The organism is Arthrobacter sp. RIT-PI-e (genome assembly GCF_001187915.1).
Lineage (GTDB): Bacteria > Actinomycetota > Actinomycetes > Actinomycetales > Micrococcaceae > Arthrobacter_D.
Genome location: NZ_LGIU01000042.1, coordinates 1 through 57,671 on the forward strand (window position 1 = coordinate 1; position 57,671 = coordinate 57,671).

A 57,671-nucleotide genomic window follows, 5' to 3' on the forward strand; every position below is an offset into this window, starting at 1 on the left:
CCGCCATCCCCCGTGGCCCCCGCGCCCCCGAAGGGTACGACCACCGCCGTGCTCTACAACGGCCCCAAGCAGGTCGACCAGTTCGCCGGCTACGACATCCTGAAGTCCGTCCCGACCGCCCGCTGGTACGCAGGAGGAACACCCTCGGAGGTCCAGGCCCACGCCCGGCAGTGGGTCGCTGCCGCGGACGGGAAGATCGCGACGCTGCTCGTCTACAACGCTCCGGTACGGGACAACGGCAGCCACTCCGCCGGGGGCGCGGCCAATCTCGCCGAGTACCGGACGTGGATCGACGGCCTCACCGCGGGCATCGGCACCGCACCCGTGATCGTCTCCGTGGAGCCGGATGCCCTCGGCCATCTCGGCGACCTGACCCAGGCCCAGCAGGCGGAACGCCTCGAGTGCATCAAGTACGCGGTGCAGAAGCTGAAGGCCAATCCCAACGCGAAGGTCTACGTCGACGCCTCCACCTGGGTGGGCGCCACCGAGATGGCGGACCGCATCAAGCGCGTCATCCCGGCGGGGGTCACCATCGACGGCATCAGCGTGAACGTGTCCGCCTACAACTCGAACGCCTCCGTGATCGACTACGGGAACAAGGTGGTCGCAGCCTCTGGTCTCCCGTGGAGGATGATCGTGGACACGAGCCGGAACGGCATGGCCACGGCGAGCACCTGGTGCAATCCCTCCGGGCAGGGGATCGGGAAGCTGCCGACGCTCACCCCTGGCGTCCCCGGCGTCGATGCCTTCCTCTGGCTCAAGGCCCCCGGCGAGTCGGACGGCGAGTGCAACGGCGGTCCGCACGCGGGTGCGTTCTTCCACGAGCACGCCCAGGAGCTCGTGCGCAACGCACGTCTCTGAGCAGCCACCCGGCCCCCAGGTGGTGACTGCTCCTAGACGTCCAGGAGCAGTCGGTGGGGCATGAACCCCTCGGCGGCCTCCACCCGGGCCTGGAAACCCCGGTAGCCCGCCTGGGTCATGACCAGCGAGGTGGAGGCCATCGAGGAGTTGGCTACCTGGCTCGTGTGCGCACTCAGTGCGTCGTGCTTCTTGCCGAGCGTGGCCGTGATGTCCACGAACACGCTGGGATTGAACGAGTGGCTGGACGGGCTGTCGTAGCACAGCACGCGGCGTGCGTGCCGGGCGGCGCCCCACGTGGCCTCGGCCACGGCACGGTGGTCCTGGTGGCTGTCGAGGCTCCCGTGGGTGTACACCACCTCGGCCCGCGTCTGTTTGATGACCCGCTCGATGGTGTGCACGAGGTCGAGTTCGTAGTTGCTCACCCTGCCGTCGGGCAGTTCGCCCCAGAACAGGCAGTGCCGCGGCACGCCGAGGATCTCGGCTGCGGCGACCTGCTCCTCCACGCGGGCGGCGACCTCGCCGGGGCCCGCCTCACCGGTGGTGATCACCAGCATGTGGACGTCGTCGCCCGAGGACACGTGGCGGGCCAGGGTGCCGCCGCAGCCGAGTTCGATGTCGTCGGGATGGCTGCCGATCGCGAGAATACTGGTCATTGGACTCCCATTTCTTCCTGGTGGTGATCACTGCGTGGATGGATGCGTCCCGCGTACTGCGGGGCGCGGGGTAGCTCGGTCCGGTGTACTTCCAGGGCGTCCTGGTCGCCGTCGAGGACGAACTGGGCGGTGTGGAACCAGCAGACCGTGGTCATCCGCGGGAACTGCTGCGAGCGGTAGGTCCGCCGGTACCACTCGGCGGCGTTCTCCTGGGAGTCCAGGCCGGTCTCCCCGACCCAGTACTCCGCGGTGGGGTGCAGTGCGGTGATCCGGCGGTACGGGTCTCGGTGGATCTGGTCGAAGGACCCGCCGGCCGAGCCGTTCCAGGCGTAGGAGTCGACACCGACGATGTCCACCCACTCCGCACCGGGCCACAGCTCCTCCATGCTCGGGCCTCCCACGTCGCCGCCGTTCATGCACCAGTAGAAGCTCACGGAGTCCGAGTCGGGGACGGTGCGGGCGAGGCGCACCACGTGCCGCCAGGCGTCCTTCCACTGCTCGGCGTCACGAACGTACCCGCGTCCCGAGCCCGGTGCCCAGTCGTACCAGTTGCCGTTGGACTCATGGAACGGGCGCAGGACCACCAGGTGCGGGTACCGGGCCGCAGCCGCGACGTAGGTGCGGATGTACTCGTCGTGGTCACCGCGCAGGATCGAGTCGAAGTCGATCCCGAACGGTTCCCAGCACAGGAGGACGTCGTACTCCCCGCGTTCCGCCAGGGCGGCGGCCTCGGCCTCGAGCCAGCTGCTCCCCCACGCCTGGAACCAGGACGCGACCGGGAGCGGAGTGCCACCGAGTCGTTCCTCCAGCGCGAAGTGGGGGTCGATCGGGTACGGCTCGTTGGCCGCGTAAGCGCCGAAACGGCACCGGGTCACGAGGTCGGTGCCGATCTCCTCCGGGGTATCCCTCCGGAGGAGACCGGCACCGATCACCCCCACGAGCGCGCTCCCCAGGACGTACCGGCGGGTGATCCCACCGTCATCCCTCGTCGGCTGCTGCTCCGCGCGGAGCCTCATAGTTCTCCCAGACCTGGTAGACATCGGGACCGTAGGAGTTCTGGAGGTCGATCGTGTGCGTCAGCTCGTACCCGAAGGACTCCATCTCGCCCATGAGCTCACGGCTCTCCTGGGTGGTGCCGTCCAGGTAGACGTACTGCCAGTAGCGGTCGCGCAACCCTGCTTCGGCGGCCTCCATGCCTCGCTGGCCGTCGTAGTAGATGGAGTCGGTGGTGGTCCACTGCCAGTCCTCGGTCTCGTGCATGAACCGGTACCGGAGCGGCTCCCCCACGTCCCCGAGGGTGCGCATATAGGGGGTTGCCTCCCAGGAATACGCCATGATGTCGGAGAGCTCCTGGGTGTTGGACCATCCCTCGTACAGGTGGTGGCTCGAGGCGAGGCCCACGATCCCCATGACCATGATCACGCCGGCGGAGACCACCCGGCGGATCGGGTGGACGATAGGGGCCGAGAGCAGCGCGCCGATGGCGAGGCAGATGAACACCAGGCCGAAGGTCAGGTGCTTCTCGAGCGAGACGCTCTCGCCGATGTAGGCCTGATAGACGGCGGGCGCGAGCATCGCACCGAGCAGCACCAGGGCCAGCAGCGGGCGCCGCAGCCTCAGCGCGATGTAGCATGCCGCGACAAGGCCCACCAGCAGGTAGGGCCAGATGCTCTCCAGTGTCAGCAGGGCGATGTCCTGCCAGGACGCGTTGACGATCGCGCTCCGGTTGGTCGTGGTGCTGGTCAACCCCTGGAGTGCCGGACGGCCGACGGTCAGACCGACGACGGCGAGGATCCCGGCGGTGAGCAGACCGGCGAGGCCGGCGAACCGGATACTGCGCCAGCGCTGACCGGGTGCGAACCAGATGACCGCGAGGACGAAGGGCACGAACATCAGCGCCGCGTACTTGGAGATCACCGCGAGGGAGAGCAGCACGGCCACCACGGGAACCAGGGCGTACTGACGCCTCTGCACACCCCGCACCCCGGCGGCCATGGCCAGGGCGAGCAGCGAGAGCGCCATGGCGTCGAAGGTCGCGAAGTGCCCGAGGAACATGGTGGGGCCCGCCACGGCGAAGGACGCCGCGGCCCAGAACGCCGCCTTGGTGTGGAACATGCGCTTGGCCACCGCATGGATGGCCACGGTCGCGGCGAGCATCCACAGCAGGCTGAAGATGCGCGTCAGCTCGAGACCGCCCACCCGGTCCAGCACCGAGGCGATCACGGGGTAGACCGCGGGAGCGCCGGAGAAGTACTGCGCGGGCTCGTCGGACAGCGGGGTGCCGTGGAGCCAGTTCTCGATGATCCGGTAGCCGGTCCAGATGTACAGGCCCTCGTCACGCTGGATGGTGTTGCTCAGCCGGAGAGAGGCAGCTGCCTGGATCAGGAGGATCAGCGCCAGGGGCAGGTGCCGCATCCAGGACCGGGCCCTGTCTCGGATCCTGAGGGGCAGGAAAGAGGCGACCGCGTGCTCCCAGACGGGAGTCCGCTCCTCGGGGCGGTTCGGGGCGATGGTGCTCATGCGCGTGATCCCTCTTTCTCACCGGAGGTGCGAAGCATCTCGTCGAGGTTGGACATCTCGCCGGCGCTACCGTCGTCCACGTGCTTGGCACGCTTCGTGCGGGAGGGCAGCTTGAAGGAGGGCAGGTCGATGCCCAGGGCCAGGAGGAACACGGGGACGAAGACGTAGGCGTTGATGCCCACGAACACCACGGCGGCCCACCAGTCGGTCAGGGAGTACTCGGGCTGGGACAGCCGCCAGACCAGACCCACCAGCACGGCGCCGAAGGTGACGCCGACGTACCCGACGATCAGGCGCTTGACCTTCACGGCCAGGGGTGCGGGCTTGGTGCTGCCGTGGCTGGGGACCCACTCCGAGGTCCGTCCGAAGAAGACGTCGTAGATGGCCACCGCGTGGGTGAAGGAGTAGATGAGCTGCGCGCGCAGGACATCCAGGCGCCAGCGGGAGGTGAGCAGCTTGGGGTAGACCACGAGCCAGAGCGCCAGCAGGGGCACCAGCGGGAGGAAGTTCCACGCGGACATGTACTGCGGGAAGACCAGGATCATGATGAGGATCGGCAGCGGCGCGAAGAACGCGTTCATGGCCGTGGTGGCGTAGTAGAAGAAACCCGACCAGAAGGACATCCGCTGGCGTGTGTCCATGTCCGTGTTCGTGTGGAAGGCCTCGCCCTGGACGATCTCCATGGAGCCCTCGCACCACCGGTACTGCTGGGTGATGAAGGAGTCGATGGAGTCGGGGCAGATGCCCTGCGACAGGTTCACGGGCACGTACTGGAGCCGGTACCCGAGCTTGTCCATCTCGATACCGGTGAAGACGTCCTCGGAGTGCGCGATGGCGGGGAAGCCGCCGATCGCGTCCAGCGCGCTGCGCCGGTACAGGGCCGAGGTGCCGCAGCAGATCGCGGCGTTCACGGAGTCGCGGCTGACCTGGATGAGGCGGTAGAAGATCTCCTGGGTGGCGCCGGCCGCGCGCTCCAGCCAGTGCATCGACTTGGGGGTGGAGAAGAACTGCGGGCTCTGGACGATACCCACGGAGGGGTCGTCCAGGTAGGGCACGAGCTCGGAGAGGAACTCGGGGCGCGGCACGAAGTCGGCGTCGAAGATCGCGATGACGTCGCCCTCGGTACGGTCGAAGGCGTACCGGAGGTTGCCGGCCTTCTTCAGTTCGCTGCCGGGACGGGCGATGTACTCGAAGCCGTGCTCCTCGGCGGCGATGCGCACCTCCTCGCGGGCCATGTCGTCGAGCACGTAGGTGGTGGTGGTGCCCGGGTACGCGAGGGCACCGACGTAGCCGTAGGTGTTCCGCAGGATCTCGATCGGCTCACCGGCGGTGGGCAGGAACACGTCCACCGAGGGGTAGGCCTCGGGTGCCCAGGTCTCCACGGTGAACTGGTGGTCGGGCAGGGTCACGCTGCGCCGGTAGGTCGAGGTCCGCAGACCCAGGAGGGTCTCCCCCGCGTACAGGGCGAGCGGGAGCAGGAAGATCAACGTCCAGTACTCCATGCGCGAGAAGCCGTAGAAGCTGATCGCTATGCCCAGGAAGGCCAGGGCGTGGGCCCAGAAGAACCAGCGGTGCTGGCCGCCCTTGATGTAGGCGTACTTCTCCTGGTCGTTCGGTGGGGCTACCAGCGTGTGCTGGTGTTCATCGGTGCGGGTGGCGAGCGATGTCATGTCTCTCCAGAGGGGGAAGCGGCGGAAGATCGGGGATCAGGGTGAGTGGATGGGGAAGGTGAGTACGTGCGGTACTCACGCGCAGGCGACGCCGTTGCCGTCCTCGTCGAGCCCGAGCGGGTCGGTACCCGGGACCTGGAGGGGGATCCCCTCGGGGAAGAGCGTCAGCAGCTCCTCGCACGTCCAGGCGATCTCGGCCCCGTGCCCGGAATGCTGTGCGGCACTCGGCGGTGCGACCGGCAGGCAGGAGCGCCCGTCACCGTAACCCGGCGCGCAACCACCGGTACGGGCGGCGTCGTTGACCCCGGCGTCCTGTTCCCCGCGGGCCAGGGAACGCATCTGGAGACCCGGGGCCTGCTTCGCGGTGCCCTTGTTGACGCCCGGACCTGCCGGCCCGACCCCGGCCGCCGCAATGCCGTGGGGCTTGGCGAGTGCCTCCCCGAGACTCTGCGGCTTGCCCTTGCCGTTGTTGTTCCCGGCGGCTGCGGGGAGCTCGGGCAGCGGCGCCACCCGGACCTCCTGGCCCGGCGCCCCGGCCGCGTTTCCCGGCGCGGGGGGCTTCGAGCCGTTGCCACCCGTACGTCCGGGGGCGGTGTCCGAGGCGTTGCCGCCCGGACGGCCCGGGGCCGCGTTGTCCGAGGTGCGCTCGGACGGCGATATCGCCGAGAGCTGGAGGTCATCGCCCTGCTCGTCCGCCGCAGGGGCGGAACCGGCCGGGTCGACGCCGTGGTCGTGGGTCGCCTCGGTTCCGGGCTCCGCGGAGGCCACGCCGCTCTCCACGGAACCGTGGGTCGAGTGCTGCGACTCGGCGGCGAGCGGGAAGTCGTCCGGCACGGAGGTGGTGGTGCCGATCAGGGCCGTGACCCCGAGCAGTGCCGCCACGGCCGAGGTCCCGGCCATCATGAGGGTGCGCTTCTTCATTCTCATCGTCCGATCGTGATCCAGCGGGCCACCGAGACGGCACCCTTCTCGTCCAGGACCGTGAGCATGTACGGGCCGGGGGGCAGCAGCGCCGCGTTGCTCGGTACTGCCGCGGTCCTGGTGGCACCGGTGCCCGTGATGGGCAGGTCCACGAGGCGGGTGTTGGTGTCCATCTGGTGGGTCGAGGACATCGGGCTGGTCAGCGAGGCGCTCGCCACGGTGCCGGTGACCCCGAGGTTGATGGACTGGCCGTACTTGGCGGTGGCCGGCGCGGAGGTCACGGTGGGGCGGGTCCCCTTGAAGAGGTACGGCGGGTTGTAGATGGACACGCGCATCTCCACGGAGCCGTCGATCGGGTTGGAGCCGAGGATCATGACCCGGCCGTCCGGCAGGAGCATGTTCATCGAGTGGTAGTTGCGCCCCACCGGGTCGGCCGGCACGGTGATCCATGCGTTGGTGGACGGCGTGTAGATCGAGGCCGCGCTGATGTTGCCCGTTCGGTTGCCCGTGGCGCCGTTCGAGGCCAGGACGGTGCGGTCGAACATGTTGGTGAGGTTCAGGTACTGGCGTCCTGGGCCCGGCAGGGCCGGTCCCGGCTTCCAGGAAGGAGTGGCCTCGTTCATGTCGATGATGTCCACCGAGTTGGTCGGCGCCGCTCCCCTGTCGATGTACCCGCCGCCGGCGATCATGAAGCGCTGGTTCTGTGCGGGCGGCAGGAGCACGGAGCCCGCGTGGTCGCGCAGGTCCTTGTCCCGGAGACCCTGGACGTCGGCGATCTGCGCCGTCCGCCAGTTGTAGAGGGAGGAGCCGCTGCCCGGGCGCTGGTCACCGAAGGTGTGGGCACCGGTGTAGAAGAGGCGTCCGTCACCCAGGAGGAACATGTGGGGGTACTCGCCCCAGTAGCTCCAGGTCTGGGGAACCTGCGCCGTCGGCAGCCAGGAGCTGGTCGGGGTGTTGAACATCTCGGTGGTGTGCGCACCGTATCCGCCGGCCTCGTCGGTGAGACCACCGCCCATCCAGACGTTGCCGTTCTCCAGCTTGGTCAGGGTGGGGTACCAGTGACCCTCGTTGGCGTCGTTCGTCCGGGTGAACTGGTTGGTGGCCGGATCGAAGATGTAGGAGGAGCGCAGGCCCTTGAATCCACTGATCGGCGTCCACCACTCCTTGGTGCCTCCCTGGATGAGGATGCGGCCGTCGGGCAGGGTGACGTGCCCGGCGCAGAACATGTCCTCCGGGGTGGGGACCTGGATCATCGCGCCGGTGGTGGGGTTCCAGACATGCGTGGTGAAGGAGCCGGCGTCGAAGTTCGCCTCGTCGTTGCCCGACCCGGCGATCACCAGGACCCTGCCGTCACGCAGCAGTGTCTGGTGGATGCCGCGGTTGGGCAGGGTCACCGAGGCGATCTGCCACTCACCGGTGGTGGCGCGGGGGTCCGCGGGTGCCGGCGTGGTGGTAGGTGGCGTGGTGGGGGGCGTGGTGGTGTTGGTCGTGGGCCGCAGCGTCCATCCGGTGGACATGACGGTCCCGTTGCCCACGGCAGCCATCCCGAAGGACACCCGGGTGGTGCCGGCCGGGAGCGCGGGGAGCTCGGCGCTGACGCTCGTCCAGCCGGTCGCGGCGGGCCGCGGCCGCAGGGTGGTCCAGTACTCCCAGCCACCCGTGGAGGTGGCGGTGAACAGCGGGATGGCGTTGGTGGCCACGGTGGACTTGTACTGCACACCGAGCGTGTACTTGGCGGCCGGGTCCACGGTCGGGGCGCACCCGGCGGCGTCCGAGGCCATGATCTTGGCGTCGCCGCTCTGGTAGCCGGTCACCGTGTAGGCGAAGCTGCGGGTGCCGGCCGGGGAACCGGCCGGGACGTCCGTGGTGGACAGCGCGGCAGTACGGTTGTGCACGCCCCAGGAACCGTCCACCCAGCAGGCGGGCAGATTCGCGCCCGTGGTGTGGTTGCCGTTCGCCACCAGGTTGGTGGCGGTGGTCGGCGTCGCCGTCGGTGTTGTCTGGGGTGAGGGCTGGGCCGACGGCGAAGCCGAAGGAGTGGGGGTCGGCTGGGGTGCAGGTGAGGCCGACGGCGATGGAGATGAGGTCGGCGTCGGCGAGGGGACCGGCGTGGGCTGCGGCGCGGCGCCGGTGTTCAGGGTGATCGTGGTGAACCCCGTGAGGCCCGGCGTGCCGAAGTCGGTGCGCCACTCGTCGTCGTGGGTGTGCGCCTGGACGCGGTAGGTACCGGACGGGAGTGCGTACTGGCGGGGCGGGCCGTCCGGGAGCCGCGGGGGCTGGTCTCCGTCCCCTCCCACGGCGATGGTGCCATTGGCAGGGACGGTGAAGCGGGCCTGGAACGTGCCGTCGGCGGCGGTGCCCGACGCCGGGACGGTGGACACGCCGATGTTGATCATGTCGTCCACGTTGTTGGGGTACTGGTCCGAGAAGTCGGTGGGGGCACCCTTGGTCTTGTCCGCGTACAGCCACCACTCGACCTGGCGCACTCCCGCCGTCGGGCCGCTGGGGCCGGGGGTGTCCTTGACGGTGGCGCTCAGCTGCATGGCCTGACCGGCGGTGAAGGTGGCGTTGCTCGCGGGCGCAGTCAGGGTACCGGTGGGCAGGGCCGCCTGCGCGGCGGAGGGAAGGGCCACCAGGGCTGTGGTGACGAAGCCGACGGCGATCAGGGCTGCTGCAATACGGGGACGACGTCGTCTCATGCGATTTTCACTCCAACGGGTTCAGCGGGATCAACGGGGTCCACCGGGGCAAGGGCACCGGGGACGAGGGAGGGGGCCACGGGCACTTCGGTGGAGGGGCTGCTCTTGTAGACGAACCGGGACGTGAAGGTGAAGCGCGCCAGGAAGGCCACGGCCAGGGTCAGCGCCTGGGCCAGGACCCCGGGGACCTGGAGCATCTCCACCAGGAGGATCAGCACCGGGATGCGGGCCAGGGTCTCCAGGTTGTTGAAGCCGAAGCTGATGAGGAAACGCTGGTACAGCGGCCGTTGGGCCTGCGTGCCGTTGAAGACCACGCGCTCCTGCATGAGGAAGTTCGTGACGATGGTCAGTTCGGTGGCAATGATGGCCGCCGGCAGGTAGTGGGTGCCGGCGCCGAGCAGCAGCGCCATGATGCCGAGGTTGAGCACCGTGCCGATCACGCCCACCCCGGCGAACCTGATCATCCTGCTGGAGAGCAGGTCGGCCAGACGGCGTGTGACCGTGACCGGTGTGTTGGTCGGGACCATGGACATTCCTTCAGGTGGATGAATCCGTCGACCCGGCGAAGCGCAGTGGCATGTCCGGGTCGACGAGCGAGGAGCACGTCCGAGACATGCAGAAATGGCGCTGGCCGTCATTGGCTGCGCGTCCGGGCGCTGGGGAGAGCGGGGTGAGAGTCAGGGCTCAGTCGCAGCGGACGAAGTGCCGATATGACTGATCCGTCCCGCCGGCTCCCCCGCCCGGTGAGGGGCGAAGTTCGAAGTTCGACGTCTCCGCGGGAACCTGATGATGGGTTCGGCAGTGCGGAGTTGTCGGTGCGTCGACGGGCAGAGCGATCTTCGGCGGTGAGATGGTCTCTCGGTACCGAATTTCGTCCCACAGCAAAAATATGGGGAGTTCCAAGCAGACTCACGAGTGGTTGACACCCGAACTGGGACTCATCTACCTGTGCGGTGATGCGTCAGGTACGTGCTCCGCGCTGGCGGTATCGAGGGTATGGCGTATTAATTACTTGCCCGGTACTCAGTGGCGGAACATATGTGAGGTGGCGCACCTCGATCGATGCAGCAGAGAAGGTCATGACCCAGCCTGCAGTACTGATCCACTCCTAGGGCTGAGTGCTTTGGGGATGCGGTGGTTCACGTGGTGTTCCCGGCCCTCCGCACGCGGTTCAGGGACATCCAGGACTGCAGTTCGCATGTCCTTACGCCCTCCTACTACGCGGTGCCATTTCTGCTGCGCAGCACCATCGAGGAGCAGCAGTGCCCAGCTGCATGGGAGGTGTCCCGGTTGAATGCGCGCCGTGCACCTGAGCACCCAGGACCAGGAGAGGATCACTCCAGCCCTCCGCGCGGAGCTGCAGCGTCTGGGGTTCCCGGGGTGGGTTGACTACGACTTCGTGGAGTTCAGCGCCAACATCGTGATGTTCGTGCCCTTCGGCGTGTTCTTCGTGCTCCTGGCCCCACGCGGCTGGCGGTGGCTGGCCCCGGCCGTGGGCTTCTTCCTCTCCACCCTGATCGAACTCACCCAACTCGTGTTCCTCCCGCAGCGCGTGGCCAGCCTCTACGACGTCCTCGCCAACACCACCGGCGCCCTGATCGGCACCGGCATCGCCTGGCTCCTGCTCGCTGCACGACGACGGCCGTAGAACGACGCCGGCACCGGCCGAGAGGCGGCCGCACTGACCCCGCAGGATCTGTCGTCGTGGCGGATGTCACTCCGACTTCACCTCCGACTGCGACGGTGCCCCTCGGAGAGCCCGCCCCCACTTACCGGTACCCGGCAAAGCCCGCCACCTTCGCCCAAGCATGGGCTGTCGTGAAAACCTGAGCCGCGCACTTCAACGACTACACCGGGTCCCGGAGGAGGAAGCGATACACCCTCGGACCATCGGCCAACTACCCGTGAACTTCACGACATCCACCAATTAGGGGATCAACAACGCCTGCGACGACCTAGAGACCGGGCTCTCCGAAATCCCGCCAGCAAATGCCGGCATCCTTCGGGCGCCGACATGAACGGACATTATTAAGGTCGCTGCCGCGGCTTCCATCACGAACATCATGGGCAACCCGCCCGGTCGTGAGGTCGCGATCATATAGATGGTAGTGGCACCGAGGCCGTCGGGGACGCGGGGAACATTCTCCCGGTAAATCCTTTAGCCCAGACACCGACTACCACGCTCGTCCTGATTAGAGATGCGACAAGCTGGTACGAGAAGTGCCGCTGCATCAACTGATAGTAAAGAGGCTCATCGTAATTGAGAGTGGAGACAGGGTTTGAAGCCGCCGGATTCGAGCAGCAATTTGGCGATGTAGTGGGTGATATTCCTGAAGCCTAGGGCTGATCCGCGCAGGTGCTCGAGCCGCCCGCTAATCGCCTCCATCGGACCATTCGAGGTACCGGAGCGGTCGAAGGACGAGAGGACATCATTGGCACGTTGTTTGAGGGTTTGGCCGAGTCGGCGGATCTCGATCAGCGCACCGGGCACGCCGGTGGTAACCGCGTCGATGACGGCCCGTATGATTTCTTTCCCCTTCCTCTTGTCGGATCCCCGGTACGCGGTGACGATCCGCTGGTAAACACCCCAGGTCGCCTCCACCTCGACGTGGTCCACCCTCGAAGACAGCGAGGAGGCGCGCTTACTGCTTGTCGGTGAGGAGATGCACGCCGGTATGCAAGGTCCGTCAAGCCTTATAAAGCGGGTCATCGGAACGGCCGCGATGCCCGGTCGTGGTCTGCTGAACACGTTGCCGGCACCGATCCAAACCATCCCTGGCCAACCGCACGACGTGGAACGGGTCCATGACCGGAACCGCGTCGGGAAGTTCTTCCGCGGTGGCGGTCTTAAAGCCGGTGAATCCATCCATTGCCACGACTTTCACCTCGTCCCGCCAGTCCTGCGGACGGGTAGCGAGCCACTGCTTGAATACGAACTTGGAGCGGTCTTCGACCATGTCCAACAGGTGTGCCGGGCCCGTCTTCTCGCGGATTGGCGTCAGATCGATGATCCTGGTCACGAACTTGTCGCCCTTACGGGTGTGGCGCCAGACGTGCTCGTCCACGCCGATCGCGCTCACCCGATCGAACCGGTGCGGATCATCAATCAGGACGCGCTTGCCCTCGGTCAGAACAGCGGTGTTCGCGGTATGCCATGACACGCCGCGACCGGCTGCGACGCGGAAGGCCGTGAGGTGATCGACAACAATTTCGAACAGCGCCCATGTCAGTCCGCGGCGGGGGAGCTTCGCCCTCCACTCGGCTGCTTTCGAGGTGTCCTGCCGCCAGGTGCACCCGCAGTGCTCGCACCGGTAGCGGCGTACCCAAATCAGCAAGGTCGTGGGTCGGTAGCCGAAAAGCTCGTGAGCGAGCCGGCGCGTCACCGTGTCTTTCGGTGCTCCTTCGGCACGACACGTACGGCACCACCGATCAGGTTCAAGGACACGACACTTGAGCACCGCGCGATCCGCAGTCACGAGTTGGCCGATGACTTCGAGACCGAGCTCGTCGAGGCGGCAGAACGTGGTGAGGTCAGGGCGAACGAAGGTAGCGTTAAGCACGTCGAGGTCTTCCGAATGGGCAGTGTGAAAACTTCCATCATCGGAAGGCCTCGACCTGTATGCCGCCTTCGACGCGCCCACCCCGCTTATGTCGACGGCACCCGGCCTCCACCCCCAATTACGAAGAGCCGACAAAGAGATGACCTACCCTTCACTGAATAGGGGCATTTCGTCGTCGATTACCGGCTCCGCACCCTCTTCGCCGCATCGAGTATGAGGAGGCAGTCTTCACGAATTTTTCTGGACAGGAGCACAGCGCCGCTGAGGAAAAATGCGATGAAGAGGGCAAGAATACCTATGTGCAGAAAAGGATCCATGTGATTAAGCAGCAGAAATGAGATCGGGACAGTAATGAGTGTCATAACTGAATACAGTAAGGCGGGGCGGAAAGTTATACGAATCAGGGCCGCACCGTCCACGCCCGTCTTCGGTATGGCATAAACGCTGTTGAGGATGAAAAGTGTGATCTGGCCAGCAGATGATCCGATTGCTACACCAATTGGCCCCCATATCACCCCAACGGTCATCATCAAGAGCATGAGTGTCCGGCCTATGAGGCTATAGCGTAGTTGTAGTCCCGTGTACGCCTTCGCGAGAAAGATCCAGTAGTAGACAAAGCCGAGGGCCTGGACGACTCCACCCACTGCGAGCACTATAAATATGCCTTTGGCTTCATCCCACTGATCGCCGAGCATAATGTCGATCAGTGGGTTGGCGACACAAGCGAGAGCGAAGAAGAGCCCGCCGAATGTATATGCCAGGATCAGCTGAGCTCGCTGGGCGTACTGGTCGAAGCGAGGGTCATCCTGCAATCTGGATAGTACGGGAAGAGCCACCCTCGTCATAGGAGCGCCAATCTGCAGAAGCGGCAGTCTGAATAGTTGGTATGCCCTGTCATAGATACCAAGGGCCGAGGAGCCCGCGATACGTCCGAGGAGGACGCTGTCCGCATTAGACGTGACGTAGGTGAAGATTTGCACGCCAAGAGTGTTCGCGCCAAACCCATACAGACTCCGCATGTTCGTATTGCGGCGGGGCAGTCCAGGTAGCCACCCAGCCGCGGGAACCAACACCAGGAACGTGATTGAGGCGATAACCACTTGTTGAGCAACCAAGGCCCAATATCCAAATCCGTTTAGCGCGATAACTACGGCTACACTGAGCGCAACCGCTTGGGCTGTAACGTCCGCGGCTGCAAGCCATTTGAAACGGAACTTAGATGAGGCTTCGGCGCGGAACTGGGCTGCAAACGCGTTGAGAACGAAACTGATTGACGCTACTTGGGTGACTGCGATTAATTCAGGTCGATTATAGAAGGAAGCAATGGGTCCAGCTAAAAAGTACACACCAGCACCGAGCAACGACCCAAGTCCCACATTTGTCCAGAAGAGGTTTGATCGCTGTGCATTCGTAAGGGTCTGGCTCTGTATCGCTGCCATAGATAGGCCGAAATCACCGAGAACGGTAGCGACGCCAATGATGGCGATAACCATGGCGTACATGCCAAAGTCATCGGGGGCTAGAAGCCTCGCAAGTATGCTGACAGACACAAGCTGGATGAGAAAACGGAGGGCTTGTCCGGTGAAAGTTGCTCCTGCCCCTCGTGCTGCGCTTGAAGCGAGACTCACTGTTCGATCATGCAGAGATGCCGGGCTTCATCTCTGTTTCGTCCTTCGTAGGTTCTCGCTCGATTGGGCCACTGTAGTAGTCGCACCTCCAAGAACCGGGCTCCCGGTACATGATGAAAGTATGGTGCTTCCGGCCGCGGCAGATTTTTCAGCCGATCGATGATGTTGAACACGCGGTACCTACATCCTCCGAGACGTTTAAAATGTCAGCAACACGATATAGGAAGTTGCGTCACCGCTGAGCGAGGCCGCGCTGCCGCAGTGCGAAAATGCGGCCCCGGCGTGCTTCCCAGAGGACACCGATCTGGATGAGAGTATGGACACATGCGCGTTTCTCCCTCGGCTTCGACACCACAACATAGGGAAAGTTCGAAGTTCCAGACCCTCTTAGTTGCACTGGCGTTCCTCATCGCTTCATCCCCGATTGTATTCAGGGACCGACCAGATGCTTTCAATCTCGCGATGGGCTTGATTACTGGCTTGCTTCTCATCTCGGCAAGGCTCCGACTTCGAACCACGGCGGGGCTTGTCCTGTTCGGAGCATGGGCGGTGCTTAGTCTCACGTGGTCCTACGATCTTGCTACTTCCCGTGATGAGATCGTTGCCCTTCTCCTAATTTTGGCTGCCGCTGCCGCTGCCGCAAGTTTCGAACATAGAACAATCATCCGCGGCTTACTTTTTGGAAGTGTAGGCGCTGTACTCGCCAGCTGGGCAACAGGATTACTGATACCGAGTCAGGGAAGGTCCATTGCGTTCGGCGGCGCACTTGTCGGGATCTACGCGCACCGGAACTTTCTCGCCTCGGTCTCCGCCGTGGCACTTGCCCTCTCTTTGGCAGCAATCCTGAACGCATCTAGTCCCAAGTCTCGAAGGAGGGCCCTCATGGCCTTCTTTCTAGCTGGTACGGCAAGTGTCGCAACCCTCAGCGGGTCTGCTGGCGTCCTAACCGTCGTTGTGGTCGGACTTAGCTTGCTGCCGTGGATAGGGCGGAAAATGGGTCCGGTTGGCCGTGTAGCAATTTTACCGCTCGGAATAATTGTAGTGATTACTAGCGGAATCTTACTGGTGCAGTCCCTTCCTCAAATTAGCGCAAGTGTCGGTCGGAGCGCCACGCTGACAGGAAGAACTGATATTTGGGCAATCGTTCTCAATGTCTGGTCAGAAAGGCCCTTTACCGGGTACGGATGGGGCGGAGTTTGGAGGGGGCAGATTGGGGATTGGGTTCGAGCAATTTTCGGATTTGATACAGCACTTTCGGCCCATAATGGCTACCTCGACGTTCTGCTCCAGCTTGGTATTGTCGGCGCTAGTATCGTCGCGCTCCTGTTGCTGGGATCGATTATAAGATCGTGTCGCCTAGCCTTTAGTGACTTGCAGTATGTATGGCTTCCGCTCGTTTTGGGCGCTGTTCTCGTCAATAGCTTCTCCGAGTCTCAGCTAACGCGACCGATTGGAATCTTCCTTATCGCACTCGTCGCAGCGATTAGCCGAGTGGAGATCCGAGCCCGGCGGAAAGCACCGCTAGTGAAAATGGCAGCGGTCAGGGGTAGTACGGCAATGCCAAGAACCCGTATGACGCGCGCGCGTCCCAGATAACTACCACACCAGGTAGGGGAACTAGGTGTTGCGGTCATGACGTTGGTGACGCGCAGAGAGGTCTGGATATGAAGAAGGGGTGGGGCCCCGAGCGCAGGATGGAAGTACCTCTATGAACATCTGCGTGAAGGACCTACCCCTCATGACCCACGCTAACGCCCCACTGACTCCGGTCGGAAGGCTACCGACTGGTCGAACGCTGCCGGGACCGCCCCATCCCCCGCGTCGCCGCGGAATCGGGCATAGCCGCCAGACAGTGACGAAGTGGGTGCACCAATACAAAACACTCGGTAAAGCTGGTCTGCTCAATCGTTCCAGTGCACCTCACACCAGTCCCACCCAGACACCTGAGGCTGTGGTGGAGCGGATCGAGGAGCTATGCCGGGAGCACAAATGGACGGCGCATCAGATCCACCGCGAACTCGTCCGAGAAGGACACCGAATCTCACCGGTCACCGTCGCCCGATGGCTACGCTGGCTCGGGATCAACCGCCGGCGCGACATCGACCCCACCGGCGCCACCAACCGCTCGAGCACCAAGATCACCGCCCGGTATCCAGTCCTCATGATCCGCGACATGAAGAAAGTCGGCTGGATCTCAGACGGTGGGGGCCGGCGGATCCACGGGCGAGGATCAGAGGCCGCGAAGGCAGCCGCCCGAGCCAAGACCAAAGCTAAGACCAAGAACACCCGGGCCGGGTACGTGTATCTTCACTCCACCGTCGACGGGTTCTCCCGCCTGGCATACACCGAGGCACTCCGAACGAGACCGCGGCGACGACCATCAGGTTCTGGGCCCGGGCGAGGGCGTTTTTCGCCGCCCACGGCGTTCTCCGGATCATCTGTGTCGTGACTGACAACGGGTTCAACTATCGGGCGAAGAACTTCACCCGGACCATCCTCAGCACCGCGGCCCACCATCAACGGATCCGCCCTCACACGGCTAAGCACAACGGCAAAGTCGAATGCTATAACCGCACCCTCACCGAGGAGCTTCTCTATGCCCGGGATTGAGTATCAGAAACCCAACGCACCATCTCAATCGACATCTGGAATGTCGATTACAACTACCATCGAGCACATACTGCGATCGGGAACCGCCCACCAGCTTCACGCCTCCACGACGGCATCACCAATGTCATGACACAGAACACCGAGGGGTTGCTTGCATGCGCCTATGTCAATACCTTCCCGCGAGGTTTCTGGCCGAAGATCCCCCAGCTGATCAACACGCTATGGCGTGTTACTAACTCGAAGAGAACCGGCAGGAAGATTGCTAGTAATAAGCACACCGCAAACATAAGGCCGTTGTCCTCAATGCCGAACCGTCCAAGAACTACCCGGGCACCCGCTGAGCCAAAAACATGGAGTAGGTAAATGCCGAACGCGAATGGCCCAAGCCATGTAAGAAAACCGACTTGTATGCGTTCACGGACGAGGACAAGCAAGGTGACGGCGAGAATGCCTACGGCAAGGCTGATTACTTTAAAAGCTGGGGCAGCTATGTTGATGTCGCCCAGTAGAGCCCACAACCGGACCGCGAAGATGGCCCCAAAGGCCACACCTAACGCGATCACGACGGAGGATCTGGTCGGCGAAGCAAAATAATGCAAACCGTAACCAAGTAGAAAGAACGGAAGGAGTCGAGCGGCACCACCAATACTGAATAAATTGATGCTTGTGGGCACCATGACGAAGAGTACTGAGGTGGCTAGGATCGCTACGACTAACTGTCGGCGCTTCTTCAGAAGGTTGAGCGCACTGAGTAACCCTACTACCAGAAAAATCAGGAAGATTGCTTGCACGAACCAAAGGTGTTCGTTGCTGAAGAAAAAGACGCGCCAGTACTCAGACGGTTCAGGCTTTGCGTTCGTATCAGATACAACTAGCTGGACGAAGAAGAAGAGTGTGCCCACTGTGATCATCGGCACGAGTAGTCGTCGAGCTTTTCCTCTTATGAGACGGGGGTATCCACCGAGGGTGCTCAGTGGCCGATAAGCATAAATGAAGCCGGACAGAACCGTGAATAGCGGCATCCGAATATCCTCGAGCGCCTGATAGATTAGCCGCCACCCAGACCCATCTGCGGCTTCGAGACCGCGGCTCGCTGAGGATCCAATTACGTGACCCGCGACCATGAGGATTACCGCCAGACCTCGCAGAGAGTCGATCGACGTATTTCTGTTCGTGGTGTGAGACCGAGTGAGCATGCTCGCCATGAAGATTCCCCGAGTAGTGAGACCTGAGACTGATAGAATTATGCCCCACCTTTCGCCACAAATTCGGCTTAAGACAGTGACACGCTGCACTCCCTTCGCAAAGGTGAGTACTTTTCGTGATTTCCGGAGCCGGTTTGGCGCATCCCTACCCGATGTCGGAGGGGTAAGGATACGGTAGAGATCAAGAACATCGACGGCCCGATCAGAGGTGTAGCGCTGGCCGTGCCTGGAGTCGTTGACCCTGGAGCTTCTAGGCGCACAAGGAGACGACGTGAATCGGGACAGCGCCCGATTATCGTGCCCACCCACGACGCCGACCCCTGCGCGCCTCGTCGCGTTTGGGGTTCTCACCCTCTACAGCGGAAATACCCGGTTGCTACCGGAGCCTGTTGAAGATGTGCTCTGGACGACGGAGAGTGCTCCACCGATGTAGGTGGACCTGATCTTTCCGATGGACAGGACCGCAGGGAGGCATGGAGCGCATGCTGCTGTCGGAAGAGCTGCACCAGCCATTCAACATTACTGAGCGGACAAATCGCGGAAACCCTTCTCCTGAAACTTTTACGTAATTATCGTTCAAGCCTCCCGTACGCGCCGGTAGCCCATTAGTACACTCGTGAGGTCTGAACACTTCTCTTAAGGGATTGAACACCTATGCGTAGCCATGACCGATATGCGGGAAGGTTCGCCGAGCCGGCGCCGACCATCGGCGGAGCGCCATGATGTCAGTAGCAACGGATGCGCGTGAGCCCTTCCGCATCCTCACCGTGTGCACCGGTAACATCTGCCGTTCCCCCATGGCCGAGCGCTTCCTGCAATCACACCTGGACGAGCAGTTCCCGGGTCAGTTCGTCGTGGAGAGCGCAGGTACCGGTGCGCTGGTCGGCAACCCGATCGATCCACAGGTGGCGGAGTTCATCCGCGAGTCTGGAGCCGACCCCGAGCACTTCTCGGCGCGCCAACTCACTCCCCAGATTCTCGAGCGCCAGGACCTCGTCCTCGCGCTTTCCCGGGAGCATCGGAGCAAGATTGTGGACATGTCTCCCTTGATGCTCCGGCGGACTTTTACCGTTCGCGAGCTAGCCCGGCTCCTTCCGGTGGTACGGCTGAATGAGACCCTTCACGGGCCCGACCGCTGGGCCTCCGCACTACCGAAGGCACTGCGTGCCCGTTCGGCGCAGAGCGGAGACGCGAAGGACGACGATGTCATCGACCCGTACAGGCGAAGCGCGGACGTCTACGAACAGATGCGAATAGATCTGTCCGAGGCCCTGACGGACATCACAGCGTCGCTCCTGCGGTGAGGTGATGCTCAGGAGCACGGCCTTGAGGGAGTACCTCGACAGCGGTTCCAAGGTTTATGCCCCGTTACACAATTTTCTTTCGAGCCTCCCCGAGTTGCCGCTGACCCGTAGATACACTCGTGGGGTCTGGGCACTTCTCTCGAAAGATCAATATCTATGCGTATTTCCGTGATCGGTTGCGGCTACCTGGGAGCAGTGCACGCAGCGTGCATGGCTAAGTTGGGGCATGACGTGGTGGGTATCGATGTGGACCCGCGGAAGATCAGTGAGCTGCAATCAGGCCGCGCACCCTTCTTCGAACCAGGCCTCCCCGAACTCCTCGATGAGGTGCTAGCCACCGGACGTCTCAAGTTCAGTGCCGATATGGCTGACGCCAAGGGCGCCGAAGTGCATTTCCTCTGCGTAGGTACACCGCAGCGCAAGGGCGAGTATGCAGCGGACATGCGCTATGTGGACGGAGCCTTTTCCTCCCTCCTCGATTCTCTTGAGCCGGGCAACGTGGTGGTGGGTAAGTCCACCGTGCCGGTAGGTACCGCCGCACGCCTGGCCGATGATCTTGCCGAGCGGCACCCCGACGCCGTGCTGGCCTGGAACCCGGAATTCCTCCGTGAAGGCTTCGCGGTGAAGGACACACTCTCCCCCGATCGCTTCGTGTACGGCGTACCAGCTGGCGCAGCAGGAGAACGGGCGACGGCGGTCCTAGACGAGGTGTACTCGACACCCCTCTCGCTCGGTACGCGCCGCCTGACCTCCGACTATGCCACCGCGGAACTGGTGAAGGCTGCGGCCAACTCCTTCCTGGCTACAAAGATCTCCTTTATTAATGCCATGGCCGAGGTGTGTGAGGTGACCGGCGCAGACGTCACCCTGCTGGCAGATGCCATCGGGATGGACGAGCGCATAGGCCGGAAGTTCCTCAACGCCGGCGTGGGTTTTGGCGGAGGTTGCCTGCCCAAAGACATCCGTGCCTTCATGGCACGTGCCGGTGAGCTCGGCGCAGATCAGGCTCTCACCTTCCTCCGAGAAGTCGACGACATCAATGTTCGCCGCCGTACCCGCACCGTGGAACTGACCCGCACCTTGGTGGGCGGTTCACTCCTAGGCAAGCGGATCGCAGTGCTTGGCGCAGCGTTCAAACCCGATAGCGACGATGTCCGTGACTCCCCCGCCCTCAGCATCGCAGCGCAGCTGCAACTGCAGGGAGCAGACGTCACGGTAACAGACCCGGAAGCAATTGAGGGAGCACGACGCCGTTTCCCAGAGCTGATGTACGAGGCGGACCTGATGCAGGCAATTCATAAAGCCGATGCATTGCTGCTGCTCACGGAGTGGCAGGAGTACCGCAACCTCGCACCGGAAGCAGCCACTTTGGCCGTCCACACGAGGAACATTCTCGACGGGCGCAATGTCCTCGATCCGGCGCGATGGCGTGCCGCTGGATGGAACTATAAGGGAATTGGTCGACCCTAACATCAGCAACGCCAGATACACGCAAGCCCTTCCGCCTCCCAACCACCTGCGCTGGTCAGATCGGACGCTCACCTACAGTGGAATGTTCACAAAACGTGAATGAATGCGTACTTCCCGACCAATTCGTTATCGATCCACTCGATGATTAGGTGAACACCGTTCCGTACTGATGCGCTACAATTCTCAGCCTTAGGTGAACACGAAGAGCACATTCCCTAAAATACGCGAATAATGATGGTAAAACATGTTTCTACCAGGAAGTATGAATAACAACTCAACTCCTCGAGCCGCACTGGAGGTAATATCACCCGTTACCCAAACTCGTTTCCATCACAGTAGTAATCGACGACAAACAAATCTCGCAAGCTTTATTGGTTCGACGAAATACCGTTTGCCCAAGCGTCGAGGAGCAAGAGCAACTCTATAGGCCCATTCAAGCCCGAGGGAGCCAATCCACCTAGGCGCCAGTCGTTGCGCCCCACCTAAGTAATCAAACAAACCTCCAACGTTGGCGAAAGTCGCGTTTGGAGCAAGGTCCAAATTTTTAACGATCCACTGTTCCTGAAACGGCATCCCCATACCCACCAACACCAGATCGGCACCTCGCAAAGCCTCCGTCAAAGAAACTTCCGGACCCTCTGAACAAAAACTGAAATCAAAGCCATCGTAAGCTAACCAAGACATGTTTGCCGTCCTGCTGTTAACGTTCAACGAAGCCTTTGTAGCAGTATGAGCAGAACCACCAACTGCAACCACTCTAATACTAGAATCCAGTTCTATTAGTGGAATAACCCAGTCCGTACTTCCAATACGCCGCTTACTCTCTATATGCTGGCTCGCACCAATCATCGCAAGAACCAGGACTGGAAACCCGTCGACAAGCACAACGTCGGCACCCTCGCAGTAAGCACGAAATTGCGAATTTACTTCGCGTAAGTACAAGCCGTGAAGATTGAGATTCGCAATAATTCGCGGCGCCCGCCCATTCTCCGCAAAAAAATCTAGTACCTCTGTTGCTGACATCGGATGAACTTCACCTAGGCCAAGCGGTAGACTCACTGCTTCTAGACCTGCCCCACTCAAATTTTTTTTCACTTGAGTCAACCGTTCTGTATCACGAGATCCATGACCGGTTTTACTCGCTGAGACCAAGAATGTTCACGCCAGACACGCTGCTGCATATTTGCTGCTTGTAGCTGTAAAGCATTCTTACTGGAAATAACGCGCCTTAGGGCATTCTGTAGTGATGACTCACCTCGATCGAAACATACTACAGAGTATCCCTCATCCTGTAGTTGCGATGTTGTCTGATGTTTCGAAGCCAAAATAATACGACCCGCTGCGAGATACTCCCAAAGTTTAAGCGGTGAGAAATAGACACCATTTTCACTTTCGTGACCCGCATAGCACACATCAACTTCGGAAAGGAACAAAGCGACGTCATCTGGATGGATGCGACCTTCAAAAACAACTCGATCCACCAAACCTAATTCAGTAACTAGACTTTGCAACTTGGCGAGTTCAGGCCCACCACCCGCGATTCGAACCGAAACGGAGGCGAACTCGGGCCGTTTAATTGATTCCAGTAGGAGGTCGACCTTTTGCCAAGCGTAGAGCGTTCCAAGGAAGCCGATAATAGTTTTCTTATCATCTACCTCTTTTGGTGCAAACATTGTCAGCTCAGCCCTATGCTGATGCGGTTCATGATCAACGCCATTCTGAACTACAATAATTTTAGACGGAGTAATTCCGTGGACCTGTATGATTTGATCCGCAAGCGCTTTCGTGACAGCCACAATGGCGTCCGCGCGCTCAAGTGTTTTCCGCTCCATGATTAGTGCAAAGCGCTTACTAGATGTAACACGTCGTTCACTCGTTGACTCGATTGCGAGGAGTGCGTTTACCTCAAGTACCCAAAAACCTTTTACTTGAGCCCTAACCGCAGAACCCAGCTCCTGGTAGAGCGCGTACCGCTCGTACATTAAATCGTACTTTGATGTGGCTGTTTTAGAATGTAGCCGCATCCGACTCCGCCATCTGAATGCTATCCGTCCAGCATCAGCTATCAAGATTGTCCACCTGCTCGAGGACATCCGCTTCTCGGACCCCTCGCTATGAATTGAGCTGGGAACGAGATCGCCGACAATGAACTGGTCGACTTTTGATCCGTGACTCTTCAGACCGTTAATCACACCCAAAATATGAGACCTCGGTCCTAAGCTCTCCGTGGAGGCCTTTGTCGAAAGCCTGGGAGCGCCTGACAAATACAAAACGCGCATATATTTCCTACTACCTTTGAAGCCACGTCGTCGGCGGCTATTTGTCAATTCAGGATTCTCGTGACCAGAGCGTTCCCAATAGGGAGCTGTGCTACGGCTATCACTTCATCCCACTGTAAACGCAAGCCTCAGGTACAAACGCAAGCGGCTCGGCGTGTCTGCCCCGAAACTACCGGTGATCTCTGTAATGGTGTCATGGCAGATGAAGTCTTGATGAGAATCGAAGGCAGTCATTCGAGCCGTGTAGGTCCACACCTTACCGATCTCTGCTCGTATGATGATGTAAAGGTGCATATGCACTAGAGAACGATCGGGAAGGTCTTCCGCCATCGCCAACTCCAGTTTCAGATCTAATTTTGTAGTGCTCATGTCAACTGCACCTCCTGGTGCAACAACGAAATTTGTGGATCAGATAGTGCGCGAAGCGCCTTCCGCTGTTCAATTTAAGTACTTCAGTTGGAGAGCCGCTCTATTTGGGCGTTATGACTTATTCCATGTCCATTGGCCCGAGTACCTTGTTCGGCATAACAATCTGCTACTGAGGGCGTTGAAGCAGCTACTTTTTCTTACTTTTGTTACTCGATTGATCGTAAAACAAGTACCTGTTGTGCGAACTTTCCATAACCTACAGCCTCATACGCCTGGTTCAAGAATAGAGAATCTTCTACTAGTAATTCTGGAGAAGAGAACATCTGTATACGTAGTGCTGAACGAAACAGTACTTCCTGCTGGGAGTAAACCCACCGTGTTGATTCCTCATGGCCACTATATTAAAACACTTCCCGGAAGCGAAGTAGAACCCATACCTGGAAGAATTGTCTATTTTGGTAGAATAGAACCATACAAAAATGTTGACGGCCTCATCGAGCAATACAAGAAAGCTCGTCGGGCTATGTCTCTCAGCGTCGTTGGAAAAGCTAGTGCATTGATGCAAGAATCGCTGATGATGAAGGCAAAGGGTAATTCGAGTATAGTTTTCAAATTTGGCTTTGTGTCGGACCAGGAAATGGTCGACGAAATTTCGCAAGGAGAGGTCGTAGTTCTTCCTTACAAAGAAATGCATAACTCAGGCGTACTCCTCGTTGCGCTGTCTTTGGGCAAACCCGCCTTGGTTCCTCGAACAGCCGCTAACGTCGCCTTATCAGAAGAGGTAGGACAGCAATGGCTAACTCTTTTTGACGATGAGTTGCAGCCTTCAGATATAGACCGAGCTCTGCAACACGCTCAAAATTTGCATGGTTCTAAACCTCGGCTTGTACGCCGAGACTGGGATAATATTGCTCGAAGTTACTTTCATGTTTACAAATCGATTCTACCGGAAGATGCTGATGAGATTGAGGAAAAGAACGACTGAGCCACCCCTTTTAGCTACGTTCGTCAACCCTAGCGGGCAACGTGACAACTTAGGCGACTCGGTCCTTCGACGCGCATACCTTGACGCACTCAGGAAAACTGGAAATCTTCACATTTATGTGGGTGATAATGAAGACTATGTTTCAGCATTAGGAATTAGGGCAGATGACGTAACTTATCTCTCGAAGAAAAAATGGCTGCTCTCTGCGATCAAGCATCGGAATTCGGGATTAATATTTGCAGCCAATGCTGGAGAATACGTTCTAAATAAACGTTTTCTCGTCAATGCTTCATGGCAGTTTTTTCTCGCCCTGATTGCGAATAGCTCGAAAGGCGGATCGTCTATAGCAATGGGCATCTCGATACGGCCTGGATACTCAAGGACGTCCCTTCGAGTATTACGAGTACTCCTAAAAAGAATTAAAATTGTCAGCTGGCGAGACTCGCTGAGTCGTGACGCTGTTGGCCTAGGAGCAGTTGCACCTGATTGGGCTTTTACTCTTGGAGAACAAGCGTCAGTTTTAGAAGCTTCCTCGGGCCGTCGTAAGGTTGCTATCGCATTACGAGGCGATCGGCCAGCGCCGTCGGAATCGTGGGTTCGAGGCGTTCGAGAATTTGCGTCTGAGAAAGATCTCGATGTTGTCGTCGTGAACCAGATGAGACGGGATAGAGATAGATGTGCAGAATTGGCTGCTCGATTTGATGCGACTACCTTAGATTGGGGAGTTGAGTCACACGCAGAGCACGAGTTAAGGGTCCGCAAGCTATACCGCGAGAGCGTTGTAGTGATAAGCGACCGAATACATGTGTTGATTCTTGGTCTGTCAGAGGGAGCAGTGCCCGTTGGGTTAACTACAAGTGATCCGGAGAAGATTGTTCGAACCTTCGAGGCGATGTCGCCCATAGACTTAGCATGGCGGCCAACTGAAGAAACCTCGCCTGATCAAATCGTAGAGTTCATCAATAGTTTGATTGCGAATAGGTCCCATTTAGTTACGGACTTGGACAACGCTCGTAAGCTAGTTGAGAAAAGTATATCGAAAATTGGCAATTAATTAACAAAGAGCTAGGAGTATTTGACGATTTTGTTTATGTTGATCTGAATATTGCTTGCCTATAGCTACTCATCGCGATCGGGGGTCTAGGTGCAGTTGAGGTCGCCTAGTCGAGCAGGGATCGAGCGACGGGGTATAGAGCTGACGGATTTTGTCGAGGGTTCAGTTCCAAGTTTGCGGTGTTTGGTTTGGGGCCGCTGTAGGGGCGGTTCGTTCCAGCATCTCGAACTTGACTGGGGTCAATTTGCCAAGTGCTCGCTGATGACATCCACGATGGTGCGTCTATTCGATCCAGGTCACGGTCGCTGGCCGGAGGTCCTCCGTCATCTCTCACCGTTGTTGGTGAAGGACATTTTTGCAGAAGTTCGGATAGCGTCTCCATTGCGGCATCTTCACCGCCTGTGTTGACCTGTCCTACGGACCCGTTCAACCTCCTGCTCTTTAGGCGTTTACACGAGCACCTTGGAAGGAAATCGGCTTGCAATCCTCGACCCGAGTGCAGAATCGTATCGACTGGTTCGCGAAGTTGGAATGTGTTCAGTTGTACCCGGCATTGTGGTTAATCGCGGTTGCGGGTTCGTCATGATGATGGACATGAAAGCGGCTACCGCGTGATCCCTTGAGGAATTTCCTACAGCCCTCTCGTACCGAATCACCACGACGACCGCCCGTCACATTCTCGATCTTGCCCGTCTGTTGACTGAAGCCCTCGCCAAAGCGTCCCCAGGGCTCATGCGCAGCCTGTTGCAAACCATGATTAAAACGCGCTGCTCTCGGAGGACGCCGGCGCCGTAGCCGGCGCTCAGTGGGGTCAACCGAGCCCGGATCGTCTGACCTAGCGTGACGAGTACGGGTACCGCGAGTTGGACACCCAGGTCGGGACCTTCGATGTCGCTGTTCCGAAGCTGCACTCCGGCACCTATTCCGCCGACTGGGTCCTCAAGCGGATGAAGCGGGCGGAGTCGGCGCTGATTACCGTGGCTGCGGGCTGCTACCTCGGAGGGCGTCTCCACGTGCCGAATGGAAGCTCGTGAATACCTTGAGCATCAATAGCTTGTCGAGTTCACAGGTCTTCCGCATGACAGCCGAGCTCGACGAGCACTTGAACGACGTCCGCGACCGCTCTGGGTGAGGCAGGCCCGTTCAGACTCCTCGCTGCGGAGGCGCTCGCGATGAAAGTGCTTGAAGGCAAACGGATCATCACCTTGGTGATCGAGGTGTTGCGACGACCGATTGAATTTTGCCTGCGTGCCTCGGTCTCTGTAAAAAGTGACCTGTGTCGGCGGGCCCTGCCGCAGTGTCAGAACCATCTGCAGGGCGTCCTAGATCAGGGTCGGTGCGCATGTGCTTAGCGAGGGCCTAGCCGATTACCCAGCGGCAGTAGGCGTCGATGACGATCGCCAGATACACCCAGGCTTCAAAGGCACAGGTAGGGGATATTGCCAACCTAGATCTAGTTTAGGGCCTCGGTATCTCACCGTCGTTTCACCTTATCCACCGTGTACGCGTTGGCGAGATGAATGACCGTGGTCATACTCCGTTTCTTCGTGCACATCCCGGCCAGGCCCAGCGACGTCATTGCTCTCGCAACGGCCTCCCGGGACACCGCTCCGCCGTCGCCGCGTAAGTCAACCAGGATCCTCGGTGACCCGTAGACCTCATCAGAATCGCCGTCGAAATAGGCGACTTTCTGTTCGATACGAACTCAGCGGGCCTCTATCCGTGAGGGAATGCGCGCAGCCCAGGCGTAGTAGCCGGACCGGGAGACCTCCAAAAGCCGGGCCTGCTTCTGATACTAGATTGGTCTTCTCCGCGCGCATCAGCTCGAATGCTCGACGTTCGTATCCGAGGCTCGCCTTACGCGAAGAAGGACGCTTTTCTGTAAACGCTCGGTCGGGTTTCAAGTTCCCATTCTCCTTACGCAGCTTAGGCAACTCGGCCCTTTTGGACTCGGTTACGGCGCTCTCACCGGTGTCGTTGCGGGCCTTAAAACTGTCTACCCACCGGCCCCAACGAGGCCTCGCGGATACCAAGCTCACGAGCGACGGTCGCGACTGCCCCGCCGGTGTTGATCACCAGCTTCATGGCCTCGCCGTTGTATTGAAGGAGTAAACTCTCGACGTTTCCTTCCCTTAAAGACCATTCACCCTCTTCGAGGTGTCCACCATCCGGGGTCAAGGCCAGGCCGGACGAAGGTAGCGTTGAGCATGTCGAGGTCTTGATCGATGGTGAGCGTGAGCACTTCGATCGTCGGAAGTCCTTGACTATTACCCAAGCCCCGACTGGCCACCCCGATTACACCTGACCCACACACTCAATTATGACGAGTTTCCACGGCTCTTTCTCACCCCGGCATCACCCGGCACCACCCGGCACCACCCGGCACCACCCGGCACGTCATCAGTATCACGACCCGTACCAGGACATAACTAGGCTGGATTTTGCGCCGTAAGAACTGTCCGACCTCCTTGATCCTAAAAGCCGGCTGGTCAGTCGACATCTCCCTCAGCGTGATCATGCGCGACACGCTTGGGCAGAGCCGCACGAACCAAGCGACATTGCGCGGCTAGACTCGGCACGACCTTCCGCCATGTGCGCGGACGTTCTTGGTGATGTACTCGGTCTCGTTCTGGTACTTACCTGTCATTAGCCGAACATCTTGAGAGGTCTCCCTTTGGAGCTGAGTGACTACCTTCGTATCCTGCGCCGCAATTGGTTGCTTATCACGGTCTGCACCGTTGTTGGACTCCTGATCGGCGCATTAGCTTCCTTCATGGTCCGCCCTACGTACACGGCTGAGACCAAACTGTTCATGGCTCTTCAGAGCTCGGGCAGTGTACAAGAACTCCAGCAGGGCAACACCTTCACTCAGGCCCGTGTGCAGTCCTACGTAGACACTGTGAACGAATCGCTGGTGCTTCAGCCGGTGATCGATGCCCTCGGTCTCGACCTTACGACGGGTCAGCTTTCCCAAAAGATCACCGCCACTGCCGATCTCAACACTGTGATCATCACCATCGCCGTGGATGACACCTCCCCTGTTCAAGCAGCTGCGATAGCTCAGGCGACGGCGGACAGCTTGATGATCGCCGTGGACGAGCTCGAGCGGCCTTCGGAGGGCGGGAGTTCACCGGTTACTTCCACCGTGATTGCCCCGGCAATAGCGCCTTCCGAGCCCTCCGCTCCCAACACACCCCTCAACCTAGCCCTGGGATTGTTGGTGGGCCTTGCCCTCGGAGCCGGTGCAGCGGTACTACGCACCACACTGGACACACGTGTGCGTGGCGAGTCAGATCTCCGCCGTGCGAGCGAAGCACCTCTGCTCGGGGGAATAGCTTTCGACAACGATGCGGTAAAGAAGCCCCTGCTCACCCAAGTACCGGGCCAGAGTCCACGTGCTGAGTCATTCCGCCAGATCCGTACGAACCTTCAGTTCGCTCACGTGAGCCACAAGTCGAAGGCAGTGCTGGTCACGTCATCCCTTCCCGGCGAAGGAAAAAGCACGACGGCCACGAACCTTGCCATCGCGATCGCTCAAAGTGGGCAGTCAGTGGTTCTCGTCGATGCGGACCTTCGCCGACCGCGCGTGGACGAGTATTTGGGACTGGAACGTAACGCCGGACTTACCACCGCGTTGATCGGTCGCGCGGAAGTAGAGGACCTGCTGCAGCCGTGGGGCACTGATGAGCTCTACATCTTGACGGCAGGTCAGATCCCGCCGAATCCGAGTGAGCTTCTGGGTTCCGATGCCATGAAGCGGCTGATCACCCGCCTGGAGGAGAAGTTCGATGCCGTGATCATCGATGCACCTCCTCTTCTTCCTGTGACTGATGCGGCTGTTCTCGCTCAGCAGGTGGGTGGGGTCGTCCTCGTGATCGGATCGTCGAAGGTGAGACTGCCGGATCTACAGAAATCCCTTGGCAACTTGGAGATGGTCGAGGCTGATCTCCTTGGAGTCGTGATCAACCTGCTCCCTTCAAAGGGGCCAGATGCCTACGCCTACAGCTACTACTCCTACGAAGCGAAAGAAGCCCCAGCGTTGAAGTCTCCCGGACGAGTGGGACGAGGTAGTTCCAGCAAAGCCTCACCCGATGCTAACGAGAAGGCCCTCAATGCGTCCCCCTCGAGAGATCACTAGAGCTGCGGCACACCACAGGAGTATGGGGATCTTGTGTCCACCGCAGAAGTAGGTAAGAGCTGGGCTCGGCGGTATGCGCGACGGTTGGCGATCATCGATGCTGCCGTGGTGCTGTGGGCAACAGTTGGCGCACTGCTCGTGCGGTTTGGAGTGCCGGAGACTGAACAGCTCGAGGTAGCGTCTCAGCCCTACGTTGTGCTCTCCGTGGTACTCGCAGCTGCCTGGTGGGCGATGCTGTTTCTCCGAGGCACCCGTGAACCAACGGTTCTAGGGCACGGCACGGAGGAGTACAAGCGCGTGGTCAGCGCTTCGCTGATTCTCTTCGGGACCGTGGCCATCGTCAGCTACGCGTTCCAGATAGATACAGCTCGCGGCTATATAGGGATTGCGCTCCCGGCCGGCCTCATCATGTTGCTGCTCTCGCGTACGATCGTGCGCCGCCTCCTGCATATCGAGAGAGCGCGGGGTCTGAGTTCCTTGCAGGTGCTGGTAGTCGGAAGTACCAGTGGAGTGGACCATCTGACCGAGTCGCTGCGAGCTCAGCCCATGGCGGGATACAACCCCATCGGGGCATATCTACCCGGAGTCGAGGGAACGACACACCTGGAGACTGCTCTGGGGCTACCGATTGTTGGTAGGGGCGTCACCTCCGACGAGATCATCGCTGATATCTCCTCTTTCAGACCCGACGCTGTAGCTCTGTCCAGCAGCATGCAGTTGGCACCGGAAACTATTCGTGCCCTTGGGTGGGCGCTGGCAGACCTCGATATCCGGCTCATCATGGCGCCGGCTTTGACGGATATTGCGGGCCCGCGCATCCACACTCGCCCAGTTGCCGGTCTGCCCCTCATTCACGTGTCCACTCCAAACCTGGAGAAGGGTCAGCGCTTCATCAAGCGCAGCATGGACATCGTGGGAGCATCCGCCCTCATCGTTTGCCTCTCCCCAATCCTCATTCTTTTGGCACTCCTGGTACGCCTAGGGTCACGGGGGCCCGTGCTGTTCCGCCAGGAACGCATCGGCACTGCCGGCGGGCGCTTCCAGATGTACAAGTTCCGTTCCATGGTGATGGATGCAGAGGCCCGCCTGGAGCAACTACGTAGCGAGAACCAGGGCAATGAGGTTCTCTTCAAGCTGCAGAACGATCCCCGGGTGACCAAGGTTGGGCGTGTGCTCCGCAAGTTCAGCCTTGACGAACTACCCCAGCTGTTCAATGTGGTGGGCGGATCCATGTCCCTGGTAGGGCCACGGCCTCCCCTCGCGGCGGAGGTCGAGCGCTACGACATCCGCGCACATCGCCGCCTTCTGGTGCGCCCTGGCATGACCGGACTTTGGCAGGTCAGCGGCCGATCTCTCCTGTCCTGGGACGAGACCGTGCGACTGGACCTCTACTACGTGGAGAACTGGTCGTTCCTCGGAGACATCACCATTCTGCTTCGTACCTTCAAAGCCGTGGTCGGTAAGCACGGCGCGTACTAGCTCCCTGAGCTACATCAATACTCAGTAAGGACTCCTTTAATGACTCCAGAGAATGCGCGACGTGGCGGCGAGGAACGTGAAGGCGCCGTGATGTCCGACGTGCCTCGCCGCAGAAAACGATCGTCTCGCCGGCGCAGGTGGTCCGTTCTGATTACACTGCTCGTTCTTCTGCTGGTGATCGCGAGTGGTCTATGGCTTGCGAGCCGCGCACAGCAGGTCCACAGCAGCCTGGAGAACATGATCCAGACGTTGCCCAGTTTGCAGACCGCTGCGCTCGAGGGCGATGTGGAGAGGTCGGTGGCTCTCACGGAGGAGCTCCAGGACCATGCCGACAGCGCTCGGTCCGCGGGGACCGATCCCGTGTGGAAGGCTGCAGGTCTGATTCCTTTTGTCGGTCAGAACTTCACCGCCGTCTCCGAAGTCGCAGTCAGTGCGGATGACGTAATGGATCGCGCCGTCGCCCCGCTGGTACGGCAGTTCGACTCCCTGGACTGGGACAGCCTCACACCCCGTGACGGTCGTATCGATGTCACGCCGCTGGAGGAGGTCTCCCCCACCCTGACGTCTGCCTCGAACACGCTCCAGCTCAGTTATGAACGCCTGAACGGGATCGACCGCAGCCGACTGCTTCCGCAGATCTCCGAGCCACTCCAGCAAGCCGTTGACGCGATGGACGATGCTCGGCAGGCACTGTCCAGTGCAGCCGCTGCCGCGGAGGTCCTACCCCCGATGCTCGGGGCGGATGGACCGCGCACCTATATGGTGCTCATCCAGAACAGCGCGGAGATCCGTGCCACCGGTGGCATCCCCGGCGCGTATGCGCTCATCCGCACCGATGGCGGTGCCATCGAACTCGTGGGGCAAGGAAGCGCCACTGAGATGGGGCGCTTCAACCCACCACTCGACGTGGACCCACAGCAGGCTCAAATCTACTCCTCGCGCCTCGGAGGTTTCCTCCAGAGCGCGAACCTCACGCCTGACTTCCCCACCGTGGCGCAGACCGCCAAGGCGATGTATGAGGAGCGGAACGAGGGACAGCGGGTGGACGGCGTCCTCGCCATGGACGCCGTGGTGCTCTCGAAGCTGCTCGGTGTCACCGGTCCCGTGGAGCTGGATGACATCGACGATCCCCTGGTGGAGCAACTAATCAGCCAGACGGCCCTGCCGGAGTTCCTGAATACGGACAACGTGGTGGACACCCTGCTCTCGGATGTCTACTCGGAGATCGAGGAACCCGAGTTCCAGGACATCTACTTCGCAGCCGTGGCCGGAGAGGTGTTCTCCACCCTGTCCGAAGGTGCGGGAGACAATGCCGGTTTGATCGACGCCCTCACGCAGAGCACCGAGGAGCACCGCCTCTATCTATGGTCGAATGTCTCGGACGAGCAGGCCGTAATCGCCTCCACGCAGCTTGCTGGGGCCGCCACGGGCCCGACCAAGGGTGGCGCCAGCTTCGGCGTCTACTTCAATGACGGTACCGGCGCGAAGATGGACTACTACGTGGAGCGCACGGTGGAGCTCATCCAGTCCTGTTCTCCTGACGACGTCCGCGAGTACACCGCGCAGGTGACTCTGACCAACACTGCTCCCGCAGACGCTGCAACGTCGTTGCCTCGGTACGTGACGGGTGGTGCGGTATTTGGAGTTCCCGAGGGCCATGTCCGGACGAACGTCGTGGCGTACGGTCCCGCACAGGCAGCAGTCGCCGGCGCCCGCATCGATGGTGCGGAGGTACCTCTCGGGTCCTTCCTCCATGGCAACCGGCCGGTCGGCGTGGTGACCACGGAACTCGCCCCGGGTGAGTCGGTCACGGTGGACCTCGCCTTCACGAACGTGGTGCAGACCGATGACCCCGTGCTGAGCGTCACTCCCACTATCCAGCCGGTGAGCGATGTGGTCCAGCCGACGCAGGTGGACGCCTCCTGCGGCTGACCGGGTTCACCGTGGGCAAACCTGCGACGATCATGCGCACGTACTGAGCCTGTTGATGTCGATCCGTGCTACTACCAGCTACTGGACGTTTCCGACAGATTAACTACTCGAAAAAACTACGTGTTCAACTACGCGTGTTACTCGAATGCTGATACCTTCACTACTGGGAACCACAGACTGCTCAGCATTTCTGTAGCCGGCGCAGGCCGGCAGGGGGACCACCGAGGGTCGTCCAGCTGGGGAAAGGCGGGCCGATCTCCTCACATTCGTCACTACATACCTCTTGGGGAGATATCGCTATGCAGAAGACCATCTCGACCCTGGCAATCGCCGGGTCCATCGCATTCCTCGGAGCGGGCGCAGCCCAGGCAGCCGAGTACCCTGCACCCGTAGTTCCCGGCACGGTGAGCAACAGCGTCATCGTCTCCGGTAACACGGTTGTGTTCGGCGGCTCGGGCTTCACCAGCTTCGAGAACGTCAACATCACCATCGTGTACAACGGTGCTCCTCCCGCCGCCTCCGGCGCAGCTGGAGCAGGCCGGGTCGGAGCGGCACGCACCGGCGTGATCGTGCTGAACCAGGTCCTGGCTCCCGTGCAGACCAAGGCGGACGCGAACGGCAACTTCTCGATCCCGCTGACCCTCGGCGAGCCCGGTTCGTACACCCTGACAGCAGTGGGCGCCGAGTCCGGGCGCACCGTCACCTCGGTGGTCACCGTCGTCCCGGCGTCGGCTCCCACGGGTGGTAACACCGGTGGTAACACGGGCGGCACCACTCCCGGCGGAACCACCGGTGGCACCACGGGTGGAACGACCGGCGGCACCACCGCCGGCGGAACCACTGCAGGCGTGAAGGGCGGGCTGGCCAACACCGGCATCGAGGCCTCCATGTTCCTGTGGGGCGCAGCAGGCATCGGTGCTCTCGGCCTGGGTGCCGGTAGCATCGTGGTTGCCCGTCGCCGCGCCGGCGCAGAGGCATAAGCACTCAGCGACTGACGCTCAGTAGTACCTGCTGAAGGAACAGGCCCACCAGGTCTGTTCCTTCAGTGTTTAACTCCGACTTCTCCACTACGCCTCGGACTTCGAGGGCAGCGGGATGACCCCGAACGAGTAGCTCGCGGTGGACACCACGTGCACCACCGAGGACGGCGCGGCTTCCACGGCATCGGCGCCCGTCAGTGCGGACGCCGCGGGCAGCTTCGTCTACACCGCCACGATCGACGCCGCGGGCCAGTGCACGCTCACTGCACAGGGAAGCGCCACCACCCCCTTCACCGCTCAGGTGACCGTCCGGGAACCGGTGGCCGTCGGCGCCTCCGTGCCAGCTACCGCCGATGCGACCTCGGGTCTCGCCGCCACCGGTGCGCCACTCCCCTGCTGGTCTGGGCCGGCGTCGGGCTCGGCGCACTCGGGGTGGGCACCCTCGTTATAGCCACGGCCGTGGATCCGGCAGTGAACGCGAAGAGCCCCCGTACCGGAGTACGGGGGCTCTTTCACAGCTGAGGGCCGGCGGCGGCTGGGGACGAAGTCCTGGTCTCAAGAGAACTCCTACGCCACCGACCCGGTTCAGGGGCCGCACAGAGTGGCAGGTCTCCCCGCGCTGCTCTGTCCAACGGGTTCGACACTACGGGCACCGGAAGCGGCGATCACGAGTAGAGAAGCCCTGAGAATGCTGGGCCACTACTCTAATTAGCTTTCGAAAATACCTGTTCGCTTACATGGCGAGCAGTGAGGGCTCCAGATCCGCGGTGAGTTCCTCGCGCCGGGTGATGCCCAGCTTCACGAAGATCCGGTACAGGTGGCCCTCCACGGTGCGCACGGACACCGTGAGCGCCTGGGCGATGTCCCGGTTGGAGAATCCGCGCAGCGTGAGGACCGCGATCTCCCGCTCCCGCAGGGTCAGCGGGGCACCGCCGGCCTCCTCCCCCAGCTCCGGGAACAGGGCGCCGTCGATCAGTGCGCGGCGGCGCCGGACCGTGGGGGCGAGCAGCCGCTGGGACCGGACGTCGTTGTTCACCCCGTACAGGTCCATGGCCCGGCGGCACGCGTGGGCCGCCAGGACCGGCAGCCCCAGGAGCTCCGCGCGGTCCGCCGCCGCCACGAGCACCTCGGGATCCTTCACCGACCACGACGAGACGATGGTGGTGAGCACCGCGGCCTCCGCCCCCTGCATGGTGCTCGTGATCTGCCGCAGCAGGGTGCCGGCCCGCGGATGGCCGAGGGTGAAGGCGAGGCCCAGGATGTCCTTCTCGCAGGTGATCCATCCGCGGTGCCGCGCCTCGGCCGCGCCGGACAGCAGGGCACGCGGACCGAGCGAGGGGTCCAGCAGCGTATTCGCCGCCGCCGCGTACGCCCGGCCGAGCAGTACCGAGGAGGTCTCCGCCTCCGCCGGGTCCGCGACGTCCTCCCGCTCCGCGGTGGGCGCGTCCGGGTCGGTGTCCGCGTCCGTGTCCCCGTGCACGGCGGTGGCCCATGCGGTGAGACCCAGCGCGTAGGTGAGCAGGCCGTCCGGATCCGCCCGGCGCAGTGCCGCGACGGCGGGGCCGAGGAGGGCGAGCCCCGCGCCGAAGCGCCCCGCACGCACCTCCAGGGCACCCTGCAGCGCCGCGAGGCTCCCGCTGAGGAACCCGAAGTCCGGGGTGCCGGAGGAGGTGTAGGCGTCGATGGCCTGCTGCGCCGCCGCAGGCTGCCCCGAGTGGACGAGCTCACGGACCGAGCGCAGGGTGAACTCGCGGCAGAGCTGGGCCACCCGGTGCCGCTCACCGGTCAGCTGCGCAGCCGCCACCTCACGGTGGGTCACGGCGTCGGTGCTGCGTCCGAGCTCCCCGAGCGCCTCGATGAGCAGGCACCGGGCCAGGACGCCCGCCGTGCCGTCCGTACCGCGCGCCAGCAGCGGCTCGAGCATGCCGACGGCGTCCATGTACCGGCCGGAACGGTTCAGGCCGAGGGCACGGAAGTCCGTGCGGCGCTCCTCGCTCGCGGTGACTGCTGCCACCGCGGTGCCCCCGACGTCGTCGGATGCTGCGTGCTCGGACGCAGCATGCTCGGATGCTGCATTCCCCGACGCCGTGTTCTCTGATGCTGCGTTCCCGGGGTCGGCGGCACCCTCACCGAGTGCGTGCTTCCAGCGCTCGCTGATGCCCTCCACACCGCGGACGTCCCCGCGCGCTGCCAGGAGCCGGCGCACCTCGAGGATGCCGGCCGCCGAGACGACCTCCGGGTCCGCGGCGGTCTCGAGCAGCCCCTCCAGCGCCGTGCGGGATTCCTCCACGCGCCCGAGGTCGAACAGCGCGGTGGCGCGGAGCACGCGGGAGGTGGCGTCACCGGCGGGTCCGGCGTGGTGCAGGAGCCGCAGGGCGGAGCCGGGATCCCCGACGGACAGGGCCGTGTCCGCGAGCGCCAGCAGGTCCGGGGCCGGGACGGCGCGGCCGCACTCGAGGCTCCACAGGGCCCGGCGGATGCGCGCCTGCTGCGGCAGGTGGGCGCCACCGCTCCCGGTGATCTGCTCCACCTTCGCCAGCAGGGCGGTGCTGCGTCCCATCGGGACCAGGGTGCGGGCCACCCGCCCGAAGAGGGGCGTGCTGAGCGTGGCGAGCACGGGGTGCTGCGGATACCGCTCGATCAGGCCGTCGCGGAAGAGCGCGGACACGGTGTCCTCGCCGGTGAGGGCGGCGAGGTCCTGGAAGCTGAGCGCCTCCCCGAGGGCCAGGAGGTCGAACGCGGTGCGCTCGGCGGTGTCGAAGGGCAGCAGGGTGGCCCGCACGAGGTCCACGAGGGCCCGCGGTACGGGGAGTTCCCCCGCATCGAGGAACCACACGCCGTCCGTCTCCGCGAGCGCGCCCGTGGCCACGGCCTCCTCGAGGAGCACGGCGAGCAGCAGCGGGTTCCCGGATGCCTCGGCGCGCAGGCGCTCGCCGGCGCCAAGGGTCACCGGGCCGCCGAGTTTCCCGCGGCACAGCTGGAGGGCGTCGGCGGAGGTGAGCGGTGTGAGCTCGAGTTCCTGCACCAGGCCGTCGCGCGTGAGGCTCGTGAGCTCCGCCGAGCCCGGGGCGCCGGGGCGCGCGAAGGCCGCGAGGTGGATGGCGCGGGCGGCCGCGAGCTGGGCGAGCACGTACCCGGTGGAGCCGTCGAGCAGGTGGGCGTCGTCCACCACCACCAGGACGGGGCGCTTCCCGGCCTCCTTACGGAGGAAGGTGAGCACGGCGCGCAGCACGGTGCGGGGGTAGGCGAGGTCCGACGACGTCGCCTCGCCCAGCAGCGGGGACAGCGCACCGTAGGGCACCGCGGTCAGCGATGCCGCCGGGGTGAGCTGGAAGGAGGCGAACTCCTCCCCGAGGTGCTCGATGAGCATGCGGGCGAGCACGCTCTTGCCCGCCCCGGTACCTCCTGTCACGTACACCCCGGAGAGGGCCTCGCCCCGGAGCACCTCCTGGATCCCGGTGAGCAGCTCCTCGCGGCCCACCAGTGCGGAACTGTGCTGGATCAAGGGGTGCACCCCGGCGGGATGCACTCGGCCAGCTCGGCCCGGGTACTGACGTTCAGTTTCGTGTACACCTGGTACAGATGCCCTTCGATGGTACGGACGGAGACGAACAGCTGCTCCGCGATCACCTTGTTGCTGTGCCCGGCGAAGGTGAGCAGGGCGATCTCGCGCTCCCGCGCCGTGAGGGCCTCGAAGCTCTCGTACGCCTCGGCACGGCCGATCCCCTCGGGCAGCAGCTGCTTGAGCCGGCGCTGCAGGTACCGCACACCCGCGCGGTCCTGCGCGCGGGTCGCCGCGACGATGCCGGACTGCGCAATGTCCATGGCGAACCGGTAGGATCCCGCGGCCACGGCCTGCCCGATCGCCTCGACGAGCAACTCGCGATCGTTGCCCAGCAACGCCGTGGCGTACAGGCCGGAGGTCCCGGCGAGCGGGCCGTGGAGGCTGCCGGCCACCCGGCGGAGCTCCTCGAGCGCGTCCACGCGCCCGAGCCGGACGGCGGCCGTCAGCGCGACGAGCGCCCAGCTGGTGGCGCCGAGGGCCAGGTCCTCCGCCGCGCACTCCTGCAACCGGCGGGCGGACTCGGCCCGGCTCTCCTCCCGTGTGATGGAGAGCAGCTGGTAGTGCCGGGCGGCGCGCCGCACGGACCACGACCGGCCGGCGCCGGCGTCGGAGAGCGGCAGGTGCGCGATCATCGAGTTCCGCGACTCGAGCTGCGCATGGCAGTAGGTGAGGGCGGCCGCGGCGGCGGGCAGGAACCCGTGCGGGTCCAGCTCGCGCAGCTGCTCCACCACCGGGCCGAGCAGGCGCACGGCGTCGCGGGGGCGGTCCTGGGCCAGGAGGGTGAGGGCCTCCGCGAGCTCCGCCTGGGAACCGCGCCGCACCGACCACCGCTCGGGGGCACCGGGGATCCCGCCCAGGTACTCCTCGTGGCTCCGGTCCCCCGTCAGCCGCGCGGCGAGGTCCACCCGCTGCAGGGCGGCGTCGGCCACCGGGGAGGAGACCTCCCGGGAGGAGAGACCGGCGGCGAGGGAGCGCAGGAACTCGGGCTCGGCGGGGCGCTGGTCCACCAGGGCGTGCGCCTCCAGGAGCAGGGACTGCAGGGTCACGCGGACCTCGGGATCCCCGGACTCCCCGGACTCCTCGGCGAGCAGCGCGGGCGCCGTCAGGAGGTTCTCGTGGAAGCGGCCCTCGAAGGCGGCGAGTTCCGCCTGCTCCGTGCCGATCAACCGGGCGAGGCGCGCGAGTCCGGGCACGGCCTCCGCGTCCGCGGTGTACCGGAGCTCGATGAGCCGGGTCATCGCGGCGTCGAGGTACTCCGCGGCATTCGCGGTGGAGAGGCTGCGCTGGATGCGCGAGAGCTGGATGCGGCAGCGCACCCACAGCTCGACGTCGGGCTGCTCGGTCACCGTGGCCAGGCTCAGGCCGAGGATCTCCGCGGTGCGGTGCCGCCCGGAGCCGAGCGCCGCCACGGCACCCTGCAGTGCCAGCCTCGGGGGCGTCGGGGCGTCGCCAGCGCCCCGTCCGGCGTCGACGAGCTCGGCGGCGTGCGCGTAGCGGCCCTCCGCGTTGAGGGCGGACACGGCGGCCACCAGCTGCTCCTCGCCCACGGGGAGGCCCGCCTTCAGCGCCCACACGGTGCGGCGCACGGGATCGGCCTCGAGGGACCGGGCGGCACCGGAGACGGCGGTGTACCGGGAGTGGAGGGCAGCGGCCTCGGCGCGCGAGGTCGCGGCCACGAGCGCGCGGACACGGCGGGGAGCGGCCACGGAGAACACCGGTTGCTGCTGCAGCGTGACCGTGATCAGGCCCCGGCCCTGCAGGGCGTCGAGATCCCGGGCGGCGACGAGCCGGATCAGGTGCGCCCAGGGGGAGGGCCCGGCGAGGGCCAGGAGCTTCAGCACCTCGCACTCCGACGGTGCGAGTACCGCGGACGGCGCCGCACCGGGCGCGCTCGGAGCGGGGACGTTGCCCAGGAGCACCCAGGCGGGGCCGCGCCGGGCGAGGGCACCGGCATCCACGAGGCCCTGCAGCGTCTCCAGGATCGCCTGCGGGTTGCCGTGTGCGGCGTCGCGGACCTCCTCGAGGGCCTCGCGGCTCACCGGCGCCCCGAGTTCGGCCTCCAGGAGGTGCCGTGTCTCGGCCACGTCGAGCGGCGCCACGTCCAGCCGGATGAGCCTGCTGCCCCGCCAGAGGGCGGAGAACACCGGATCCAGCCGGGCGAAGTCGCGGACGGCCATGACCAGCCGGGCCGTGCCGTTGGCCACGAGCTGGCCGATCAGGGTGGCCGATGCCGCATCGAGGAGTTCGCCGTTGTCCACCGCGAACACCAGGGGCCGCCCTCCGGCCCGCTTGCGGAGGTACGCGGTCAGGGCCGTGGGGAGCAGCGGCGGGGAGGTGAGATCGGCGGGGAGGCGCGAGAGCAGGAAGTTCAGCGCACGGTAGGGCGCGGAGGCCGTGGCCCGGGCCCCCCGGACGCGGAGGAAGTACTCATGAGGGGACGAGTCCTGGACCGCCTGGAGGAGGCTGGTCTTCCCGAGCCCCGGCGCTCCCACCAGCACCGCGCCGCAGACGTCCTGGAGCCGGAGGGACTGCCGCAGCGCTGCCAGCTCCTCGGCGCGGCCCACCAGGGCACGCTTCGCCTGGGTGCTGCCCGGCGCGCGCGTGCCAGCGGGTCCTGGTACTCCAGGACGCGCCGGATGGCGGGACGGAACCACTCGGTACGACTGCGTTGACATGTCTTCTCCCCGGCTTCGGCTCACAGGATCGTGATCCTGCTCCAGCGTAGGAAAGGAAGGACGGCGTAGCACGAGTGGATGGTACGGGACCACCCGGAGCCCTACTCGGATTTCTCCATCGGCTCCATGCGCCCGCTACTCGCACCAGGGCCGGGAACTACCCGGCCCCGAAGGCATCAGGCGTTGCCGTCGAACAGGCTGGTGACCGAGCCGTCGTCGAACACCTCGCGGATGGCGCGCGCGATCAGCGGGGCGATCGAGAGGACGGTGAGCTGCGCGAAGCGCTTCTCCGCGGGGATGGGCAGCGTGTTGGTGACCACCACCTCCCGCGCGCCGGACTCCGCCAGACGGCGCGAGGCCGGCTCCGAGAACACGGCGTGCGTCGCGGCGATGATGACGTCCTTGGCACCCGCGTTCTTCAGCACCTGCACGGCACCGGAGATGGTGCCCCCGGTGTCGATCATGTCGTCGATGAGCACGCAGGTGCGGCCCGCCACCTGACCCACCACCTGCTTGGACACCGCCTGGTTGGGCACCGTGAGGTCGCGGCTCTTGTGCACGAAGGCCAACGGAGCTCCGCCCAGGCGCTCCGCCCACTGCTCCGCCACGCGCACGCGCCCGGTGTCCGGGGACACCACGGTGACGTTGTCCGCGTCCACGCGGGTTCGGATGTAGTCGGCCAGCAGAGGGATGGCCATGAGGTGGTCCACCGGGCCGTCAAAGAACCCTTGGATCTGCGAGGTGTGCAGGTCCACGGACATCAGCCGGTTCGCGCCGGCCGTCTTGTACAGGTCCGCCACGAGCCGGGCCGAGATGGGCTCGCGCCCGCGCCCCTTCTTGTCCTGGCGCGCATAGGGGTAGAACGGCGAGACCACGGTGATGCGCTTGGCCGAGGCCCGCTTCAGCGAGTCCACCATGATCAGCTGCTCCATGAGCCAGTTGTTCAGCGGTGCCGGGTGCGCCTGGATCACGAACACGTCCGTTCCGCGCACGCTCTCCCCCGAGCGCACGTAGATCTCACCGTTCGCGAAATCGTACGCCGAGACCGGGAGGAGCTCGGTGCCCAGCCAGGACGCGATCTCCTCCGCCAGCTCAGGGTGCGCCCGCCCGGAGGCGATCACCAGCTTCTTCTCGCCGTGTGCGGTGATCTCGCTCATGCCTGACCGTCTTCCTGGAGTGCCGGAACTGCTGTGGGGTCTGTGGCGGCTGCCGCTGCCTCCGCGGCGGCGGTACCCGGGCGCTTCGCGGCGGCCCAGCCGTCGATGTTCCGCTGGGAGGCCGCGGTGATGGCCAGTGCGCCTGCGGGGACGTCCTTGCGCACCACGGCGCCGGCGCCGGTGTACGCGCCGTCGCCCACGCTCACCGGTGCCACGAACACGGTGTTGGAGCTGGTGCGCACGTGGGAGCCGATCACCGTGCGGTGCTTGGCCACGCCGTCGTAGTTGGCGGTGATGTTGCCGCAGCCGATGTTCGTGTACTCGCCGATCTCCGTGTCACCGGCGTACCCGAGGTGGGAGAGCTTGGAGCCGCGGCCCACGGTCACGTTCTTGGTCTCGTAGAACGCGCCGATCTTGGCCTCCTGCCCCAGCGACGTGCCCGGCCGCAGATAGGTGAACGGGCCCACGGAGGCTCCGGGTCCGATGCTCGAGGCGCTGCCGTGCGTGCGGATCACCTTCGCGCCCTCGGCCACCTCCACGTCCGTGAGGGTGGTGTCCGGGCCGATCACGGCGTCGCGCGCGATCCGCGTGGCACCGTGCAGCTGGGTGCCGGGCAGCAGCGTGACGTCCTCGTCCAGCTCCACCGAGACGTCCACCCAGGTGCTGGCCGCATCCACCACGCTCACGCCCGCGCGCATCCAGCGCTCCAGCGTGCGCCGGTTCAGTTCCGCGCCCAGCTGGCCCAGCTGCACGCGGTCGTTGGCGCCCTCCACCTGCCAGCGGTCGGGGACCGCCAGGCCGGCCACCCGGCCGCCGTCGGCCCGCGCCACCCCCAGCACGTCCGTGAGGTAGAGCTCACCCTGCGCGTTGTCCGTGTCGATCCGGCCCAGTGCGGCGCGCAGCACCGCGGCGTCGAAGGCGTAGATGCCCGAGTTGACCTCGCGGATGGTGCGCTGCGCGACGTCGGCGTCCTTGTGCTCCACGATCCCGAGCACCGTGCCGTCCTCCGCCCGGATGATCCGGCCGTACCCGGTGGCGTCGTCGAGCTCCGCGGTGAGCACCGTGACGGCGTTGCCCTCACGGGTGTGGGTGTCCACCAGGGCGTGCAGGGTGTCCGCCTCCAGCAGCGGCACGTCCCCGTACGTGACCACCACGGTGCCCTCGACGCCCTCTCCGCGGGCGTCCAGTGCCTCGAGCGCCACCTGCACGGCGCGCCCGGTGCCCGGGACGTGATCCTGGTCCACCAGCAGGGCGGCGGCATCGAGCTCCGCGATGTGCGCGGCGACGCGCTCGCGCTCGTGCCGGACGACGACGGCGAGCTCGCGCGGCTGCAGGCCGCGGGCGGCGGCCAGCGCGTGGCCCACCATGGAACGGCCGCCGAGCGGGTGGAGGATCTTCGGGGTGCGGGACTTCATGCGGGTGCCGGCTCCGGCTGCCAGTACGATCACCGCGGCCGGGCCGCCTCCGGTGGGTTCCTGCGAGTCGGTGTTCACACTCTGGGGGCTCACGAAGCGGGCACTCCTACCTGGGGTTCATGCTGCGATCCGGCGCGCCCCGGGAAAGGGGTACCGGGGCTCACGCCGTTCCGCCCATAGGATTCGAACCTATACTCCACAGCTCCAAAGGCTGGGGTGCTGCCGTTACACCAGGGCGGACCGTGCGACACCGGGCCCTCGGGCGAGGGGCACCTGCGCACGGTTATCTAGTTTGCCACGCCCCACCTGCATCGGCGAGCCGGTACACGCCCGTGATCGGGGCCGCCTACAGGTTCAGTGCCAGGCCCACGAGGATGCCGGCGCCCACCATGAGCATGAGCAGCCCGAAGTACTGCAGCCACTGGTACGGCCTCACGCGGTGGATGCGACGGCGCATGCGGCGTCGCAGCCTGCGGGTGAGCGGAGCTTTGTAGGCGCGGTACATGGGCGGAGGACCCCCGGTGATCGGCGACGGGCGGAGTGTGAGGGGGTTCCCCGGCACCGAGCCGGTGTCCCCCGGAGCGACGCTAGTTGCGTGGGTGCACCGAGCACACGAGTAGGGGCTACGTGAAAGTTCACCGGGTCTCCTGCCCCGGGGAGGAGAACTGCTTGCTGCGCTAGCTCGTGGGGGTCATGAGGTCGAGGATCTCGATCTGGATGCAGGCGGCCAGCACCCGGAGGCGCCGTTGTTCCTGGTCGGTGAGGGTGCGCGGCTCGGTGTCCATGATGCACAGGGCCCCGATCCGCCAGCCTCCCGGTCCGGTGAGGGGATGCCCCGCATAGAACCTGATCAGGGAATTCGCGGTCATCGGCGGACAGTGGGAGGAGTATTCCTCCAGGGTGGTGTCGGGGATGATGAGCGTACGGTCCTCCTTGACGGTGTGGTGGCAGAAGGACTCCTGACGCGGCGTCCGCATGCCCGCTTCCATGACACCGGGATCGGTGGAGTTCGCGATGGACTTGACGAGATGATCATGCGCGTCGATGAAGGAGACCATAGCGATGAACGCCCCGAACTCCCGCTGGGCCAGCCGGGTGAAGCGATCGAAGCGCTCCTCCTGCCCGGCGTCGAGGAGACCGGTGGCGTGCAGGGACTTCAGCCGGCGGTTCTCCGCCTCGTCGGGGTCGAACATCGAGACGAGGCGCGTGTTCACGCGAGGCCAGTCATCACACCGCCAGGCCCCATCAGCGGCGGACCGGCCGAGGAGGTGGACCTCGGGATCACCTTCGTCGAGGGAGGAGGTGGCCCCCTTCGAGGTGGTCGAGACGGGCGCCGCCGGTGAGTCCCGCTCTCCGGGAGGTGGCGGTGGTGCGTCGTCCGGGGAATCGGCGAGGATGCCGTTGATCGCGCAGGAGACCAGATCACGCTGCAGGTCGTCGAGGAGCACCAGGCCGTGGAGGTAGGCCGCCACGGCCACTGCATCCGCAGCACCCCCGAGGGAGACGTAGCGCACCCAGATGTCGTCGACGAACAGGCCGGCCTCGGATGCGGCCTGCGCCGTCAACCACTGTTGATCACGGGAATCCATCGGCTGCCCTTATGAGAATGAACACGACGACACGGAATCCGATCCGGCATTTCCCTCGCATGACAAACGGGTACCCATTGCGGGCCATACGCATCATTGCGGCGAAACCGATCGTTGTCCGGCAGCGCTCGAAACCTGACAAAGGGAGACGGAGAAAGTATCTGGGCGAGTGCAGCACCCTGATCTTGACGTATTCCTGGTGAAGATGCAACGAGAAACTTGGGGATTTCCCGTATTGGCCGACTGTCTATTGTGGTGGCCGATCGGACGAGAAACTCTAGCGTATCGGCCATAGCGCTCCACGCAGTCGATGGTGTGACATGAGTCCCAGGACGTGGTCTCAGGAAATTCCCAGGTCTCACAGTGGTTTTCCGCAGCTCGGAAGAGCCCTTCCGGCGCGCTCCGCTGACAAAGTACTTTCAAAGGGGAAAAATCGTCATGGCTCAATCCACACGGCTCGTTGCCGCTGGTTCAACCGCTGCCCTCGTCGCCGGCGGTCTTCTGTTCACTGCCGCGCCGGCTTCGGCCGCTCCCAACTCCGCCGACTGCCTGGCCGCCCAGAGCCTGTTCCGGGCGGCGCTCGATACTGCTGCAGCGGACGAGAGTCTCTCGGCCGAGCTGGGCGAGGCCCTCGAGGCCGTTCTCGTGGCCCTCGCCGAGCGCGACGCCCTCGTGGCCGCCGTCCCGGCGGACACCGCCGCTGCGCAGGAGGTCCTGGACGCCGCCCTCATCGTCCTCGCCGACGCTCAGGCTGACGTCGATGCCGCACAGGCGGCCCTCGACGCCGCAGAGTTGATCCAGGCTCCCCTGGATCAGGCGGTCGTCGACGCTCAGGCGGACCTCGACGCCGCGCTGCAGGCCCTCGCCGACGCGCAGGCCGCAGTCGATGCCGCGGAGCAGGACCTGGCCGACGCCGAGGCGCTGCTGGCCCAGCTCCAGGAGGACGTCGACGCCGCACAGGACGCCGTGGACACCGCGATCGACGTGCTCGCCGGCCTGAACGACGACGTCCTCGAGGCGGAGGGCCTGCTCGACGACGCCGAAGGAGCGCAGGAGGGCCTAGATGCCGCCGTGGACGCCGCCCAGGAGGACGTCGACGAGGCGGAAGAGGCGCAGGAGGCCCTCGACGGGGCTGCCGCAGATGCAGCAGCGAACCTCGCCGACGCCGTCGAAGTGCAGGCCGGGCTCGAGGCCGATCTGGCAATTGCTCAGAGAAACCTCGCCGGCGCGGTCGAGGTCCGGGGCGGGCTCGTGGCCGCCGTCGAGGCCGCACAGACGGCCCTCGATGACGCGGTGGCTGCCGGACCTGGGCTGGCCGCCGCCGTCGTCGACGCACAGGCGAACCTGGACGCCGCTGTCGGCGCCGAGGCCGGCCTCATCGCCGCCGTCGACGCTGCCCAGGCGGAGGTCGATGCCATCGAGGCTGCACTGCCCGGGCTGGCGGACGAAGCCGCCGACCTTGCTGTCGATCTCGATCTGGCCCTGGCTGATGTGGCGGCCCTGGAAATCGCCGCGAACGCGGCACTCGGAGCGTTCAACGAGGGCAGCGGCATTCTGGCCGGCCTTCAAACCACCCTTGACACCGCAACAGCTGCTCTCGTCACCGCCGTCGCCTCTGGCGACCTCACGGCGATCCTCAACGCACAGGCAGCTGTTACTTCGGCTACCGATGCTCTGCTCGCAGCCCAGGCGACCATCAACCTCGGTCAGCTGCAGATCAACCTGAACCTGGCTGTTGCGAACCTTGACAGCGCAGAAGCGGACGCAGAACTCCTCAGGGTCGCCCTGGGTGTGGCGGTCGGCAACGTCCAGGAGGCGCAGGAAGGCCTTGGAGCGGCACAGATCGCGCTGGCGGAGGCACAGGCCGCGCTGAGTGCCAATGCGCAGGCCCAGATCGATCTGGCCATCCTCGTCACCGTGGCCGAGGCCGCGGTGACCGCCAACGCCGATGCCATCCCCGGCCTCGAGGACATCCGGGACGAAGCCGTGGGCGCCGCGGCAGACAACGCTGCAGCCATCGTCGAGCTCGAGGGCCTCCTGGAAGTGGCCGAGGATGACCGGGATGCCGGTCTGGCGATCGTCGCCGGGCTGCAGGCCACCTTCGACGCCGCCGCAGCCGACGCCGCCGAGGGCCAGGAAACCCTCGACGGTCTGCGGATCGTCCTCGCCGAGGCCACGGCAGATGCTGCCGCCAACGCCGCGCTGATCGTCAGCCTCGGTGAAGCACTCGAGGAGATCACCGAGCTTCGTGACGCGGCCGCCGATGCGCTCGAGGCCCTGGAGATCGAGCTCGACGACGCCGAGCGCCTTCAGGCCGAGGCCGTGGCCGCGATCGACCTGGTCGCACTCCAGGATGCGATCGACGACGCCCTGGAGGCGCAGGCGGAGGTCGTGGCCGAGATCGACCTGGACGCCCTCGAGGCAGCTCTCGAGGCCGCCGTCGCGGTGGCAGCAGAGGGCCAGATCGAGGTCGACGCCGCGCAGGCGGATCTCGATGCCGCACTGGTGCTGCTGGCCGACGCCGAGGACGGCGTCGCCGAGGCTCGGGCGGGAGTGATCGCGGCTGCGAACCTCGAAGCCATCATCGCCGCGAACGTCCGCCTCGAACTGGCCGTGGCCGCCGCGAACGAGCTCCGTGTGGACGCGGACGCGTTCACCGTGGACTACGCGGCGATCGAGGACCTCTTCGACGCCGCGATCGTGGCCTGCTCCGGCGGGCCGACCATCGACATCGACTTCGACATCGATGGTGACGGGAATGTCGGCATCATCGTCGGCGGGACCGGCACGGGCGGCGGCACGGGCGGCGGCACCGGCGGCGGCGTCGTCGTTCCCGGCGCCATCCCGGGCGTCGGCGGCACCGGCACCGGCACCGGGAAGGGCTCCGTACCCGCCGGTAGCAACCGCGGGATGAACGTCCAGACCGGTACCGGCGCGGAGGGCGCCTCGGAGAGCAGCCTGCCCCTGGGCGGCATGCTCGTGGCCGGGTTCGGTCTGCTCGCAGCAGCCGGCCTCTGGGCTCGACGCTCGCTGAAGATCGAGGACTGACACCAGCTGTGCCCGTCCCTCGAGGGCACCTGATGGCATGAAGCAACCGGCCCCGTCCCGCAGTCCCCAGCTGCAGGGCGGGGCCGGCTCGTTCCCACCCCTCCACCTCCCAGGACACCATCGGCATGAACGAGCGATCCCAGCCCGAGAACACACCACGATCCGCTGACCCGGTGCCTGCGCCGGCGTCGCACCGGATGACCCGCCGATCGCGGTGGCGGACCCTGCCCCTTGGCGCAGCGGCAGGACTCACCGTGACCCTCACGCTCGCCCTGCCGGGCCCGCCCACCCCGTCACCGGCCGTCGGCGGTGCTGCGCCGGCGGTCAGCGAGGCGCCGGCCGTATCAGCCCCGCCGAGCTCGCCGCCCACCGCCGACGCCCGACCACCCATCGCCGTCGACACCCAACCGCCCGCCGCTGCCGCCACCGTGCCTGCGCCGTCGTCCTCGCCCACGCCCACATCCCCACCGACCCTGGATCCGGCACCTCCCGCCGTCGCTCCGGAGACTGCGGACGAGGCACCGGCCTCACAACCGGTGGGGATCGAGTTCCCCGCCGCCGCCATCGACATGGCCGTACTACCCCTGACACCGAGCGACGCCGATCTAGCGTCCCAGCAGCTGGTGCCCCCGCTGACCCTCGAGGCCTACTGGCTCTCCCCCTACGGGGCGCCGGGAGCGGGGTCGGCGAACACCACCTACATCGTGGGCCACAGCTGGGAGGGCCAGGACGCCCCGTTCAACCGGCTGAGCGACGAGACCCTCGTGGACGAGGAGTTCACGATCACCACGCACACCGGAGAGGTGACCTACTTGGTCGATTCGGTGACCACCCACGACAAGGACACGCTCAAGGACAGTGACGTGTGGAGCATCGTCCCGAACCGGGTGGTGCTCATCAGCTGCTACACGGAGAACCCGTGGGGGAAGAACGTCGTGGTCACGGCGACACCCGCTCCGCAGCAGCCGTGACCGCGGACTCCTTCCTCCGCCGGGCGGCCGCCGAGACCCCCAACCCGACGACGACGGCGCCCAGGGCGAGGAGCACCTGCATCAGCAGGGCGGCACCCGTGTCCGCGAGTGAACCCGGGCCCTGCCGGAACGGCCGGCTCCCGCCCGGTCCGGCGGCTTCGTCCGTCGTGCCCGTCGCGGCCGCCGTGACCACGATGTGCGCGCGTTCCGAAGGCGGACCGAGGCGGGCCCCGGCAGCGAGGGTCACGTCGACGCGGACATAGACGGCTCCGCCCACGTGCAGGGTGGGGTGGAGGACGGTGGTGGAGGTGCCGCTCACCGAGCTCAGGGGGACCGCGGGGACCACCGGTGTGCTGCTTCCGGTGCAGCCGGCGTCCTCGAAGGGTACGGAGCAGGCGGTGGCCGACACGTCGAGGTGCTGCTCGAGGCCCCTGTCGCTCAGTGCGTGGCCGTCGAGTCTCACGGTGAGGGTGTCGAGGTGGTCCTGGTCGACGTCAATCCGGAGGTCCCAGGAGGAGACCTTCCCGGGTACCAGGAACACCACGTCCTCGCTGTGGTCGAGTTGCAGCAACCTGGGGGCGCTCGGCATCGCCTGCTCTCCCTCGAGCGCGGCGACACCCAGCGGTGAGCAGAGCAGCACCGCCAGGGCCGCGCCGGCGCCGTAGCGGACCCTACGGGTGCTCATGCATCAGCTCGGGCACCATGAGGGCTGTCCTCGGAGGGCGCATTCTCCTCCCGGCGGCGTCCGCGGCGCGAGGTGTGCCGTGAGGGATTGCGCCGCTGCGCCGTGGGCCAGCTGCTCCAGGTGACCAGGCCGGCCACCAGCACGGTGATGGCGGCCATGACCGGTGGATCGGAGATCCGGACGATCACGTGGGCGAGGTCCGGCACGGACCCGAGGACCCGCCGCACGGTGTCCACCGTGTACGGAGCGGGATCCTCCTGGAGGTTGGCGTCACCCTTCATGGTGATGATCCGGGTGGCACCACCGGCGTCCGTCACATCGGTGACGCGGTGCGTCACGGGAAGAGCGTCGGGGCGGTCGACGGTGATGACGTCCCCGGGAACGATGTCCGCTGCAGGGATCTGCTGGACCAGGGCCACCGAACCCGCGGGGATGGTGGGCGACATGGACCCGGTCTTGAACATGATGAGCGTGATGTCGAAGACCAGGGCGAGGACCACGAGCACGATGCACAGGCCACCGCCCACGGCAGCCAGGTCGAGCAGTGCGTCCCCCACCAGCCGCACGGGCCCCCGCTCGCCGCGCCGGGTACGGCTCGCGGCCGGTGTCATGGGGTGGACACCGCGGAGAAGAGCCACACCGCGGTGGCCGACCTACCCTGCAACCCGTTGTTCGCCCTCGCGCTCTCGGGCAGGGTCACCTCGAAGCAGAACCGCACACCGGCACCCGGTGCCGTGGGGGTCGCCGCCGGCAGGACGGTGCTCCCTCCAGCCGCCTGACCAGTGGTCAGGGGCTGGGACGCGCTCGCGGACCCCACTACGAAGGCTGCCCCCGGAGCGAACGCAGTCGCGTTGCACACGTCCGAACGCACCACCCGGTACACCAGCGCCGCACTCAGCAGCGGCGCCGTCGTCGTCGAATCGGTGACGGCAGCCCCACCGAGTGTCACCGCGCCGGCCATCGATGTTGCGCGGGTACGCAGCGCGATCGGTGCGTACACCGTTCTCCCCGGGTACATGCCCCCGGCGTCGAAGGCCAGGGTGGCACCCGGTGCGGTCTCGTTGACCGTCCAGGCACCGGTGGCCGAGAAAGGGTTCGAGACGTTGGACTCGATGGTGAAGGTACTGGCGCTGAAGGAGCCGCTGGCGTACTCCGTGTCCGTCCACGAGGCCAGGGTGAGCGACCCGCCGATGCCGAGCACCAGGGCACCGGCGAGAACTGCCCGCACACGGGAGAATCGTCTTCCCGGGGAGCGGGACCTGCGAGCGCCCACGGTCAGGACAGCGACTCGGCTGCGAACTCCCACGTAGCGGTACCGGCTGCGCCCTGGGTGATGTCACCGGCTGTGACCACGAAGCACAGGTACACCGGCGCGAAGGTGGTGACGGCGTTGGGCCCGGTTCCCGTGGTGGTGGGCTGAGCCAGGTTGAACGATACTTCGCCGAGCTCGGCGCCGAGTGATGTGCCTGCCGCCACGAGGGCCAGGCCCGTACCCGTGGTCGTGTCGTCACACCCGAAGGTCGTGGTCTGCAGCAGCTCGTAGGTGACGTCCGTCAGATCGCCGTCAACCTCTGTGGCCGAGACGACGACGTTCGCCCCGTACGTCGTGTCCTCGTCGAGCCTCACGGCGAAGGGGGCGTAGACGACGTCCTCCGGGGCCAGGTTGTCCGGATTGACCTCGAACCCCAGGGTTGCAGCACCGTCAGGGGTCTCGTGCTCGCTGAAGACGGTTCCGTCGGCACTTCCCTCGAGGTTGAACTGGCCGGCAGCGAAGTTGCCGATGGCGAACTCGGAATCGTTCCAGGCGGCGAGGGTGACGGCCGCACCCACTCCGAGGACCAGTCCTCCCGCGAGAACCGCCCGGACTCGGCGCCGCTTCAACTGGACGTTCTCGGGCATGGTCTGGGGCATGGTGGTATTCCTTCGGCTCGAACATTTCCGGCTGAGACTGACCGGCGCGATGAATGTTATTCGAGCGATCCGCTGAAGGCTCTGATCAATGGTCTAGATCTGGATACCCGATCGAACATACGTATTTACCCTGCGGGACAAACAATGGAATTCGCGAACTATTCTTCCTTGCCCGGGGGTGTCTCCTCCCGGAGGGACCGTACTATTCAAGGGCAAGCGATGGGAAAGGTTCATGGTCACGTTCCGCGAAGCGCACCGGGAGGAAGCTGCCGCTGATGAGGTGTACGGCGACGATCTCGCTGAGCCCCGGAGGGGAGGAGGGCGATCGGTGCTGACCGCCCACGCCGACGCGATGTCCTCCGACCGGGAGGGCGGACGTGCCGCCGTCGGCTCCCTCGGGCGTCGCCGGGCGAAAGGCCTCCTGCTCCACAGCAGGGCCGGCCTGGCACTGCTCTTCGCCGTGTCGCTCCTGCTCCCCACCCAGAGCTCACCCGTGATCGGGTCCACGGAGGCGGCCTGGCAGCGGGATCACGTGAGTACGGGAGCGTTCGGTGCGGTGACGATCCCGGCTCCCCGGTTGACGGCCCCGTGCCGGTTCCTTCCCGGTGTCCTGACGGTCATCGGACCGCGCATCGAGATCTACTGGGCGCCTCCGCCCACCTACGGTGACGACAAGGCTCAGGTATGGGCCTCCACAGCGGGCCTGGGAACAGCACTTGCACCTCTGACAGGTTTCAACCTTCGCCAGAACACCGCGTTCGACGCCAGGGCCGGCCACTACGTCACGACCGTCCCGACGAATCTGCTGGGCGGGCTCCTCGGACTCGGGACCGAGATCGAGCTGTCCATCGTCATCGCCGAGCACGGCTGGACCTCCACTCCCGCCTCGACCGCCACCAACGCCGGCCTCGTTCTCGGACTGGGAGCCACCTGCCGCAATCTGAGTTGACCACCGCCCCGCCACCATGCGCGCCACTCCTATGCGGCGCTCCCAGGATTCGAGGAGCGATGCTTCACCGCCCCACGAGCTGGTTCGGCGGGTTCCTCAGGTCAGGATCTCGAGCTGGACGAGGGCAGCGAGCATCCTGAGCTTGTGCTCCTCGGCGTGTGACAGCGACCGCGGCCGGTCATCGACGATGCAGAGAGCACCGATGCGGGATCCGCCGGGGCCGAGGATCGGATGACCGGCGTAGAAACGGAAGTACGGAGGACCTACGACATGCGGTGAGTCCGAGAATCGCGGATCGCTCTGCGCGTCGGCGACGATGAAGGTCCGGTTGTCCTGCACGGTTTCCTCGCAGAAGGACCCTCGCCGGGGACGATCGCGATTCGGCAGTCCGATGATCGATTTCGAGACGAGCACCTCCCGGTCCACGAGGGTGACCGCGGCTGCCATGGTTCCGAAGTGGTCACGCGCGATTCTGGGCAACCTGGCGATGCTCTCGGTGAGAGGTGCTTCGAGCAACCCGGAAGAACGAAGCGAGGAGAGCCGTTCCGATTCCTCGTGCCTCAGCATTGCGGCATGTGTGAGGGGATGGTCAGCCCTTCCCTGGATCACGACGCGATCCTCGTCAGCCCCTGGTCCATATCCGCAGGCGACGGACGGGTAGGACCCGCTGTAGGGGGCGCGAACCGCTCCTGCTATCAGCTGGGAAGCAGGTAGCAACTGGTTCACGGCATAGGAGACGAGGTCTCGCTGCAACGGTGAGATCCTGGCGGCACCGTCCAGATAGGCCGAAACGGTTTCCCTGGTCTCCAGTCCGCCGGTCCCGGCATAGACACCGTGGATCTTCTCGGTGTTCAACCTGAAACGGCTCACGAGATGCCTCGTGACGCTCTGCTGCGCATCCTCGTAGGACACCCCCACCACTCCCCGTCGCTCCCCCATCGATCATGGTCGGCTCAAAAATAATGGATGAGACGAGCGCTGTCCATCACATGATGCTTCCCCGCGTCCGCAGGCATGGACCGGATCCCGATGTCACCGGTGAGCCTTGGTCACTTCTCGGTGTTCACTTCTCCGGAGGTGGACACCAACCCGCGCGCGAGTTCGAGAACGGTGACGTTGAACGTCTGGGCGGTGCGCTGCAGATTCGCCAATCCGCTCGCGCGGTCCAGATCGTGCTTGCCCATCACGATCCCGACGGCGGTATCCAGGAGGGAGCGAGCCTCGAGCGCCACGTCGAATGCCTTGTCGGACGCCGTGTGCCTGAAGTCGGATGCACCGACAAGATCGGTGTACGGAGAAAGAGCGGCGTGGGTGTGGGGCATGGTGACCACCTCGTATCTCGTAGTGACGTCCGACGTGCGGCAGAGGGTGAACCGTAGCTGCTTCCACATCGATCCTTCGACTGCGTAACGCCTGCCGAAAGCTTAGGCGAACCGTGGACCGGGCACAAAGGGAGTTCGCTGAACCTCCGGCGAAAATTGATCGCTCGTACGTGCTGGTACGAATGTGGGGCTTCAGATGGAGTGGAAACCTGCACGGACGGCGAACACCGCGAGCTCGACACGCCCGCCGACGTTGAGCTTCGCCATGATCTTCGTGATCTGGAGTTTCACCGTCGCCTCGCTGACGTGGAGGTCGAGAGCGATCTGGGCGTTCGTGCGGCCCGCCGTCAATCCGCTGAGGATGGAACGATCGCGCGCGGGCAAGCTGTTGATCACCTGGTGATCGGACGCATCCTGCGTCATGACGGGTATCGGGAAACGCCCTACCTCGGGGGATGTGGAGAAGATGGTCTCCCCGTGGTGGATCATCCGGATCGCCGCACCCAGATCGGATGACACCGCGGACTTCGAGAGGTAACTGACTGCACCCGCCCGATACGCTTCGCGCATCACGTCGAAGGAGAGGTTCGAGGAGAGCATCGCCACCTTGACCTGGGGCGCCTGGTTCGTGATCTCCCGTACGGCACGGATGCCGTCGACATCCCGGATCATCGTCTCCATGAGCACCACGTCCGGATTCAGCGACAGCGCTTCCTCGATCGCCGAGTTCCCCGTGGAACTGACCGATTCGACGTCGATCAATGGTGAACCCTCGAACAGCTTCTCGATACCCAGCCGCACGAGGTAGTCGTCATCGACGAGATGGACGCGGAGCTTCTGGTGCACCACAGCTGAGACCTCCCCCATACGGTGAGCGGTCGCCCACCACGCTTCCTTGCGCTCGCCGCCCAACACGACGCGCGTCCTCACCAAGATTACCGAAGACGGGGACGTTGGCCAGGAGGAAGGTCGATTCCTGCCGATCGGGTGATGAGGGGTAGCCGACTGCACCGCCTGATGCACTAGCGACGCACGCCGTTCACTCCCATGCCTTCCGGGCGCACACCGCGTTTCGCCGTCGTCCTGATTGATGCACCGCCGGGGCGCGACTAGATTCGCACCATGCGCCCTCCCCGCCCCGAGATGTCGAACACCACTCCCCCACCGCTCAACGTGCCCCGGAAGCCGGCCGCCCCGGTGCGGGTCGCCGCGCGGCTCCTGGGTCTCGGAGCGGTGATCGGACTCGCATCCGTGGTGTTCCGGGTGCTGAACCAGGACACGCAGCTGACCTATCTGCGGCGCACCGCCGGCGGCGTGGAGAGCGGTGTCCCGCAGAGCGAGATCGAGCTGGTGGCGTTGGTGGCCTTCTGGGGCACGATCGGGCTGCTGGTGATCGTGTTCCTCATCCAGGCCATCCTGATCGGCCCGCTGCAGCGCGGGAAGGGCTGGGTGCGCTGGGTACTCCTCGGCCTCCTGGTGCCCAACCTGCTGGGCCTGCTGCTGGCCTCCGCCTTCCTGTCCGACGACACCCCCGGCCTGCAGCTCACACCCTTGCTGCTGATCGCCCAGGTGGTGCTGGCGGTGGTGGCCGTGCTGACCATGCTGCTCCCGGCCGCGACGCGCTGGTTCCGGCAGATGCGGGCCGAGAGTCGGGGCTGAAACCCTACCGACGGGCGCGGACGGCCATGATCGAGGCGGCCGTGTACACGAGGGCACTCACTACGAAGACGCCTGTCGCGACGAACATCAACGTGCTGCCCTGACTGTTGATGATGAGCATCAGAGCAGTACCGAGCACCAAGCCGATGAGGCCCTTCCGCACTCCGCTGCGGGCTGCCTTCTGAACGCGTTCCCCCGGCGTCGTCAGGTGACCCACCCGGCGAGAGCGGGGTCAGTGCTGTCCAGCCGGCGATCGCCCCTGGAACCAGCGCACCATGCCGATGACGCCGACAACGAGGACGGCGAGCAGGCACACGTGGTAGAGCAGGCCCATGCCCATGAAGAGGAAGTTCGTCACTGCTACGGCGAGGGCCACGGCGATGATCAGCCGTTCGTTCTTCGTCATCGCTGCGCCGGTCCGGTGAACATCATTGCTACCCCCATGATCGCGATCGAATGTTCGGTGAGCAGAGCCTACTCGCGCCGGCTGCAGATGCGCCAGAACCACGGCTGTTCACGCAGTCGGCACCTCGGCGGTTCATGACCCATCAGCTTCAGGTAGTACATGTCCGGGAGGGCGCCGTCGTCGCGCCCTGCCCGTACGGCTCATCAGGCGACGGGGCCGGCCCTGTACGGCGACGGCAGGAGGTGATCCCCAGCGCGATCCCAGCCGTGACGAGCGCTGCCGTGCCGACCCGTGCAACAGTCTCGACCGCCCCGATCATCAATACCACGACGCCGGCGATGAAGAACGATGTCCCGGAATCCTCCACCAGTTCTCATGACGGCGACCTCGCTGAGCTGTTCTGCGAGCTCGCAGCGTCCTGGACTGCACCATCCGGGAAGAAGAGGTCCTCGAGGGACGTCCCGAAGATCGCCGCGAGCCGGAAGGCCAGCGGCAAGGACGGATCGAAGCGACCGCGCTCTATGGAGATGATCGTCTGACGGGACACACCGAGCTCGTCGGCCAGTTTCTGCTGCGACCACTGGAGCCGGGTGCGGGATTCGTTGACCAGGTTCCTCACCTCAGCCCCGGCGGCGCAGGAGCAGGTAGCGGATCCCGAAGGACGCGGAACATATGAGGCCCACGGCAGGAAGGACGAGCTTCAGGTCCACGGAGACCTCCGTCGGCACGAAGGAAAGAATGATCGATGCGACCCCCAGGAGCAGGATCACATCGGTGAAGGATCGAGAGGTCGCCCTGTCGTACCAGCCGGATTCGATCGACTCGTCGGGATGCTCGGTAGCACCTTCGAGAGTGTCCCGGTCGACGACCACGGCGAACACCAGGGCGACGCCCGGTGGCGTGAGACACAGCGCGAAAGCCAGGAAACCGACGACGGCGTGAGGTCCGGTGACTCCGTTGAGGACGGCCAGCATGCCTCCTGCCGCGCCGAGCACCACCATGTCTCGTCGTCGATGCCCGAGTGATCCTAGGAAACAGCGTCCTGACGTGCGGGCTTGTCCGCCACCTCGAGCTTCCGGAGCGCCCACGGGCCGAGCCAGGCACCGGACAGGATGACGGCACCTGCAAGCACGCAGGTGAGCTTCCAGGATGCGGCAGCGTAGATGATGCCACCGAGGGACGCTCCGAGGGCTGAGCCGATGAGGGTCGCAGCAGTGTAGATCCCCATTGCGGCACCCAACTGGTGAGGGTGCTTCTCCGCGATCACGGCCTGCTCGATCGGCATCACCAAAGCCCACGCCACACCGCACAGGATCCACAGGGCAGCAATGGTCACCGGTCCGGACGCGTAGGCCAGGGAGATGGCGAAAGCACCACTCAGGACGGACCCGGCCACGATTCCGGCGCGTCGGCCGATGCGCTGGACCACGGTGTGCAGCACCGGGGGAAGAACGCCCATGATGATGGCTCCCGGGAGGTAGACATAGGCGATCTGGATGACCTCCAGACCCAGTCCGCGCTGGAGATGAAGGAGGAGCAGGATCCCGATCAAGGTCTCCGCCAGCGCGGTCACCCCGGCTGTGATGAGGATCGGGTGGAGTGAGGAGACCAGGGCGCGCGAAGCTCGGGGCGCCACAGTTGCTCGGTACTCCTGATCCTCGGCTACCCAGGATGTCCGATCTACTCGCGCAGGGCTGGAGAACAGGACCAGGGCTCCTATCAGGCATCCCGCAGCAGCGGCGAGGAAGACCACCGGGAACGATTCGAACTGCCCCAGCAGCAACAGACCACCGACGAATGCCACCCAGACGGCGGTCTCCTGCGCGGACATCAGGCGGGCGAACACCCCTGAGTCCTCGGCGAGGTGTTCTCCGACCATGGCACGGAGGGATACCCACAACAGCGCTCCCCCGAGACCACCCACCGCGGCAGCCAGGTACGCGAGTGGCAGAGAGCCGGCGAAGGCGTAACCGCAGCACGACACCGCGTACAGGAGTGCCCC

46 protein-coding genes, 1 tRNA gene and 3 pseudogenes (1 of these 50 running past the window's edge) are annotated in these 57,671 nt (G+C 64.3%); 18 read left to right on the forward strand and 32 right to left on the reverse strand.

Annotated elements, in window-relative coordinates:
* On the forward strand, positions 1–861 hold an 861-nt coding region (locus AC792_RS03825; protein WP_235436342.1), incomplete at its 5' end, for a glycoside hydrolase family 6 protein.
* 32 nt (positions 862–893) lie between these two features.
* On the opposite strand, the gene AC792_RS03830 is transcribed toward AC792_RS03825, so the two are convergent.
* The 7 genes from AC792_RS03830 to AC792_RS03860 all read right to left on the reverse strand — a co-directional run bounded on the left by AC792_RS03830 (position 894) and on the right by AC792_RS03860 (position 9,851).
* A complete protein-coding gene (locus tag AC792_RS03830) occupies positions 894–1,514 on the reverse strand; it encodes a PIG-L deacetylase family protein (protein ID WP_049829256.1) in 621 nt (206 codons plus the stop codon).
* Positions 1,511–2,530 carry a glycoside hydrolase family 26 protein gene (locus AC792_RS03835; RefSeq protein ID WP_049829257.1) on the reverse strand — a complete coding sequence of 340 codons (1,020 nt, stop codon included), beginning with the start codon at positions 2,528–2,530 and terminating at the stop codon, positions 1,511–1,513. The genes AC792_RS03830 and AC792_RS03835 overlap by 4 nt, the downstream gene beginning before the upstream one ends.
* Positions 2,493–4,034: an ArnT family glycosyltransferase gene (locus AC792_RS03840; RefSeq protein ID WP_049829258.1), complete on the reverse strand. Its 1,542-nt coding sequence runs from the start codon at positions 4,032–4,034 to the stop codon at positions 2,493–2,495. Before AC792_RS03840 ends, AC792_RS03835 begins: the two co-directional genes overlap by 38 nt.
* Complete coding sequence (locus tag AC792_RS03845; RefSeq protein WP_049829259.1) at positions 4,031–5,704, reverse strand: glycosyltransferase family 2 protein; 1,674 nt, start codon at positions 5,702–5,704, stop codon at positions 4,031–4,033. Before AC792_RS03845 ends, AC792_RS03840 begins: the two co-directional genes overlap by 4 nt.
* 75 nt (positions 5,705–5,779) lie before the next feature.
* Positions 5,780–6,631, reverse strand: a complete 852-nt coding sequence (locus AC792_RS03850) for a hypothetical protein (RefSeq protein WP_152916004.1) — start codon at positions 6,629–6,631, stop codon at positions 5,780–5,782.
* On the reverse strand, positions 6,628–9,324 hold the full coding sequence (locus AC792_RS03855; protein WP_049829261.1) for a galactose oxidase early set domain-containing protein: 2,697 nt from the start codon (positions 9,322–9,324) through the stop codon (positions 6,628–6,630). Before AC792_RS03855 ends, AC792_RS03850 begins: the two co-directional genes overlap by 4 nt.
* Positions 9,321–9,851, reverse strand: coding sequence for a GtrA family protein (locus tag AC792_RS03860; protein ID WP_049829262.1), 531 nt, complete (start codon positions 9,849–9,851; stop codon positions 9,321–9,323). Before AC792_RS03860 ends, AC792_RS03855 begins: the two co-directional genes overlap by 4 nt.
* A 776-nt stretch (positions 9,852–10,627) precedes the next feature.
* On the opposite strand from AC792_RS03860, the gene AC792_RS03865 reads away from it, so the two are divergent.
* Positions 10,628–10,972 carry a VanZ family protein gene (locus tag AC792_RS03865; RefSeq protein WP_235436345.1) on the forward strand — a complete coding sequence of 115 codons (345 nt, stop codon included), beginning with the start codon at positions 10,628–10,630 and terminating at the stop codon, positions 10,970–10,972.
* 603 nt (positions 10,973–11,575) lie between these two features.
* Here AC792_RS03865 and AC792_RS03870 read toward each other — a convergent pair.
* Positions 11,576–12,884: pseudogene (locus AC792_RS03870) on the reverse strand (ISL3 family transposase).
* A 179-nt stretch (positions 12,885–13,063) separates the two neighbouring features.
* Positions 13,064–14,512, reverse strand: coding sequence for a lipopolysaccharide biosynthesis protein (locus AC792_RS16110; RefSeq protein ID WP_160317599.1), 1,449 nt, complete (start codon positions 14,510–14,512; stop codon positions 13,064–13,066).
* An 882-nt stretch (positions 14,513–15,394) separates the two neighbouring features.
* Here AC792_RS16110 and AC792_RS18145 point away from each other — a divergent pair.
* Positions 15,395–16,108: an O-antigen ligase family protein gene (locus AC792_RS18145; protein WP_442853597.1), complete on the forward strand. Its 714-nt coding sequence runs from the start codon at positions 15,395–15,397 to the stop codon at positions 16,106–16,108.
* 142 nt (positions 16,109–16,250) lie between these two features.
* Positions 16,251–17,263 (forward strand): annotated as a pseudogene (locus tag AC792_RS16120) (IS481 family transposase); the annotation flags it as partial.
* A 20-nt stretch (positions 17,264–17,283) separates the two neighbouring features.
* Here the strand turns inward: AC792_RS16120 and AC792_RS03885 are convergent.
* Positions 17,284–18,327 (reverse strand): acyltransferase family protein, encoded by a 1,044-nt coding sequence (locus tag AC792_RS03885; RefSeq protein ID WP_082177378.1) that lies wholly within the window; start codon positions 18,325–18,327, stop codon positions 17,284–17,286.
* 722 nt (positions 18,328–19,049) lie between these two features.
* Between AC792_RS03885 and AC792_RS03890 the strand changes: the two genes are divergently transcribed.
* Together AC792_RS03890 and AC792_RS03895 are read left to right on the forward strand one after the other, a co-directional pair.
* Positions 19,050–19,631: an arsenate reductase/protein-tyrosine-phosphatase family protein gene (locus AC792_RS03890; RefSeq protein ID WP_082177400.1), complete on the forward strand. Its 582-nt coding sequence runs from the start codon at positions 19,050–19,052 to the stop codon at positions 19,629–19,631.
* A gap of 156 nt (positions 19,632–19,787) precedes the next feature.
* Positions 19,788–21,101, forward strand: coding sequence for a UDP-glucose dehydrogenase family protein (locus AC792_RS03895; protein WP_049829268.1), 1,314 nt, complete (start codon positions 19,788–19,790; stop codon positions 21,099–21,101).
* A gap of 330 nt (positions 21,102–21,431) precedes the next feature.
* Here the strand turns inward: AC792_RS03895 and AC792_RS16125 are convergent, their stop codons facing one another.
* The 3 genes from AC792_RS16125 to AC792_RS03900 all read right to left on the reverse strand — a co-directional run bounded on the left by AC792_RS16125 (position 21,432) and on the right by AC792_RS03900 (position 23,749).
* Positions 21,432–22,196 (reverse strand): WecB/TagA/CpsF family glycosyltransferase, encoded by a 765-nt coding sequence (locus AC792_RS16125; protein WP_152916005.1) that lies wholly within the window; start codon positions 22,194–22,196, stop codon positions 21,432–21,434.
* Positions 22,197–22,201: 5 nt separating this feature from the next.
* Entirely contained in the window at positions 22,202–23,380 is a 1,179-nt protein-coding gene (locus tag AC792_RS16130) for a glycosyltransferase (protein ID WP_082177380.1), read from the reverse strand.
* A gap of 105 nt (positions 23,381–23,485) precedes the next feature.
* Entirely contained in the window at positions 23,486–23,749 is a 264-nt protein-coding gene (locus AC792_RS03900) for a hypothetical protein (RefSeq protein ID WP_049829269.1), read from the reverse strand.
* A 334-nt stretch (positions 23,750–24,083) separates the two neighbouring features.
* On the opposite strand from AC792_RS03900, the gene AC792_RS16135 reads away from it, so the two are divergent.
* The 3 genes and pseudogenes from AC792_RS16135 to AC792_RS17660 form a co-directional block, all read left to right on the forward strand.
* Positions 24,084–24,734, forward strand: a complete 651-nt coding sequence (locus AC792_RS16135) for a glycosyltransferase (protein WP_235436347.1) — start codon at positions 24,084–24,086, stop codon at positions 24,732–24,734.
* Positions 24,709–25,788, forward strand: a complete 1,080-nt coding sequence (locus AC792_RS16140) for a polysaccharide pyruvyl transferase family protein (protein WP_235436358.1) — start codon at positions 24,709–24,711, stop codon at positions 25,786–25,788. The genes AC792_RS16135 and AC792_RS16140 overlap by 26 nt, the downstream gene beginning before the upstream one ends.
* A gap of 651 nt (positions 25,789–26,439) precedes the next feature.
* A pseudogene (locus AC792_RS17660) lies at positions 26,440–27,002 on the forward strand (transposase); the annotation flags it as partial.
* Between the two features lie 260 nt (positions 27,003–27,262).
* Here the strand turns inward: AC792_RS17660 and AC792_RS18150 are convergent.
* Positions 27,263–27,487 (reverse strand): IS3 family transposase, encoded by a 225-nt coding sequence (locus AC792_RS18150; RefSeq protein WP_082177382.1) that lies wholly within the window; start codon positions 27,485–27,487, stop codon positions 27,263–27,265.
* Positions 27,488–28,462: 975 nt separating this feature from the next.
* On the opposite strand from AC792_RS18150, the gene AC792_RS03910 reads away from it, so the two are divergent.
* The 5 genes from AC792_RS03910 (at position 28,463) to AC792_RS03930 (ending at position 34,768) form a co-directional block, all read left to right on the forward strand.
* The gene (locus AC792_RS03910) at positions 28,463–29,926 is read left to right on the forward strand and encodes a polysaccharide biosynthesis tyrosine autokinase (protein ID WP_082177383.1); all 1,464 of its coding nucleotides are present in this window, start codon (positions 28,463–28,465) and stop codon (positions 29,924–29,926) included.
* Between the two features lie 84 nt (positions 29,927–30,010).
* Positions 30,011–31,405: a sugar transferase gene (locus AC792_RS03915; protein ID WP_235436349.1), complete on the forward strand. Its 1,395-nt coding sequence runs from the start codon at positions 30,011–30,013 to the stop codon at positions 31,403–31,405.
* A 237-nt stretch (positions 31,406–31,642) separates the two neighbouring features.
* Complete coding sequence (locus AC792_RS03920) at positions 31,643–33,337, forward strand: DUF4012 domain-containing protein (protein WP_235436351.1); 1,695 nt, start codon at positions 31,643–31,645, stop codon at positions 33,335–33,337.
* A 299-nt stretch (positions 33,338–33,636) separates the two neighbouring features.
* Positions 33,637–34,317, forward strand: coding sequence for a hypothetical protein (locus AC792_RS17215; RefSeq protein ID WP_049829271.1), 681 nt, complete (start codon positions 33,637–33,639; stop codon positions 34,315–34,317).
* A 139-nt stretch (positions 34,318–34,456) separates the two neighbouring features.
* A complete protein-coding gene (locus AC792_RS03930; RefSeq protein ID WP_049829272.1) occupies positions 34,457–34,768 on the forward strand; it encodes a hypothetical protein in 312 nt (103 codons plus the stop codon).
* 282 nt (positions 34,769–35,050) lie between these two features.
* Here AC792_RS03930 and AC792_RS17880 read toward each other — a convergent pair whose 3' ends face one another.
* From AC792_RS17880 to AC792_RS03965, 6 genes are all read right to left on the reverse strand, one after another.
* Positions 35,051–37,822, reverse strand: a complete 2,772-nt coding sequence (locus AC792_RS17880) for a LuxR C-terminal-related transcriptional regulator (RefSeq protein WP_160317601.1) — start codon at positions 37,820–37,822, stop codon at positions 35,051–35,053.
* Positions 37,819–40,446 carry a helix-turn-helix transcriptional regulator gene (locus AC792_RS03940; RefSeq protein ID WP_049829274.1) on the reverse strand — a complete coding sequence of 876 codons (2,628 nt, stop codon included), beginning with the start codon at positions 40,444–40,446 and terminating at the stop codon, positions 37,819–37,821. The genes AC792_RS17880 and AC792_RS03940 overlap by 4 nt, the downstream gene beginning before the upstream one ends.
* Before the next feature lie 287 nt (positions 40,447–40,733).
* Positions 40,734–41,714, reverse strand: a complete 981-nt coding sequence (locus AC792_RS03945) for a ribose-phosphate diphosphokinase (RefSeq protein WP_049829275.1) — start codon at positions 41,712–41,714, stop codon at positions 40,734–40,736.
* Positions 41,711–43,222: a bifunctional UDP-N-acetylglucosamine diphosphorylase/glucosamine-1-phosphate N-acetyltransferase GlmU gene (glmU, locus tag AC792_RS03950; RefSeq protein WP_082177386.1), complete on the reverse strand. Its 1,512-nt coding sequence runs from the start codon at positions 43,220–43,222 to the stop codon at positions 41,711–41,713. The genes AC792_RS03945 and glmU overlap by 4 nt, the downstream gene beginning before the upstream one ends.
* A 75-nt stretch (positions 43,223–43,297) precedes the next feature.
* A tRNA-Gln gene (locus tag AC792_RS03955) sits at positions 43,298–43,369 on the reverse strand.
* A gap of 437 nt (positions 43,370–43,806) precedes the next feature.
* The gene (locus tag AC792_RS03965; protein ID WP_082177387.1) at positions 43,807–44,718 is read right to left on the reverse strand and encodes a GAF domain-containing protein; all 912 of its coding nucleotides are present in this window, start codon (positions 44,716–44,718) and stop codon (positions 43,807–43,809) included.
* 438 nt (positions 44,719–45,156) lie between these two features.
* On the opposite strand from AC792_RS03965, the gene AC792_RS03970 reads away from it, so the two are divergent.
* Together AC792_RS03970 and AC792_RS03975 are read left to right on the forward strand one after the other, a co-directional pair.
* Entirely contained in the window at positions 45,157–47,766 is a 2,610-nt protein-coding gene (locus AC792_RS03970; protein ID WP_049829279.1) for a hypothetical protein, read from the forward strand.
* A gap of 254 nt (positions 47,767–48,020) precedes the next feature.
* Positions 48,021–48,737 carry a class F sortase gene (locus tag AC792_RS03975; protein WP_235436353.1) on the forward strand — a complete coding sequence of 239 codons (717 nt, stop codon included), beginning with the start codon at positions 48,021–48,023 and terminating at the stop codon, positions 48,735–48,737.
* On the opposite strand, the gene AC792_RS03980 is transcribed toward AC792_RS03975, so the two are convergent.
* From AC792_RS03980 to AC792_RS03995, 4 genes are read right to left on the reverse strand one after another with little or no spacing between them, the layout of a single operon-like run.
* A complete protein-coding gene (locus AC792_RS03980; protein ID WP_049829280.1) occupies positions 48,706–49,422 on the reverse strand; it encodes a hypothetical protein in 717 nt (238 codons plus the stop codon). The genes AC792_RS03975 and AC792_RS03980 overlap by 32 nt on opposite strands.
* Positions 49,419–50,033 carry a signal peptidase I gene (locus tag AC792_RS03985; RefSeq protein WP_082177388.1) on the reverse strand — a complete coding sequence of 205 codons (615 nt, stop codon included), beginning with the start codon at positions 50,031–50,033 and terminating at the stop codon, positions 49,419–49,421. The genes AC792_RS03980 and AC792_RS03985 overlap by 4 nt, the downstream gene beginning before the upstream one ends.
* Entirely contained in the window at positions 50,030–50,650 is a 621-nt protein-coding gene (locus AC792_RS03990; RefSeq protein ID WP_049829281.1) for a SipW-dependent-type signal peptide-containing protein, read from the reverse strand. Before AC792_RS03990 ends, AC792_RS03985 begins: the two co-directional genes overlap by 4 nt.
* A gap of 47 nt (positions 50,651–50,697) precedes the next feature.
* Entirely contained in the window at positions 50,698–51,333 is a 636-nt protein-coding gene (locus AC792_RS03995; protein WP_049829282.1) for a SipW-dependent-type signal peptide-containing protein, read from the reverse strand.
* A 232-nt stretch (positions 51,334–51,565) separates the two neighbouring features.
* Here AC792_RS03995 and AC792_RS04000 point away from each other — a divergent pair, with 232 nt between their 5' ends.
* Positions 51,566–52,282 carry a hypothetical protein gene (locus tag AC792_RS04000; protein ID WP_152916010.1) on the forward strand — a complete coding sequence of 239 codons (717 nt, stop codon included), beginning with the start codon at positions 51,566–51,568 and terminating at the stop codon, positions 52,280–52,282.
* A gap of 96 nt (positions 52,283–52,378) precedes the next feature.
* On the opposite strand, the gene AC792_RS16155 is transcribed toward AC792_RS04000, so the two are convergent.
* From AC792_RS16155 to AC792_RS04015, 3 genes are all read right to left on the reverse strand, one after another.
* Positions 52,379–53,194 (reverse strand): GAF domain-containing protein, encoded by an 816-nt coding sequence (locus tag AC792_RS16155; RefSeq protein ID WP_160317603.1) that lies wholly within the window; start codon positions 53,192–53,194, stop codon positions 52,379–52,381.
* A gap of 137 nt (positions 53,195–53,331) precedes the next feature.
* Positions 53,332–53,604, reverse strand: coding sequence for an ANTAR domain-containing protein (locus tag AC792_RS04010; RefSeq protein ID WP_160317604.1), 273 nt, complete (start codon positions 53,602–53,604; stop codon positions 53,332–53,334).
* A gap of 192 nt (positions 53,605–53,796) precedes the next feature.
* Positions 53,797–54,615, reverse strand: coding sequence for a response regulator transcription factor (locus tag AC792_RS04015; protein WP_152916011.1), 819 nt, complete (start codon positions 54,613–54,615; stop codon positions 53,797–53,799).
* Between the two features lie 111 nt (positions 54,616–54,726).
* Between AC792_RS04015 and AC792_RS04020 the strand changes: the two genes are divergently transcribed.
* A complete protein-coding gene (locus AC792_RS04020) occupies positions 54,727–55,263 on the forward strand; it encodes a hypothetical protein (RefSeq protein WP_152916012.1) in 537 nt (178 codons plus the stop codon).
* A gap of 4 nt (positions 55,264–55,267) precedes the next feature.
* Here AC792_RS04020 and AC792_RS17225 read toward each other — a convergent pair whose 3' ends face one another.
* The 5 genes from AC792_RS17225 to AC792_RS04035 form a co-directional block, all read right to left on the reverse strand.
* Positions 55,268–55,426 (reverse strand): hypothetical protein, encoded by a 159-nt coding sequence (locus AC792_RS17225; protein ID WP_160317605.1) that lies wholly within the window; start codon positions 55,424–55,426, stop codon positions 55,268–55,270.
* A gap of 69 nt (positions 55,427–55,495) precedes the next feature.
* Positions 55,496–55,669 (reverse strand): hypothetical protein, encoded by a 174-nt coding sequence (locus AC792_RS17230; protein ID WP_160317606.1) that lies wholly within the window; start codon positions 55,667–55,669, stop codon positions 55,496–55,498.
* A gap of 373 nt (positions 55,670–56,042) precedes the next feature.
* Positions 56,043–56,288 carry a helix-turn-helix transcriptional regulator gene (locus AC792_RS04025; protein WP_049829288.1) on the reverse strand — a complete coding sequence of 82 codons (246 nt, stop codon included), beginning with the start codon at positions 56,286–56,288 and terminating at the stop codon, positions 56,043–56,045.
* A 1-nt stretch (position 56,289) separates the two neighbouring features.
* On the reverse strand, positions 56,290–56,670 hold the full coding sequence (locus AC792_RS04030; protein WP_049829289.1) for a hypothetical protein: 381 nt from the start codon (positions 56,668–56,670) through the stop codon (positions 56,290–56,292).
* Positions 56,671–56,696: 26 nt separating this feature from the next.
* Positions 56,697–57,671: the 3' portion of an MFS transporter gene (locus AC792_RS04035; protein ID WP_049829290.1), read on the reverse strand. Its footprint extends 243 nt past the window's final position; only the last 975 of its 1,218 coding nucleotides appear in the window; the start codon falls outside the window, past its right edge — the gene reads right to left on this strand; its stop codon occupies positions 56,697–56,699.

Coding starts and splice junctions, on each gene's coding strand:
- AC792_RS03885 (WP_082177378.1), bottom strand. CDS start 18,327: ATGGCGAGCATGCTCACTCGGTCTCACACCACGAACAGAAATACGTCG.
- AC792_RS03970 (WP_049829279.1), top strand. CDS start 45,157: ATGGCTCAATCCACACGGCTCGTTGCCGCTGGTTCAACCGCTGCCCTC.
- AC792_RS04010 (WP_160317604.1), bottom strand. CDS start 53,604: ATGCCCCACACCCACGCCGCTCTTTCTCCGTACACCGATCTTGTCGGT.
- AC792_RS04020 (WP_152916012.1), top strand. CDS start 54,727: ATGCGCCCTCCCCGCCCCGAGATGTCGAACACCACTCCCCCACCGCTC.
- AC792_RS03890 (WP_082177400.1), top strand. CDS start 19,050: ATGTCAGTAGCAACGGATGCGCGTGAGCCCTTCCGCATCCTCACCGTG.
- AC792_RS03945 (WP_049829275.1), bottom strand. CDS start 41,714: ATGAGCGAGATCACCGCACACGGCGAGAAGAAGCTGGTGATCGCCTCC.
- AC792_RS03860 (WP_049829262.1), bottom strand. CDS start 9,851: ATGGTCCCGACCAACACACCGGTCACGGTCACACGCCGTCTGGCCGAC.
- AC792_RS03920 (WP_235436351.1), top strand. CDS start 31,643: ATGATCCAGACGTTGCCCAGTTTGCAGACCGCTGCGCTCGAGGGCGAT.
- AC792_RS04000 (WP_152916010.1), top strand. CDS start 51,566: ATGGTCACGTTCCGCGAAGCGCACCGGGAGGAAGCTGCCGCTGATGAG.
- AC792_RS03840 (WP_049829258.1), bottom strand. CDS start 4,034: ATGAGCACCATCGCCCCGAACCGCCCCGAGGAGCGGACTCCCGTCTGG.
- AC792_RS04030 (WP_049829289.1), bottom strand. CDS start 56,670: ATGGTGGTGCTCGGCGCGGCAGGAGGCATGCTGGCCGTCCTCAACGGA.
- AC792_RS18145 (WP_442853597.1), top strand. CDS start 15,395: ATGGCCTTCTTTCTAGCTGGTACGGCAAGTGTCGCAACCCTCAGCGGG.
- AC792_RS03855 (WP_049829261.1), bottom strand. CDS start 9,324: ATGAGACGACGTCGTCCCCGTATTGCAGCAGCCCTGATCGCCGTCGGC.
- AC792_RS17215 (WP_049829271.1), top strand. CDS start 33,637: ATGCAGAAGACCATCTCGACCCTGGCAATCGCCGGGTCCATCGCATTC.
- AC792_RS03965 (WP_082177387.1), bottom strand. CDS start 44,718: ATGGATTCCCGTGATCAACAGTGGTTGACGGCGCAGGCCGCATCCGAG.
- AC792_RS16130 (WP_082177380.1), bottom strand. CDS start 23,380: ATGCGCGTTTTGTATTTGTCAGGCGCTCCCAGGCTTTCGACAAAGGCC.
- AC792_RS03830 (WP_049829256.1), bottom strand. CDS start 1,514: ATGACCAGTATTCTCGCGATCGGCAGCCATCCCGACGACATCGAACTC.
- AC792_RS03845 (WP_049829259.1), bottom strand. CDS start 5,704: ATGACATCGCTCGCCACCCGCACCGATGAACACCAGCACACGCTGGTA.
- AC792_RS03850 (WP_152916004.1), bottom strand. CDS start 6,631: ATGAGAATGAAGAAGCGCACCCTCATGATGGCCGGGACCTCGGCCGTG.
- AC792_RS16140 (WP_235436358.1), top strand. CDS start 24,709: ATGAGATTGAGGAAAAGAACGACTGAGCCACCCCTTTTAGCTACGTTC.
- AC792_RS03995 (WP_049829282.1), bottom strand. CDS start 51,333: ATGCCCCAGACCATGCCCGAGAACGTCCAGTTGAAGCGGCGCCGAGTC.
- AC792_RS17230 (WP_160317606.1), bottom strand. CDS start 55,669: ATGACGAAGAACGAACGGCTGATCATCGCCGTGGCCCTCGCCGTAGCA.
- AC792_RS03900 (WP_049829269.1), bottom strand. CDS start 23,749: ATGAGCACTACAAAATTAGATCTGAAACTGGAGTTGGCGATGGCGGAA.
- AC792_RS03980 (WP_049829280.1), bottom strand. CDS start 49,422: ATGAGCACCCGTAGGGTCCGCTACGGCGCCGGCGCGGCCCTGGCGGTG.
- AC792_RS03985 (WP_082177388.1), bottom strand. CDS start 50,033: ATGACACCGGCCGCGAGCCGTACCCGGCGCGGCGAGCGGGGGCCCGTG.
- AC792_RS03835 (WP_049829257.1), bottom strand. CDS start 2,530: ATGAGGCTCCGCGCGGAGCAGCAGCCGACGAGGGATGACGGTGGGATC.
- AC792_RS03895 (WP_049829268.1), top strand. CDS start 19,788: ATGCGTATTTCCGTGATCGGTTGCGGCTACCTGGGAGCAGTGCACGCA.